The sequence below is a fragment of the Pseudomonas sp. B19125 genome, from assembly GCF_044218855.1.
Taxonomy (GTDB): Bacteria; Pseudomonadota; Gammaproteobacteria; order Pseudomonadales; family Pseudomonadaceae; genus Aquipseudomonas; species Aquipseudomonas edaphica.
On sequence record NZ_CP162589.1, the window covers coordinates 5490697 to 5547887 of the forward strand.

53 protein-coding genes (2 of these 53 only partly in view) are annotated in these 57191 nt (G+C 59.7%); 21 read left to right on the forward strand and 32 right to left on the reverse strand.

Translation table 11 applies throughout. From position 1 onward, the window contains the following. From bamA to rpsB, 9 genes are all read right to left on the reverse strand, one after another. Nucleotides 1-2146: the 5' portion of an outer membrane protein assembly factor BamA gene (gene bamA, locus AB4P96_RS25020; RefSeq protein ID WP_395600193.1), read on the reverse strand. It extends 257 nt beyond the left edge of the window; the window shows 2146 of its 2403 coding nt (coding positions 1-2146); the start codon lies at nt 2144-2146; the stop codon falls past the left edge of the window. A gap of 74 nt (nt 2147-2220) precedes the next feature. Beyond that, a complete protein-coding gene (gene rseP, locus AB4P96_RS25025; protein ID WP_395600194.1) occupies nt 2221-3573 on the reverse strand; it encodes a sigma E protease regulator RseP in 1353 nt (450 codons plus the stop codon). 53 nt (nt 3574-3626) lie between these two features. Further along, nucleotides 3627-4817, reverse strand: a complete 1191-nt coding sequence (gene ispC / locus AB4P96_RS25030; protein ID WP_395600195.1) for a 1-deoxy-D-xylulose-5-phosphate reductoisomerase — start codon at nt 4815-4817, stop codon at nt 3627-3629. Beyond that, nucleotides 4814-5623 carry a phosphatidate cytidylyltransferase gene (locus tag AB4P96_RS25035; protein ID WP_395600196.1) on the reverse strand — a complete coding sequence of 270 codons (810 nt, stop codon included), beginning with the start codon at nt 5621-5623 and terminating at the stop codon, nt 4814-4816. Before AB4P96_RS25035 ends, ispC begins: the two co-directional genes overlap by 4 nt. Continuing rightward, nucleotides 5624-6379 (reverse strand): polyprenyl diphosphate synthase, encoded by a 756-nt coding sequence (gene uppS / locus AB4P96_RS25040; RefSeq protein WP_017137143.1) that lies wholly within the window; start codon nt 6377-6379, stop codon nt 5624-5626. It lies immediately after the preceding gene. Nucleotides 6380-6396: 17 nt separating this feature from the next. Continuing rightward, on the reverse strand, nt 6397-6954 hold the full coding sequence (gene frr / locus AB4P96_RS25045; RefSeq protein ID WP_017137142.1) for a ribosome recycling factor: 558 nt from the start codon (nt 6952-6954) through the stop codon (nt 6397-6399). Then, on the reverse strand, nt 6951-7694 hold the full coding sequence (pyrH, locus tag AB4P96_RS25050; protein ID WP_003172271.1) for a UMP kinase: 744 nt from the start codon (nt 7692-7694) through the stop codon (nt 6951-6953). The genes frr and pyrH overlap by 4 nt, the downstream gene beginning before the upstream one ends. A 211-nt stretch (nt 7695-7905) precedes the next feature. Further along, nucleotides 7906-8769 (reverse strand): translation elongation factor Ts, encoded by an 864-nt coding sequence (tsf, locus tag AB4P96_RS25055; RefSeq protein ID WP_053254736.1) that lies wholly within the window; start codon nt 8767-8769, stop codon nt 7906-7908. Between the two features lie 191 nt (nt 8770-8960). Further along, nucleotides 8961-9698 carry a 30S ribosomal protein S2 gene (gene rpsB, locus AB4P96_RS25060; RefSeq protein WP_003189158.1) on the reverse strand — a complete coding sequence of 246 codons (738 nt, stop codon included), beginning with the start codon at nt 9696-9698 and terminating at the stop codon, nt 8961-8963. Between the two features lie 387 nt (nt 9699-10085). On the opposite strand from rpsB, the gene map reads away from it, so the two are divergent. The 4 genes from map (at nt 10086) to AB4P96_RS25080 (ending at nt 15856) form a co-directional block, all read left to right on the forward strand. Next, a complete protein-coding gene (gene map / locus AB4P96_RS25065; protein WP_017137140.1) occupies nt 10086-10868 on the forward strand; it encodes a type I methionyl aminopeptidase in 783 nt (260 codons plus the stop codon). 66 nt (nt 10869-10934) lie between these two features. Next, on the forward strand, nt 10935-13637 hold the full coding sequence (locus AB4P96_RS25070) for a [protein-PII] uridylyltransferase (RefSeq protein ID WP_017137139.1): 2703 nt from the start codon (nt 10935-10937) through the stop codon (nt 13635-13637). A gap of 146 nt (nt 13638-13783) precedes the next feature. Beyond that, a complete protein-coding gene (gene dapC / locus AB4P96_RS25075; RefSeq protein WP_169985376.1) occupies nt 13784-14980 on the forward strand; it encodes a succinyldiaminopimelate transaminase in 1197 nt (398 codons plus the stop codon). Nucleotides 14981-15145: 165 nt separating this feature from the next. Next, on the forward strand, nt 15146-15856 hold the full coding sequence (locus tag AB4P96_RS25080) for a M12 family metallopeptidase (RefSeq protein ID WP_099548552.1): 711 nt from the start codon (nt 15146-15148) through the stop codon (nt 15854-15856). Between the two features lie 19 nt (nt 15857-15875). Here AB4P96_RS25080 and AB4P96_RS25085 read toward each other — a convergent pair whose 3' ends face one another. Further along, nucleotides 15876-17519, reverse strand: a complete 1644-nt coding sequence (locus AB4P96_RS25085) for a Na+/H+ antiporter (protein ID WP_017137136.1) — start codon at nt 17517-17519, stop codon at nt 15876-15878. A 278-nt stretch (nt 17520-17797) separates the two neighbouring features. On the opposite strand from AB4P96_RS25085, the gene AB4P96_RS25090 reads away from it, so the two are divergent. The 4 genes from AB4P96_RS25090 (at nt 17798) to AB4P96_RS25105 (ending at nt 20851) form a co-directional block, all read left to right on the forward strand. Further along, nucleotides 17798-18106 carry an arsenate reductase gene (locus AB4P96_RS25090; RefSeq protein WP_231982825.1) on the forward strand — a complete coding sequence of 103 codons (309 nt, stop codon included), beginning with the start codon at nt 17798-17800 and terminating at the stop codon, nt 18104-18106. A 31-nt stretch (nt 18107-18137) separates the two neighbouring features. Beyond that, the gene (dapD, locus tag AB4P96_RS25095) at nt 18138-19172 is read left to right on the forward strand and encodes a 2,3,4,5-tetrahydropyridine-2,6-dicarboxylate N-succinyltransferase (RefSeq protein ID WP_017137134.1); all 1035 of its coding nucleotides are present in this window, start codon (nt 18138-18140) and stop codon (nt 19170-19172) included. A gap of 63 nt (nt 19173-19235) precedes the next feature. Then, nucleotides 19236-20441: an aminotransferase class V-fold PLP-dependent enzyme gene (locus AB4P96_RS25100; protein WP_169985372.1), complete on the forward strand. Its 1206-nt coding sequence runs from the start codon at nt 19236-19238 to the stop codon at nt 20439-20441. Beyond that, complete coding sequence (locus tag AB4P96_RS25105) at nt 20438-20851, forward strand: SufE family protein (protein ID WP_017137132.1); 414 nt, start codon at nt 20438-20440, stop codon at nt 20849-20851. Before AB4P96_RS25100 ends, AB4P96_RS25105 begins: the two co-directional genes overlap by 4 nt. A gap of 123 nt (nt 20852-20974) precedes the next feature. Here AB4P96_RS25105 and tcdA read toward each other — a convergent pair whose 3' ends face one another. Next, nucleotides 20975-21790: a tRNA cyclic N6-threonylcarbamoyladenosine(37) synthase TcdA gene (gene tcdA, locus AB4P96_RS25110; RefSeq protein WP_017137131.1), complete on the reverse strand. Its 816-nt coding sequence runs from the start codon at nt 21788-21790 to the stop codon at nt 20975-20977. Between the two features lie 217 nt (nt 21791-22007). Here tcdA and AB4P96_RS25115 point away from each other — a divergent pair, with 217 nt between their 5' ends. The 4 genes from AB4P96_RS25115 (at nt 22008) to AB4P96_RS25130 (ending at nt 27174) form a co-directional block, all read left to right on the forward strand. Beyond that, nucleotides 22008-24599: a glycosyltransferase gene (locus tag AB4P96_RS25115; protein WP_099548548.1), complete on the forward strand. Its 2592-nt coding sequence runs from the start codon at nt 22008-22010 to the stop codon at nt 24597-24599. A gap of 182 nt (nt 24600-24781) precedes the next feature. Continuing rightward, complete coding sequence (gene dapE, locus AB4P96_RS25120) at nt 24782-25933, forward strand: succinyl-diaminopimelate desuccinylase (RefSeq protein ID WP_017137129.1); 1152 nt, start codon at nt 24782-24784, stop codon at nt 25931-25933. Continuing rightward, nucleotides 25933-26742 (forward strand): putative RNA methyltransferase, encoded by an 810-nt coding sequence (locus tag AB4P96_RS25125; protein WP_170036449.1) that lies wholly within the window; start codon nt 25933-25935, stop codon nt 26740-26742. Before dapE ends, AB4P96_RS25125 begins: the two co-directional genes overlap by 1 nt. Nucleotides 26743-26796: 54 nt before the next feature. Continuing rightward, nucleotides 26797-27174, forward strand: coding sequence for a hypothetical protein (locus tag AB4P96_RS25130; protein ID WP_170036447.1), 378 nt, complete (start codon nt 26797-26799; stop codon nt 27172-27174). Between the two features lie 137 nt (nt 27175-27311). Here the strand turns inward: AB4P96_RS25130 and AB4P96_RS25135 are convergent, their stop codons facing one another. Further along, nucleotides 27312-27521, reverse strand: a complete 210-nt coding sequence (locus AB4P96_RS25135; RefSeq protein WP_003219353.1) for a cold-shock protein — start codon at nt 27519-27521, stop codon at nt 27312-27314. A gap of 182 nt (nt 27522-27703) precedes the next feature. On the opposite strand from AB4P96_RS25135, the gene plsB reads away from it, so the two are divergent. Genes plsB through AB4P96_RS25150 form a run of 3 tightly spaced genes read left to right on the forward strand, consistent with a single transcriptional unit; the run spans nt 27704 to nt 31389 of the window. Beyond that, complete coding sequence (gene plsB, locus AB4P96_RS25140; RefSeq protein WP_395600197.1) at nt 27704-30208, forward strand: glycerol-3-phosphate 1-O-acyltransferase PlsB; 2505 nt, start codon at nt 27704-27706, stop codon at nt 30206-30208. Between the two features lie 51 nt (nt 30209-30259). Then, on the forward strand, nt 30260-30661 hold the full coding sequence (locus AB4P96_RS25145; protein WP_017137125.1) for a YbaY family lipoprotein: 402 nt from the start codon (nt 30260-30262) through the stop codon (nt 30659-30661). 38 nt (nt 30662-30699) lie between these two features. Further along, a complete protein-coding gene (locus tag AB4P96_RS25150; RefSeq protein WP_017137124.1) occupies nt 30700-31389 on the forward strand; it encodes a DUF4197 domain-containing protein in 690 nt (229 codons plus the stop codon). Nucleotides 31390-31902: 513 nt separating this feature from the next. Here AB4P96_RS25150 and AB4P96_RS25155 read toward each other — a convergent pair. Further along, nucleotides 31903-32517: a LysE family translocator gene (locus AB4P96_RS25155; RefSeq protein ID WP_169985366.1), complete on the reverse strand. Its 615-nt coding sequence runs from the start codon at nt 32515-32517 to the stop codon at nt 31903-31905. Between the two features lie 194 nt (nt 32518-32711). Here AB4P96_RS25155 and AB4P96_RS25160 point away from each other — a divergent pair, with 194 nt between their 5' ends. Further along, a complete protein-coding gene (locus AB4P96_RS25160; RefSeq protein ID WP_225933036.1) occupies nt 32712-33302 on the forward strand; it encodes an Lrp/AsnC family transcriptional regulator in 591 nt (196 codons plus the stop codon). Nucleotides 33303-33407: 105 nt separating this feature from the next. Here AB4P96_RS25160 and AB4P96_RS25165 read toward each other — a convergent pair whose 3' ends face one another. Together AB4P96_RS25165 and AB4P96_RS25170 are read right to left on the reverse strand one after the other, a co-directional pair. Beyond that, nucleotides 33408-36473 (reverse strand): efflux RND transporter permease subunit, encoded by a 3066-nt coding sequence (locus AB4P96_RS25165; protein ID WP_138453031.1) that lies wholly within the window; start codon nt 36471-36473, stop codon nt 33408-33410. Between the two features lie 6 nt (nt 36474-36479). Continuing rightward, a complete protein-coding gene (locus AB4P96_RS25170; RefSeq protein WP_395600198.1) occupies nt 36480-37580 on the reverse strand; it encodes an efflux RND transporter periplasmic adaptor subunit in 1101 nt (366 codons plus the stop codon). Between the two features lie 93 nt (nt 37581-37673). On the opposite strand from AB4P96_RS25170, the gene AB4P96_RS25175 reads away from it, so the two are divergent. Beyond that, nucleotides 37674-38309 (forward strand): TetR/AcrR family transcriptional regulator, encoded by a 636-nt coding sequence (locus AB4P96_RS25175; RefSeq protein ID WP_017137119.1) that lies wholly within the window; start codon nt 37674-37676, stop codon nt 38307-38309. Nucleotides 38310-38431: 122 nt separating this feature from the next. On the opposite strand, the gene AB4P96_RS25180 is transcribed toward AB4P96_RS25175, so the two are convergent. Then, complete coding sequence (locus tag AB4P96_RS25180; RefSeq protein WP_017137118.1) at nt 38432-39214, reverse strand: class I SAM-dependent methyltransferase; 783 nt, start codon at nt 39212-39214, stop codon at nt 38432-38434. Nucleotides 39215-39310: 96 nt separating this feature from the next. Here AB4P96_RS25180 and AB4P96_RS25185 point away from each other — a divergent pair, with 96 nt between their 5' ends. After that, complete coding sequence (locus tag AB4P96_RS25185) at nt 39311-39931, forward strand: energy transducer TonB (RefSeq protein ID WP_138451325.1); 621 nt, start codon at nt 39311-39313, stop codon at nt 39929-39931. Nucleotide 39932: 1 nt separating this feature from the next. Here AB4P96_RS25185 and AB4P96_RS25190 read toward each other — a convergent pair whose 3' ends face one another. The 6 genes from AB4P96_RS25190 to ppc all read right to left on the reverse strand — a co-directional run bounded on the left by AB4P96_RS25190 (nt 39933) and on the right by ppc (nt 46534). Continuing rightward, on the reverse strand, nt 39933-40760 hold the full coding sequence (locus AB4P96_RS25190) for an oxaloacetate decarboxylase (RefSeq protein ID WP_099548544.1): 828 nt from the start codon (nt 40758-40760) through the stop codon (nt 39933-39935). Nucleotides 40761-40787: 27 nt separating this feature from the next. Further along, on the reverse strand, nt 40788-41648 hold the full coding sequence (locus AB4P96_RS25195) for a DUF72 domain-containing protein (RefSeq protein ID WP_395600199.1): 861 nt from the start codon (nt 41646-41648) through the stop codon (nt 40788-40790). Next, nucleotides 41648-41950: a hypothetical protein gene (locus tag AB4P96_RS25200; protein WP_017137114.1), complete on the reverse strand. Its 303-nt coding sequence runs from the start codon at nt 41948-41950 to the stop codon at nt 41648-41650. Before AB4P96_RS25200 ends, AB4P96_RS25195 begins: the two co-directional genes overlap by 1 nt. 254 nt (nt 41951-42204) lie before the next feature. Continuing rightward, nucleotides 42205-42888 carry a tRNA (adenosine(37)-N6)-threonylcarbamoyltransferase complex dimerization subunit type 1 TsaB gene (tsaB, locus tag AB4P96_RS25205; protein ID WP_017137113.1) on the reverse strand — a complete coding sequence of 228 codons (684 nt, stop codon included), beginning with the start codon at nt 42886-42888 and terminating at the stop codon, nt 42205-42207. A 90-nt stretch (nt 42889-42978) separates the two neighbouring features. Beyond that, on the reverse strand, nt 42979-43626 hold the full coding sequence (gene adk, locus AB4P96_RS25210) for an adenylate kinase (protein WP_017137112.1): 648 nt from the start codon (nt 43624-43626) through the stop codon (nt 42979-42981). Between the two features lie 280 nt (nt 43627-43906). Beyond that, nucleotides 43907-46534, reverse strand: coding sequence for a phosphoenolpyruvate carboxylase (gene ppc, locus AB4P96_RS25215; protein WP_176991290.1), 2628 nt, complete (start codon nt 46532-46534; stop codon nt 43907-43909). A 184-nt stretch (nt 46535-46718) separates the two neighbouring features. On the opposite strand from ppc, the gene AB4P96_RS25220 reads away from it, so the two are divergent. From AB4P96_RS25220 to AB4P96_RS25230, 3 genes are all read left to right on the forward strand, one after another. Beyond that, a complete protein-coding gene (locus tag AB4P96_RS25220) occupies nt 46719-47063 on the forward strand; it encodes a pilin assembly protein (protein ID WP_099548541.1) in 345 nt (114 codons plus the stop codon). A 281-nt stretch (nt 47064-47344) separates the two neighbouring features. Then, the gene (locus AB4P96_RS25225) at nt 47345-47770 is read left to right on the forward strand and encodes a DUF4398 domain-containing protein (protein WP_017137109.1); all 426 of its coding nucleotides are present in this window, start codon (nt 47345-47347) and stop codon (nt 47768-47770) included. A gap of 55 nt (nt 47771-47825) precedes the next feature. Continuing rightward, nucleotides 47826-48611 carry an OmpA family protein gene (locus AB4P96_RS25230; protein WP_017137108.1) on the forward strand — a complete coding sequence of 262 codons (786 nt, stop codon included), beginning with the start codon at nt 47826-47828 and terminating at the stop codon, nt 48609-48611. Between the two features lie 50 nt (nt 48612-48661). Here AB4P96_RS25230 and AB4P96_RS25235 read toward each other — a convergent pair whose 3' ends face one another. From AB4P96_RS25235 to AB4P96_RS25280, 10 genes are all read right to left on the reverse strand, one after another. Next, entirely contained in the window at nt 48662-48835 is a 174-nt protein-coding gene (locus AB4P96_RS25235; protein ID WP_157786501.1) for a hypothetical protein, read from the reverse strand. Nucleotides 48836-48953: 118 nt separating this feature from the next. Continuing rightward, on the reverse strand, nt 48954-49280 hold the full coding sequence (locus tag AB4P96_RS25240; protein ID WP_017137106.1) for a hypothetical protein: 327 nt from the start codon (nt 49278-49280) through the stop codon (nt 48954-48956). After that, the gene (locus AB4P96_RS25245; RefSeq protein ID WP_138451331.1) at nt 49277-50182 is read right to left on the reverse strand and encodes an alpha/beta hydrolase; all 906 of its coding nucleotides are present in this window, start codon (nt 50180-50182) and stop codon (nt 49277-49279) included. The genes AB4P96_RS25240 and AB4P96_RS25245 overlap by 4 nt, the downstream gene beginning before the upstream one ends. A 174-nt stretch (nt 50183-50356) precedes the next feature. After that, nucleotides 50357-51634, reverse strand: coding sequence for a flavohemoglobin expression-modulating QEGLA motif protein (locus AB4P96_RS25250; RefSeq protein ID WP_017137104.1), 1278 nt, complete (start codon nt 51632-51634; stop codon nt 50357-50359). A gap of 21 nt (nt 51635-51655) precedes the next feature. Next, nucleotides 51656-52216 (reverse strand): hypothetical protein, encoded by a 561-nt coding sequence (locus tag AB4P96_RS25255; protein WP_099548539.1) that lies wholly within the window; start codon nt 52214-52216, stop codon nt 51656-51658. Between the two features lie 57 nt (nt 52217-52273). Beyond that, nucleotides 52274-52990: a TetR/AcrR family transcriptional regulator gene (locus AB4P96_RS25260; protein ID WP_026013712.1), complete on the reverse strand. Its 717-nt coding sequence runs from the start codon at nt 52988-52990 to the stop codon at nt 52274-52276. A gap of 162 nt (nt 52991-53152) precedes the next feature. Continuing rightward, complete coding sequence (gene lysS, locus AB4P96_RS25265; protein ID WP_017137101.1) at nt 53153-54655, reverse strand: lysine--tRNA ligase; 1503 nt, start codon at nt 54653-54655, stop codon at nt 53153-53155. A 71-nt stretch (nt 54656-54726) separates the two neighbouring features. Continuing rightward, nucleotides 54727-55822 (reverse strand): peptide chain release factor 2 gene (gene prfB / locus AB4P96_RS25270; RefSeq protein WP_096236834.1). Its coding sequence is split into 2 segments (ribosomal slippage): nt 54727-55749 and nt 55751-55822, totalling 1095 coding nucleotides; the frame shifts between segments, so codons are not numbered across the junction. A 233-nt stretch (nt 55823-56055) separates the two neighbouring features. Further along, nucleotides 56056-57057, reverse strand: a complete 1002-nt coding sequence (locus tag AB4P96_RS25275) for a PleD family two-component system response regulator (protein WP_017137099.1) — start codon at nt 57055-57057, stop codon at nt 56056-56058. 52 nt (nt 57058-57109) lie between these two features. Further along, nucleotides 57110-57191 carry the 3' portion of a chemotaxis response regulator protein-glutamate methylesterase gene (locus AB4P96_RS25280; protein ID WP_017137098.1) on the reverse strand. It continues 929 nt past the right edge of the window, so only the last 82 of its 1011 coding nucleotides appear in the window; its start codon lies off the right edge, out of view; it ends in the stop codon at nt 57110-57112.

Genomic DNA, 57191 nt, shown 5'->3' on the forward strand with positions numbered 1-57191 from the left:
CCGAAGTACGCAGCGAACGCTGATCCTTGACGAATGGCAGCGGGAACAGAAGCTCGGCACCACCCTGGATCAGTACGTTACCACCGAATGCCAGAGCGTCATTGTTGGAGTCAGGGAGCGTGCCTTGGTTACCGGTTACCGCTTGACCACGACTCGGCGTACCACGCGGGCCCAAGGTACTGTCCTTGAAGCCACGAACCGAGTTGAAACCGCCTGCATAGTAGTTCTCATAGAACGGCAGACCACTGGTCGAACCATAACCGTCGCCATAACCCAATTCGGTGTGCAGGCGCACGGTGTAGTTGTCGCTCAGCGGCTGGAACAACTGGCCACGGTAGTCGAGCTTGAAGAACGACAGGTCGCTGCCCGGCGTGGTGGCTTCAGCAGTCAGGCTTTGGGAATGGCCACGTGTCGCCAGCACACCTTTGTTCAGGGTCGATTCCGACCAGCCAACCGACGCCTTGAAGTTCAGGAACTGGTCACCTTCACGGCGCACGAAGTCGAAAATCTCATCCGTGGTGTACACACCGGTCTTGATTTTGTCCTGTTGCGCAGTAAAACCGAAGGTCAGACGCGAAGTCTCGCTGATCGGGTAACCGATGTTGACACCGGCGCCGAGGCTGTCGATCGCGTAGCTGGCAACGTCAACGTTCAGGTCTTTGTAGTCGGTGGTGCGGTAGAAGGCGTTGTAGCCCAGGCTCACACCGTCAGCTGTCCAGTAGGGGTCGACATAACCGAAGTTATAGCGGCTCTGGTATTCGCTTCGGGTCAGGCCGATGGAGACCTTGTTACCGGTACCGAGGAAGTTGTTCTGGGTGATCGAACCACCGAGGATCAGACCGGCACTCTGTGCAAAACCGACGCTGGCAGTGATCGAACCCGAGGCTTGTTCTTCAACGGCGTAGTTCACGTCAACCTGGTCGTCCACACCCGGTACGGCCGGGGTTTCGACGTTGACTTCCTTAAAGAAGCCCAGGCGCTCAAGACGGGTCTTGGACTGGTCGATCAGGTAAGTCGACGCCCAGCCACCTTCCATCTGACGCATCTCACGACGCAGCACTTCGTCCGCAGACTTGGTGTTGCCACGGAAGTTGATGCGGTTCACGTAGGCACGCTTGCCTGGGTCGACAACGAAGGTGATGTCCACGGTGTGGTCTTCGTCGTGCGGGGTCGGCACGCCGTTGACGTTGGCGAAGGTATAGCCTTCGTTACCCAGGCGACGGGTGATCAGTTCGGACGTGGTGGTCATCAGCTTGCGCGAGAACACCTGGTCTTTCTGCACCAGCAACAGCGACTTCACCTGGTCTTCAGGGACTTTCAGGTCGCCGCTGAGCTTGACGTCACGCACGGTGTATTTCTCACCTTCGTTGACATTGACGGTGATGTAGACGTGTTTCTTGTCCGGGGTGATGGACACCTGGGTCGAAGCGATATCCATGTTGATATAGCCACGGTCCAGGTAGTAGGAACGCAGACGTTCCAGGTCACCGGAGAGTTTTTCACGGGCGTACTTGTCATCGTTCTTGAAGAACGACAGCCAGTTGGTGGTCTTGAGTTCGAACAGGTCGATCAGGTCGTCATCAGCAAACTTGGTGTTACCCACCACGTTGATGTGCTGGATCGCAGCCACGGTGCCTTCGTTGATCTTGACCTTGAGGCCAACACGGTTACGAGGCTGCGGAATCACTTCGGTTTCCACGGACGCGGAATAGCGACCCTGGGCGACGTACTGACGTTGCAGTTCGTTACGCACACCCTCGAGGGTGGCGCGCTGGAAGATCTCGCCTTCGGCCAGGCCGGATTGCTTGAGACCCTTCATCAAGTCTTCAGTGGAGATCGCCTTGTTACCCTCGATCTCGATACTGGCGACGGAAGGTCGCTCAACGACAGTGATGACCAGGACGTTACCTTCGCGACCCAGTTGGATATCTTGAAAGAACCCGGTTTTGAACAGCGCACGAGTGGATTCCACCAGGCGACGATCATCCGCCTGTTCCCCGACGTTCAACGGCAAGGCACCAAAGACGCTACCGGCGGAAACCCGCTGGAGGCCGTTGACGCGAATATCGGAGATAGTGAAGGACTCGGCGTGAACTTCGGCGATCATCAATACGGTGAGAACCGCAGTTAGCAGCAGACGTTTCATGAAGTCCTTTCTTATTCCAACTGGCAATAAACAAACTGCCGCAAAATGCGGCAGATTCGCAATTCAGCGAAGCGTTACAGTCGTCCCAGATCGTTGACCAGAGCTAACAACATCACTCCAACCACCAAACTGATACCGATCTGTATCCCCCAACCCTGCACCCGATCCGACAAGGGGCGACCACGCACCCACTCGACCAGATAAAACAACAGATGCCCCCCATCCAATACTGGAATGGGCAGCAAATTCAGAACTCCAAGGCTAATACTCAGATAAGCCAGGAAATTCAGGAAATCCGCGACACCCGACTGGGCAGAAGCGCCCGCCACTTTAGCAATGGTTATCGGTCCACTCAAGTTTTTTACCGAGAGCTCGCCGAACAACATTTTCTTGAGCGATTCGAGGGTCAGCACACTCATGGTCCAAGTGCGTTTTGCACCCTCGCCAATCGCCGCCAACGGCCCGAAGCTGACCTCCCGCACCATCGAGGGTGGCCAGTCGACACCTTTCACCCCGGCACCCAGGTAACCCCCAGCGGCCTTGGCTTCCCCGCGTACCGCCAGGGTCACAGGGACGTCGATTTGAGCACCATCGCGCTCAACTTTCAGCACAATTTTGGTATCAGGGCGTACACGCACCAGATCAACCACTTGCTGCCAGTCGCCCAGCGCCTGGCCATCAAGGGCCAACAAACGGTCGCCGGTTTTCAGACCTGCGGCTTGCGCCGGGCCTTTCGGATCCAACTCGGCCAGTACCGGCGGCAAGGCCGGGCGCCAAGGCCGAATCCCCAGCGACTTGATCGGATCAGGCTCATCTGCGCCCTTGAGCCAGTGATCCAGGGCCAGGGCGCGAGGCGTCTCGGCGGTGGAATCCTGTTCGCGCACCACCACATTAATGGTGCCGCTTTCACCCATGCGGCGCACCAGCTGTAAATTGACCGCGCCCCACCCTGTGGTCGGTTCGCCATCAATGGAAACAATTTCCTGCCCTGCGACCAGGCCGGCCTTGGCCGCCATGCTGTCCGCTTCGACCGCGCCGATGACCGGGCGCACCTGCTGGCTGCCCATCATGGCCAAGACCCAGAAGAACACTATCGCCAAGAGGAAGTTGGCGATCGGACCGGCAGCCACAATCGCGATACGCTGACGAACGGTCTTGCGATTGAAGGACTGGTCCAATTGATCAGCCGGCACTTCGCCTTCACGCTCATCGAGCATTTTGACGTAGCCACCCAGCGGAATGGCCGCAATTACGAATTCGGTGCCACGACGATCGTGCCAACGCAGCAACGGCATGCCGAAACCGACGGAAAAGCGCAGTACCTTGACGCCGCAACGACGCGCCACCCAAAAGTGGCCGAATTCGTGGAAGGTGACCAGCACACCCAGAGCAACCAGGGTGCCGACAATCATGTAGAGCGCACTCATCTAATTTCTCCGCATTCCAATCCAGTGCCTGAAGGCTCAAACCTGCCCACAGGCTAACGCGCGTTGCGGTTCAACCATTGCTCGGCCAGGGCACGGGCCTTTGCATCGGCCTCGAACACTGCACCCAAATCTTCCACTGCCACAACGGGCTCAAGGCTCAAAACTTCCTCGATGATACTCGGGATCTGCGGGAAGCGAATACGCCCGTCCAGAAACGCCGCCACAGCCACCTCGTTAGCCGCATTAAGCATCGCCGGCGCACTGTTGCCCGCCTCTGCTGCTTGCCGCGCCAAACGCAGGCACGGGAAGCGTTGTTCGTCCGGCGCCTCGAAGTCCAGGCGCGCAATGGCGAACAGGTCCAACGGCGCGACCCCCGAGTCAATCCGCTCCGGCCAGGCCAGGGCATTGGCGATCGGCGTGCGCATGTCCGGGTTACCCAACTGCGCCAGCACCGAGCCGTCCACATAGTCGACCAGGGAATGAATCACACTTTGCGGATGGATCACCACTTCAACCTGATCCGGCCGAGCGTCGAACAACCAGCACGCCTCGATCAACTCCAGGCCTTTGTTCATCATGCTCGCCGAGTCCACGGAAATCTTGCGCCCCATGGACCAGTTCGGGTGTGCACAGGCCTGATCAGGCGACACGTGCTCCAGATCAGCCAGTGGAGTTTGCCGGAACGGGCCACCGGATGCCGTAAGAAGAATCCGTCGTACACCCACCTGGCTCAAGCCGCGGGCAAAATCACCGGGCATGCACTGGAAGATTGCGTTGTGTTCGCTGTCGAGGGGCAGCAACACTGCGCCGCTCTTGCGTACTGCCTGCATAAAGAGCGTGCCGGACATGACCAGCGCTTCTTTATTGGCCAGCAGGATCTTCTTGCCGGCACCCACCGCTGCCAGCGTCGGGCGCAAACCCGCTGCGCCGACGATGGCCGCCACCACGGTGTCTACCTCGGCATCGGCCGACACCTGGCACAGCCCTTCCTCACCCACCAGCACCTGCGTAGCCAGCCCGACAGCCTGCAACTGTTGCTGCAAGCCACGTGCTGCCGCCACTTCAGGCACTACGGCAAAGCGCGGCGTATGACGCACGCACAGGGCCAGCAGCTCGGCCAAACGGGTGAACCCGGTCAAGGCAAACACCTGATAACGGTCAGGATGGCGAGCGATCACATCCAGGGTGCTCAACCCCACCGAGCCGGTTGCACCCAGCACGGTCACCTGTTGCAGGCGGCTCACGAAGCCGTCATCCACAACAGCACTGCAAAGATCGGGATAGCAGCGGTAAGGCTATCGATACGATCCAGCACGCCGCCATGGCCCGGCAGCAGGTTGCTGCTGTCCTTGATCCCGGCCTGGCGCTTGAACATGCTTTCAGTCAGGTCGCCCACCACCGAGATGAACACCACGACCGCCGTACCCAGCAGGGCCAGGAGTATTTCCTTCACCGACCAGTCGCGCACAACACCCACTACGAGCGTGATCAGCAAGGTCAACGCCAAGCCGCCGTAGACGCCTTCCCAGCTCTTGCCAGGACTGACAGCCGAGGCCAGCTTGCGCTTGCCGAAGGCGCGACCAGAGAAGTAGGCGCCAATATCGGCGCCCCACACCAATACCATCACCGCCATGATCAGCCAGTTGCCCATCGGTGCATTCTTGATTTCCACCAGGCCTTGCCAGGCCGGCAGCAAAATCAACAAGCCAATCACCAATTTGCTGGCAACACTGGACCACTGGCCACTGGTGCGCGGAAAGGTCAGCACCAGGAAGGTCGCGAGCGCCCACCACAGCACCGCAGCGCCCAATACCCAAGGCACCACGATGCTCGACAGGGTATGCATCAGAAACAGCAACAGCGCTACAACAGCGGCGTAGACCACGCGTGGCAATTGCGCATTAAAGCCCGCCAGACGCGCCCACTCCCAGGCACCCAGGGTCACGACCACGCCGATAAACAGCGCAAAGCCGGAACCATCGAGCAGGAAAAACCCACACAAGGCGATCGGCAGCAGGATCAGTGCGGTGATGATTCGTTGTTTAAGCATTTAAACCCGGGCTCCAGCTTCGATCTGCTCGCTCGTTTTACCGAAGCGGCGCTGACGGGAAGCGAAATCGGCCAGTGCATTACGCATGGCATCGTGTTTGAAGTCCGGCCAGAACAGGTCGGAGAAGTACAGCTCGGTGTAGGCCAACTGCCACAACAGGAAGTTGCTGATGCGGTGCTCGCCACCGGTGCGGATACACAGGTCCGGCAACGGCAGGTCACCGGTCACCAGGCAGGTTTGCAACAATTCGGGCGTGATGTCGTCGGGCCGCAGGTGCCCGGCCTGTACCTCGCGAGCCAGGCGCTGCGCGGCCTGGGCGATATCCCACTGGCCGCCATAGTTGGCCGCGATCTGCAGTACAAAACGGTTGCTGCCAGCGGTGATGGCTTCAGCTTCGCGCATGGCCGCCTGCAGCTCCGGATGAAACCGCGAACGGTCACCGATGATACGCAGGCTGATGTTGTTGTCGTTGAGGCGCTTGGCCTCACGACGCAAAGCCTTGAAGAACAGGTCCATCAAGGCGCTGACTTCTTCGGCCGGCCGTTGCCAGTTCTCACTGGAGAAGGCAAACAGGGTCAACACTTCGACCTTGGCCTCGGCACATACCTCAATCACCGCGCGCACTGCATCGACACCCGCTTTATGCCCGGCGACACCCGGCATAAAGCGTTTTTTCGCCCAGCGATTATTCCCATCCATGATAATCGCGACATGGCGCGGCACCACAGAGGGCACAGTCTGCTTGGTCTTTTCCATGAAGGTGTCCTGACCCCTTATACGGCCATCAGGTCCTTTTCTTTCTCCTCGAAGGCCTTGGTGATCTTGCCTTCGAAATCCTTGATCAGCTTGTCGATATCAGCAGCAGCACGACGCTCTTCGTCTTCACTGATTTCTTTATCCTTGACCAGCTTCTTCAGCTCACCCATGGCATCACGGCGAATGTTTCGCATGGCAACCCGTGCATCCTCAGCCGCAGCGCTCGCCTGCTTGGTGAAGCCCTTACGGGTTTCTTCGGTCAGGGCCGGCATGGAGATCAACAGCAACTCGCCCAGGTTGGTCGGGTTGAGGTTCAAGCCAGCGCTCTGGATGGCCTTGTCGACAGCGCCGAGCATGTTGCGCTCAAAAGCCACGACTTGCAGGGTGCGCGAGTCTTTTACGGTGATGTTGGCCACCTGGGTGATGGAGGTATCTGCGCCGTAGTACGGCACCATCACACTACCCAGGATGCTTGGGTGAGCCTTGCCGGTACGAATCTGGCCAAATGCATGGGCCAGAGACTCCAGGGATTTCTGCATACGCTCTTGAGCGTCTTTCTTGATTTCGTTGATCATTGTTGGCCTTCCTCGATCAGAGTCCCTTCCGCGCCGCCGTGTACGATATTCAGCAGGGCGCCGGGCTTGTTCATGTTAAATACGCGCAGCGGCATCTTGTGGTCGCGGCACAGGCAAATAGCCGTCAGGTCCATCACACCCAGCTTGCGATCCAGCACTTCATCGTAGGTCAGATGATCGAACTTCTCGGCATGCGGGTCTTTGAATGGGTCGGCAGTATAGACGCCGTCTACCTTGGTGGCCTTGAGCACCACGTCGGCATCGATTTCGATGGCACGCAGGCAGGCAGCCGAATCGGTCGTGAAGAACGGGTTACCCGTGCCTGCGGCAAAGATCACGACTTCCTTGGCGTTCAGGTGGCGCATGGCTTTGCGACGATCATAATGATCAGTCACGCCAACCATGGAAATAGCCGACATCACGATGGCCGAGATATTGGCGCGCTCCAGGGCGTCGCGCATGGCCAGGGCGTTCATCACAGTGGCCAGCATGCCCATGTGGTCGCCAGTGACCCGGTCCATACCGGCAGCACTCAGTGCCGCGCCACGGAACAGGTTACCGCCGCCAATCACCAGGCCGACTTGAACGCCGATGCCGACCAGTTGGCCGACTTCGAGCGCCATGCGGTCGAGCACCTTGGGATCGATCCCGAACTCTTCCGAGCCCATCAGGGCCTCGCCGCTGAGCTTGAGTAGAATGCGTTTATAGCGAGCCTGATAACCACTGCCCTGCTGAGCCATTGCGAATCTCTCCTGCGGCGTATTTTTTAAAAATTCTTGGCGAGCCGTTTACGGCTTGCATTCACTCTAGCTGGACGCTATTACAGCGCCATCGGAACACGGCTTTGTAAGCCAGTTCCGAAAGGAAGCCAAATAAAAATTGGCCTTCCCATTTGAAAAGAGGCTGCGCGCGTGAGCGGGCAGCCTCTTTCGGCGACAGTTGAAAACTGTCTTACTGCTTGGCGGCAGCCAGCTGGGCAGCAACTTCTTCAGCGAAGTTGTCGACCGGCTTCTCGATGCCCTCGCCTACTTTGTAGTAGGTGAAGGAAACGATTTCAGCACCGGCTTTCTTGGCCAGTTCGCCAACCTTGATTTCAGGGTTCTTGACGAACGCCTGCTCAACCAGGCTCGCTTCAGCCAGGAACTTGCTGATACGGCCTTTGATCATGTTTTCAACGATGTTTTCCGGCTTGCCGGCGATCTTGTCAGCGTTGAGGCTCAGGAACACGGCTTTTTCGCGTTCGATTGCGTCAGCGGACACTTCCGATGGCAGCAGGAATTCCGGGTTGCTGGCCGCTACGTGCATAGCGATGTCTTTTGCCAGCTCAACGTCGCCGCCTTTCAGGGCAACCACGACGCCGATTTTGTTACCGTGCAGGTAACCACCAACCACATCGCCTTCAATGCGGGCCAGGCGACGGATGTTGACGTTTTCGCCAACCTTGCCGACCAGTACCAGGCGATCAGCTTCTTGAGCTTCGATCAACGGCTCAACGGTAGTGAGCTTGTCGTCGAATGCTTTCTTGACGCTGGCAGCAACGAATGCCTTGAAGTCGTCCTGCAGAGCCAGGAAGTCGGTCTGGGAGTTCACTTCCAGCAGAACGGCAGCCTTGCCGTCTTCAACCAGAGCGATAGCGCCTTCAGCAGCAACGTTGCCTGCTTTCTTGGCAGCCTTGATGGCGCCGGAAGCACGCATGTCATCAATGGCTTTTTCGATGTCGCCGCCAGCCTTGGTCAAGGCCTTTTTGCAATCCATCATGCCTTCGCCGGTACGCTCACGCAGTTCTTTAACCAACGCTGCAGTAATCTCTGCCATTTCAAAATCCTCTTGGATAGGTTTTCAACCATTCCACCCGATCAAACGGGCGATCAATTCTTCCCGAATCACCCTTGTAGGCCGCTGCACGTTACAGAAGTTGTAGCTGCGCTGCCGACAAATGGTTTTCGAGGTGGCAAAAAGGGGGCCAAGCCCCCTTTTTGCTTACTGAGTCAACGCCAGGGCGCTAATTACTCAGCGGCAGCTACCGGAGCTTCTTCAACGAACTGCTCGGTACCACCAGCAACGTGGTTGCGACCACGGATTACAGCGTCAGCCATCGAACCCATGTACAGCTGGATAGCGCGGATTGCGTCATCGTTGCCTGGGATGATGTAGTCAACGCCTTCCGGGCTGCTGTTGGTATCGACTACGCCGATAACAGGGATGCCCAGCTTGTTGGCTTCGGTGATCGCGATGCGCTCGTGATCAACGTCGATAACGAACAGTGCGTCAGGCAGACCGCCCATGTCCTTGATACCACCCAGGGAACGATCGAGCTTTTCCAGGTCACGGGAGCGCATCAGCGCTTCTTTCTTGGTCAGCTTGGCGAAAGTACCGTCTTCGGCTTGCACTTCAAGGTCACGCAGACGCTTGATGGAAGCACGGATGGTTTTGAAGTTGGTCAGCATGCCGCCCAACCAGCGGTGATCGACGTACGGCGAACCGCAACGTGCTGCTTCTTCAGCAACGATCTTGCCAGCGGAACGCTTGGTGCCGACGAACAGGATCTTGTTTTTGCCCTGGGCCAGACGCTCTACGAAAGTCAGAGCTTCGTTGAACATTGGCAGGGTTTTTTCAAGGTTGATAATGTGGATCTTGTTACGCGCGCCGAAAATGTATTTACCCATTTTCGGGTTCCAGTAACGGGTCTGGTGACCGAAGTGCACACCGGCCTTCAGCATATCGCGCATGTTGACTTGGGACATGATAGTTCCTTAATAAGTCGGGTTTGGCCTCCACGTATCCCAATGACCAACCAGCGGCATCAAGGCCTCCGGCACCCAGGTCATCGTGTCGACACGTGTGTGGATTTAAGCTTTGCGGGGTATCCCCGGAAAGCGGCGCATTTTATACCACACGAAGGACGAAAACGAAACCCGCAATCACATTTGCCAGCAACCGTGTTCGTGTAACCCCTTGAATAGAGCCGACATACCCCTACTCTATAGAGAGATGCGATTATCAGAGGATCATGATTTGACGCCATCGTCTGTTAGAATCGCGTTTTTTGAGGCTTGTGCGAATTTCGTAACCATTTGTCGCACGCCCGTAAACCGTATTGATTTCAGCGCGTCGCGCTAGAGAGAGCCTGTATGACCGTTAGTTTGAAAACCGCCGAAGACATCGCCGGCATGCGCATTGCCGGCAAACTGGCTGCCGACGTGCTGGAAATGATTGCCGAGCATGTCAAGCCAGGCGTCACCACCGACACTCTGAACCAGATCTGCCACGACTATATAGTCAACGTGCAAAAGGCCATCCCTGCCCCACTGAACTATAAGGGCTTCCCCAAATCGATCTGCACCTCGGTCAACCACGTGGTCTGCCACGGGATTCCAGGCGACAAGCCGTTGAAGGACGGCGACACCCTGAACATCGACGTCACCGTGATCAAGGACCGCTATTTCGGCGATACCAGCCGTATGTTCCACGTCGGCAACGTGCCGGTCTGGGCTGAGCGCCTGTCCCAGGTCACCCAGGAATGCATGTACAAGGCCATCGAGATCGTAAAACCTGGTTGCCGCCTGGGCGATATCGGTGAAGTGATCCAGAAGCACGCAGAAAAGAACGGCTTTTCGGTGGTGCGCGAATTCTGCGGCCACGGTATCGGCACCGTATTCCACGAAGAACCACAGATCCTGCACTACGGCCGCGCCGGCACCGGCATGGAGCTCAAGGCAGGCATGACCTTCACCATCGAGCCAATGATCAACCAGGGCAAAGCCGACACCAAGGTGCTGGGCGACGGTTGGACCGCCATCACCAAGGACCGCAAGCTCTCGGCCCAGTGGGAACATACCCTGCTGGTCACCGAAACCGGCTACGAGATCTTCACCCTGCGCGCAGACGACACGATCCCTCGCGTTTCGGCGTGATGGTTGCCTCGGTTTTCCAGCTACACCGTTGTGACTGACTCAATAGACAGATAGGAAAGCCGATCGATGCCCCAGGTGGACCCCGAACTCTTCGACCGTGGCCAGTTCCAGGCCGAACTGGCCCTGAAGGCAAGCCCCATCGCCGCCTTCAAGAAGGCTATCCGCCAGGCCCGCGAGGTGCTCGATGAGCGCTTTCGCAGCGGCCGGGACATTCGTCGGCTAATCGAGGACCGCGCCTGGTTCGTCGACAATATCCTGCAAAAGGCCTGGGAGCAGTTCAGTTGGAGCGAAGACGCCGACATCGCCCTGGTAGCGGTCGGCGGCTACGGTCGGGGTGAGTTGCACCCCTACTCCGACATCGACCTGCTGATCCTGCTGGACAGTGCCGATCATGAGATCTTTCGCGATTCCATCGAGCGTTTTCTGACGCTGTTGTGGGACATCGGCCTGGAGGTCGGCCAGAGCGTGCGCTCGGTGGACGAATGCGCCGAAGAGGCACGCGCCGACCTCACCGTCATCACTAACCTGATGGAAAGCCGCACCATCGCCGGGCCGGAACGCCTGCGCCAGCGCATGCTGGAGGTCACCAGCACCGCGCATATGTGGCCAAGCAAGGAGTTCTTCCTGGCCAAGCGTGCCGAGCAAAAAGCCCGGCACCACAAGTACAACGACACCGAATACAACCTGGAACCCAACGTCAAAGGCTCGCCGGGCGGGCTGCGCGACATCCAGACCATCTTATGGGTGGCCCGCCGCCAGTACGGCACCCTCAACCTGCGCGCCTTGGCCGGTGAAGGCTTTCTGGTCGAGAGCGAAAATGCGCTGCTGGCCTCGTCCCAGGAGTTCCTGTGGAAGGTGCGTTACGCCCTGCACATGCTCGCCGGGCGCTCCGAAGACCGCCTGCTGTTCGACCACCAGCGCTCCATCGCCACCCTGCTGGGGTTTGAAGGCGAGGACGCGAAAACCAGCATCGAAAGCTTCATGCAGCAGTATTACCGCGTGGTCATGAGCATTGCCCAGCTCAGCGACCTGATCATCCAGCACTTCGAAGAGGTGATCCTGGCGCCGGAAGACGAAGCCCCGCCGCAGCCGATCAACTCGCGCTTCCAACTGCACGACGGCTATATCGAGGCGCGCAACGACAATGTGTTCCGTCGCACGCCGTTCGCCATGCTGGAAATCTTTGTGCTGATGGCCCAGCAGCCGGAAATCAAAGGCGTGCGCGCCGATACCATCCGCCTGCTGCGGGAAAACCGTCACCTGATCGACGATGATTTTCGCAACGACATCCGTAACACCAGCCTGTTTATCGAACTGTTCAAGTGCAAGATCGGCATTCACCGCAACCTGCGGCGCATGAACCGTTACGGCATCCTCGGCCGCTACCTGCCGGAGTTCGGCTTTATCGTCGGGCAGATGCAGCACGATCTGTTCCACATCTATACCGTCGACGCCCACACCCTCAATTTGATCAAACACCTGCGCAAGTTGCAGTACACCCAGGTGTCAGAAAAATTCCCGCTGGCCAGTAAACTCATGGCCAAGCTACCCAAACCCGAACTGATCTATCTGGCCGGCCTGTACCACGACATCGGCAAAGGCCGGCATGGCGACCACTCTGAAGTCGGCGCGGTCGATGCCGAAGCCTTCTGCCAGCGCCACCAATTGCCGCAGTGGGACAGCCGCCTGATCGTGTGGCTGGTGCAGAACCACCTGGTGATGTCGACGACCGCGCAGCGCAAGGACCTCTCCGACCCGCAGGTGATCCACGACTTTGCCGGGATCGTCGGTGATGAAACCCGCCTCGACTATCTTTACGTGCTGACCGTCTCCGACATCAACGCCACCAACCCGACACTGTGGAATTCCTGGCGCGCCAGCCTGTTGCGCCAGCTCTACACCGAGACCAAGCGCGCGCTGCGCCGTGGCCTGGAAAACCCGGTGGACCGCGAGGAGCAGATCCGCCGCACCCAAAGCGCGGCCCTGGATATCCTCGTGCGCGGCGGCAACGACCCGGATGACGTCGAGCAGCTATGGTCGCAACTGGGCGATGATTACTTCCTGCGCCACACCGCCGGCGACGTGGCCTGGCACAGTGACGCGATCCTGCAACAGCCGGCCGACGGCGGCCCACTGGTGCTGATCAAGGAAACCACCCAGCGCGAATTCGAGGGCGGCACGCAGATCTTCATCTACGCGCCGGACCAGCACGACTTCTTCGCCGTGACCGTGGCCGCCATGGACCAGCTCAACCTGAACATCCATGATGCGCGGGTTATCACCTCCAGCAGCCAGTTCACCCTCGACACCTACATTGTGCTCGACACCGACGGTGACTCGATCGGCGACAACCCGGTGCGCGTGAAAAAGATCCGCGAAGGCCTTACCGAGGCCCTGCGCAACCCTGATGACTACCCGACCATCATCCAGCGCCGGGTGCCGCGCCAGCTCAAGCACTTTGCGTTTGCGCCCCAGGTGACCATTTCCAACGACGCCCAGCGCCCAGTGACCGTGCTGGAACTCAGCGCACCGGACCGCCCAGGCTTGCTGGCGCGCATCGGCGGGATCTTCCTGGAGTTCGACCTGTCGCTGCAAAACGCCAAGATTGCGACCCTGGGGGAACGCGTGGAAGACGTGTTCTTCATTACCGACGCCGACAACCAGCCGCTGTCCGACCCGCAGCTGTGCCTGCGCTTGCAGGAAGCTATCGTGCAGCAATTGAGCGTGAGCCAGGAACCGGGTGTCGAGCTGACCAGACTGACCATTTGATTTTTAACTTCCCAGTGGGCACGGTCCCTGTGGGAGCTGGCTTGCCTGCGATGCGGGCGCCGCGGTGCATCTGGTACACCGCAGCGATGTGATCGCAGGCAAGCCAGCTCCCACAAAAGGCCGCACTCATCTTGATCGAGGCTTACATGAACAACGCCCTGAACCAGCTCCAGCCCTACCCGTTCGAAAAACTGCGCGCCCTGCTCGGCAGCGTTACACCGAACCCGGATAAGCGCCCGATCGCGCTGTCCATCGGCGAGCCGAAGCACAAATCCCCGGCCTTCGTAGCCAAGGCCCTGGCGGATAACCTCGACCAGATGGCGGTGTACCCGACCACGCTGGGCATCCCGGCCCTGCGCGAGGCCATCGGCGCCTGGTGCGAACGGCGCTTCAACGTACCCAAAGGTTGGCTCGACCCGGCGCGCAACATTTTGCCGGTCAACGGCACCCGCGAGGCGCTGTTTGCCTTCACCCAAACCGTGGTCAACCGCGCTGACGATGCACTGGTGGTCAGCCCCAACCCGTTCTATCAGATCTATGAAGGCGCTGCGTTCCTGGCCGGGGCCAAGCCGCATTACCTGCCATGCCTGGACAGCAATGGTTTCAACCCGGACTTCGACGCCGTTTCGCCAGACATCTGGAAACGCTGCCAGATCCTGTTCCTGTGCTCACCCGGCAACCCGACCGGCGCGCTGATCCCGGTCGAGACCCTGAAAAAGCTCATCGCCCTGGCCGACGAATATGACTTCGTGATCGCCGCCGACGAGTGCTACAGCGAGCTGTACTTCGACGAACAGACCCCGCCGCCAGGCCTGCTCAGCGCCTGTGTCGAACTGGGCCGCCAGGACTTCAAGCGTTGCGTGGTGTTCCACAGCCTGTCCAAGCGCTCCAACCTGCCAGGCCTGCGCTCGGGCTTCGTGGCCGGCGATGCCGATATCCTCAAGGCCTTCCTGCTGTACCGCACCTATCACGGCTGCGCGATGCCGGTGCAAACCCAGCTGGCCAGCATTGCTGCCTGGCAGGATGAGCCCCACGTATTGGCCAACCGTGACATGTATCGGGAGAAATTCGACGCCGTGCTGGCGATTCTCAAGCCGGTGCTGGATGTACAAGCCCCAGACGGCGGCTTCTATCTGTGGCCGAATGTGAAGGGCGACGATGCCGCGTTCTGCCGTGACTTGTTCGTGGAAGAACACGTGACCGTAGTGCCGGGTTCGTACCTGTCGCGCGAAGTCGACGGCTTCAACCCTGGCGCCGGTCGCGTACGCCTGGCGCTGGTTGCGCCGTTGTCGGAGTGTGTGGAAGCGGCGGAACGGATTCGGGACTTCATAAACCGTCGCTGAACACCCCACAATGCCCGCACTGTAATAAAGTGCGGGCAGCGCCACACGATCGACACTGCGCTGCATAAGTAGCCATTTGCTTAAAAACGATAATCGGTGGAATCCTATCAACGACAAGTGCCACTCAATGTTCATTAACGTCTTGAACAATGTAGACATGGCACGATGACAAACCTGAGCACAGCAACTCTCGGTTTCACCTCCACACGCACTCACGACATTGATATATATCAAGCGCCCCCGGATAAATCCCACTCAAGAAAAACCCGTGCTGTTTCAGCACCCGACAAATACTGGCCGCAAAATTCCACGCTGAAGATTGCTGTCTATGATGCCGACGAAGAAGCACTGGAGCACATAAAAAAGGCTGCGAATCTTTGGCTGTCGCATATCAACCTGACCTTTGAATTTGTTTCAGGGGAAGAGGGAGATATACGCATCGCGCTGGACTATGGGGAGACTCAATCAGGCAGCTCTGCACTTGGAACCGACGCGCAAAAAGTGCCCCTCTACCTACCGACCATGGTGTTGCCAAACCCTTACGACAACCCAAGATTCGAAGCCATTGCAGCCCATGAGTTCGGGCATGCCCTAGGGTTGCATCACGAACATAAACACCCCAATAGAACGATTGATTTTAATACGCCAACCATCTACAGGCACTTTAAAGGCCATGGATCGAATGAAGCCATCCATAAAGACATTCTCCAGCGCCTCACTGGAAAAAACGTCGCTGCCTCCAAATACGATAGAAACTCAATCATGCATTACGGCTTCACCAGAGACGAACTATGGAAGCAGCCGGCAATCCCTTGGCCCACCCGATTGACAGAACTGGATAAGTCTTTCATAGCCGAGCAGTACCCCAAACCTTAAGGCACCGCGGTGTGGACAACTACTTCATCACACCCAGATTCGCCTCACTCATATCCAGATCCGCCAGGACCTCGCGCAACACGTCATCACCAATCTGGTGATGACGGCTCAGGCTGTACAACTCCAAGCGCTGCGCGCGCAAGGCCTTGAGGCGCAATTTGCGTTCAAGCAGGTCCATCTGATGCGCCAGTGCCTGGGCTTCGGCTGAATCGTTGAATACTTCCAACTGATGACGGTATTCCGACATCAGCCGCGCCTTTAGCTCGGTCGCGAGTGCTGCCTGGGCGGCGTCTGGGGTTTCGGTTTCGGCAGGCTCGTCCGCTTCCAGCGCGTGGATGGCGGCTACCGCGGTTTTTTTCCACGCCTCACGCACTTCGTTATGGCGCTTTTCATCGGGGCTCTGCTCGATGCCACGCAATAGCAGCGGCAAGGCGATGCAGGCGGCCACCAGCGACAGTAGGATCACGCCGGCGGCGATAAAGATCAGCAGGTCGCGCTCGGGAAAATCCTGGCCAGGCGCCAGCAATAAAGGCACCGACATCACACCCGCCAAAGTGACCGCACCGCGCACGCCACCCACGGTCAATAGCCAGCAGGACCGGGCCGTAGGCACGAGTGTCAGCTCGCTTTTCCCACGCAGCCGCCGTAACAGGCCCGACAAACGCCAGATGCTTTGCACCCAGATAAAGCGCAGCACCACCAGCACCAGGAAGATCGCAACCACATCCAGGCAGCGATACAACAGCGTTGGCCACAGTGTCGGTTCGTGACTGACCACGGCCTTGATTATGTCCGGCAGTTGCAGGCCCAGTAGCAGGAAGATCAGGCCATTAAACGCAAACTCCAGCAGCGACCACACACTGCGGTTGAGCAAGCGCGTGCTGGTCTGGCGTGGCAGCAAGTCGAGCCAGCTTTGCATCATGCCCGCCGCCACCGCCGACAGGATGCCGGATGCGCCCAGGCGCTCGGCCAGCACGTAGGCTGCGAACGGCAGCAGCAACATAAACACCACGTGGGTGGCCGGGTCGTCCCAACCACGGGCAATCATCCAGGCGCGTAAACGGCCGACCAACCAGCTCAGCGCCACGCCTACCGCGAGGCCGCCCACCGCTACCAGCACAAAAGTCAGGCTGGCATCGGCCAGGGAAAACACGCCGGTCAACGCCGCCGCCAGGGCGAACTTGAAGGTCACCAGGCCCGAGGCATCATTCATCAATGCCTCGCCTTGAAGCATATGCATCAAAGGTTTTGGCAGGCGATTTTGGGAAATGGCCGACACCGCCACGGCGTCAGTCGGGGACAATACGGCCGCCAAAGCGAAGGCCACCGGCAACGGGATCGTGGGCAGTATCCAATGGATGAAGTAACCGGCGCCCACCACGGTAAATAGCACCAGCCCCACCGCCAGCGTAAGGATCGGGCCTCTGAGCCGCCACAATTCGCGCTTGGGCATGCGCCAGCCATCGGAGAACAGCAACGGCGGCAGGAACAAAAACAGGAACAGCTCCGGGTCCAGCGCCACGTGCAACCCCAGCGTAGGCCAGGCCAGCAAGGCGCCGGCGGCGATCTGCACCAAGGGCAACGGCAGGGGAATAATGCGCCCGACAAGGCGCGAAACGCTGACCAGCATCAGCAGGATAAGAACGGTATAGGCGGTTTGCATAACGCGGGTTTCCCGGACAATCGACTTGCTATGACACCGTTCTGGCAACAACTGGCCGTTGAAGTGCCATATTAACCGGCTATGTTACCCGCTTGGCTGCGCAACGGCTTTTGCACATAAGTCGCACTGAATCATCGGCAAGTATGACGAGCGGCACCCAAACCCGCTGGTCGTGGCATAATCCGTGACCTTTAACTTTCATACGTCCAAAGGGGGGCAATTCCTTGACCGCTTCAAGCAAAACCTTGCACCTTTTCGGCATCAAAGCCTGCGACACCATGAAAAAGGCGCGCACCTGGCTCGATGAGCACGCTGTGAGCTATGAGTTCCACGACTACAAAACAGCCGGTATCGACCGCGAACACTTGACCCAATGGTGCAACGAGCACGGTTGGCAGGTGGTTTTGAACCGTGCGGGCACCACCTTTCGCAAACTCGAAGACGAACGCAAAGCCGATCTCGATCAGTCGAAAGCCATTGAATTGATGCTCGCACAACCCTCGATGATCAAGCGCCCGGTGCTCGATCTCGGTGACAGAACCCTGATTGGCTTCAAGCCAGATAGTTATTCGGCGGCCCTCAAGTAGGCCAGCCTTCCATTTTTGTAGAGGTAACAGCATGTCCAATTCCCTGTTCAGCCTGGGCTTCGGCGTCGGCACTCAGAACCGCCAAGGTGCTTGGCTGGAAGTGTTTTACGCACAACCGCTGCTCAACCCGTCGGCCGAGATCGTTGCCGCCATCGCGCCGATCCTCGGTTATACCGAAGGCAACCAGGCCATTACTTTCACCGTGAGCCAGGCGCTGCAACTGGCTGACGCGCTCAAAGGTGTCGACACGGCCCAGGCCGCGCTGCTCAGCCGCCTGGCTGAAAGCCACACCCCGTTGGTCGCCACCCTGTTGGCCGAAGACGCCGCACTGACCTCCACGCCTGAGGCCTACCTCAAGCTGCACCTGCTGTCCCACCGCCTGGTCAAGCCCCACGGCCTGAGCCTGGCCGGTGTGTTCCCGCAGTTGCCGAACGTGGCGTGGACCAGCCAGGGCGCAATCGACATCAACGAGCTGGCCGAGCGCCAACTGGAAGCACGCCTGCGTGGCGAGCTGCTGGAAGTGTTCTCGGTGGACAAGTTCCCGAAAATGACTGACTACGTAGTGCCGGCTGGCGTGCGTATCGCTGATGCCGCGCGCATCCGCCTGGGCGCCTACGTGGGCGAAGGCACCACCGTGATGCACGAAGGTTTCGTCAACTTCAACGGTGGCACCGAAGGCCCGGGCATGATCGAAGGCCGTGTATCGGCAGGTGTATTCGTCGGCAAGGGTTCTGACCTGGGCGGCGGTTGCTCCACCATGGGCACCCTGTCGGGCGGCGGCAACATCGTGATCAAGGTGGGCGAAGGCTGCCTGATCGGCGCCAACGCCGGTATCGGTATCCCGTTGGGCGACCGCAATACCGTGGAGTCGGGCCTGTACGTGACTGCCGGTACCAAGGTTGCTCTGCTAGACGAGCACAACCAACTGGTCAAAGTGGTCAAGGCGCGCGAACTGGCTGGCCAGCCGGACCTGCTGTTCCGCCGCAATTCCCAGACCGGTGCCGTGGAGTGCAAAACCCACAAATCGGCGATCGAACTGAACGAAGCGCTGCACGCTCACAACTAAGCAGCCACTCGATGCCACTAGCGAGCCCCAAACCTGGGGCTCGCTTATACGAGTCTTAAGACCATGCTTGTGCCCTCCCCCTGGCGCGCCGATTTTCCGGCCATCGCCACCCTGCAACGGCAAGACCAGACCTACCTGGACAACGCCGCCACCACGCAAAAACCCCAAGCCCTGTTGGATGCCATCAGCCATTACTACGCCAATGGCGCAGCCAATGTGCACCGCGCCCAGCATTTGCCGGGGGCCCACGCGACCCAGGCGTTTGAAGACAGTCGCAGCAAGGTCGCGCAGTGGTTGAATGCAGGTGACAGCGGGCAGATCGTGTTTACCCACGGCGCGACGTCTGCGCTGAACCTCCTGGCCTATGGCCTTGAGCACTTATTCAATGCGGGTGATGAAATTGTCATCAGCGCCCTGGAACACCACGCCAACCTGCTGCCCTGGCAGCAACTGGCCAAACGTCGCGCGCTGACGCTGGTGGTCTTGCCCCTTGGCGATGATGGCGTGATTGACCTGCAAGCCGCCGCCGAATTGATCAGCCCGCGTACGCGCTTGCTGGCAGTGAGCCAGCTGTCCAACGTACTCGGCGCCTGGCAACCTTTGGAGGTCTTGCTGCCAATGGCCAAGGCCCACGGTGCCTTGACCGTGGTCGATGGCGCCCAAGGCATTGTCCATGGTCGCCACGACGTACAGGCGCTGGGTTGCGACTTCTACGTGTTTTCCAGTCATAAGCTCTACGGCCCGGACGGCGTCGGCGTGCTGTATGGCCGCAACGAAGCGCTGCATCACCTGCGCCACTGGCAGTTTGGCGGCGAGATGGTGCAGCAGGCCGAGTATCAAAGTGCGAGCTTTCGCCCTGCCCCGCTGGGTTTCGAAGCGGGCACGCCGCCGATTGCAAGTGTGATCGGCCTGGGTGCCACGCTGGACTACCTGAACTCTCTGGACCAGCCGGCCGTGGTCGCCCATGAAGCAGCCCTGCATGACTACCTGCTGCGCGGCCTGAAAGCACGCAATGGCGTGCGCGTACTGGGCTCGCCCCAGGTGGCACTCGCCAGTTTCGTGGTGGAGGGCGTGCATAACGCCGACCTGGCTCATCTGTTGACCGAACAAGGCATTGCCGTGCGAGCTGGCCATCATTGCGCCATGCCATTGCTCAAGGCCATGCACTTGTCCGGAGCGATCCGTGTGTCCCTGGCGCTGTATAACGACTCCGATGACCTGGAGCGCTTCTTTGAAGCGCTGGATCAGGCGCTGGATATGTTGCGATGAGCTTGCCTGCGGATGCCATCAGCGCGCTTGAGTCGTTTCAGGCAGTAGGCAGTTGGGAACAACGCGCCCGCATGCTGATGCAGTGGGGCGAGCGGCTGCCGGCGTTGGCGGCTGACGAAAAGGTCGAGGCCAACCTCGTGCAGGGCTGTGAAAGCCTGGTGTGGTTGGTCGGCCGTTTACAGGACGGCCATTGGCAGTTTGCCGCGAGCAGCGATGCGCGAATGATCCGGGGGTTGGTGGCGTTGCTGCTGGCACGGGTCAATGGGTTGTCGGCAAGTGAGTTGCAGGCGGTTGACTTGCCGGACTGGTTCAATCAACTGGGGCTTTCGCGCCAGCTGTCGCCGTCGCGCAGCAATGGGCTTAATGCTGTACTGCAGCGCATGCAAGAGCTGACCTGTACGCAAAACTAATGTGGGAGCTGGCTTGTGTGGGAGCTGGCTTGCCTGCGATGCAGGCACCTCGGTCTATCAGTCAGACTACGGTGAAGCCATCGCAGGCAAGCCAGCTCCCACATTTTGTTTTGTGCAGGACAGCTAGATCTGGGTAGGTTTAACCCGCTCCGACGGCCTGCGCACCCCGGCCACAATCTTGTCCACCGCCTTGGTCGCCGCCACCATGCCAAACGTGGCCGTGACCATCATCACCGCGCCAAACCCGCCCGCACAGTCCAGCTTCACGCCGTCACCGACAAAACTTTTCTGCAAACAAATACTGCCGTCCGGCTTGGGATAGCGCAGCTGCTCGGTAGAGAACACACACGGCACGCTGTAATGGCGGGTCACGGTGCGCGAAAACCCGTAGTCGCGGCGTAGCGTGGAGCGCACTTTCGAGGCCAGCGGGTCGTTGAAGGTGCGGTTCAAGTCGCAGACCTGGATCAGCGTCGGGTCGATTTGCCCGCCGGCGCCGCCGGTGGTGATGATCTGGATCTTGCGGCGCTTGCACCAGGCGATCAGCGCGGCCTTGGCGTTCACGGCGTCGATGCAGTCGATCACGCAATCGATATTCGGCGTGATGTACTCAGCCATGGTGTCACGGGTCACGAAGTCCGCCACCGCGTGCACCGTGCAATCCGGGTTGATGCCGCGCAGGCGTTCGGCCATTACCTCGACCTTGGGCTTGCCCACGGTGCTGTCCAGGGCGTGCAACTGGCGGTTGCTGTTGCTGACGCAGACATCGTCCAGGTCAAACAGCGAAATCTCGCCCACGCCGCAACGGGCCATGGCTTCCGCCGCCCAAGAGCCCACGCCGCCGACGCCGACGATCGCCACATGGGCCGCTTTCAAGCGTTCCAGGCCTTCAATGCCATACAAGCGGGCGACGCCTGCAAACCGCGGATCTTCTGTGCTCATGACCATTACCCCAAAAACCGGCGCGCATTATGGACTACACAGCGACAAGTTCGAAGCTTCCAGCTACAAGTAAAGAACTTAGAGGGTCTTTCGCTGACTAACGTCCGGCTTTTCTCTGTCTGCTGTACGCTCAGTTAAAGGCCGGTGTAGGATGCGCGCCGTTCGGCGTAGGCCGACACCTCTTTTCGTTCCACACCCTTTGGAACCCGAAATAGCCATGTCATCGCGTAAATTTGGACTCAACCTGGTGGTAGTGCTGGCAATTGCCGCGCTGTTTACCGGCTTCTGGGCGCTGATAAACCGCCCGGTCACCACCCCTAACTGGCCTGAACAGATCTCCGGGTTCTCCTACTCGCCGTTCCAACAAGGCCAGTTCCCGCAGAAAGACCAGTACCCCACCGACGACCAGATGCGCCAGGACCTGGCGATCATGAGCAAGCTGACGGACAACATCCGTACTTACTCAGTCGACGGCACCTTGGGCGATATCCCCAAACTGGCCGAAGAGTTCGGCCTGCGCGTGACCCTGGGGATCTGGATCAGCCCGGACCTGGAACGCAACGAGCGTGAAATCCAGCGCGCCATCGAGATCGCCAACAACTCGCGCAGTGTCGTGCGCGTGGTGGTCGGTAACGAGGCATTGTTCCGCGAAGAAATCACCCCGGAGGCGCTGATCGTGCTGCTGGACCGGGTGCGCGCCGCCGTGAAAGTGCCGGTGACCACCTCCGAGCAATGGCACATCTGGGAAAAGAACCCGCAACTGGCCAAGCACGTCGACCTGATCGCCGCGCACATCCTGCCGTTCTGGGAATTCATCCCGATGGACAAGGCCGGCCAGTACGTACTGGACCGTGCACGGGATCTGAAAAAGCTGTTCCCGAAAAAACCGCTGCTGCTCTCGGAAGTGGGCTGGCCGAGCAACGGCCGTATGCGCGGTGGCAATGAAAGCTCGCCGGCAGACCAGGCGATTTACCTGCGTACGCTGGTGAACAAACTGAACCGCCAGGGTTACAACTACTTCGTAATCGAGGCCTTCGACCAGCCGTGGAAAGTCAGCGACGAAGGCTCGGCGGGCGCTTATTGGGGCGTGTACAACGCCGCACGCCAGCAGAAATTCAACTTTGAAGGACCGGTCGTCGCGATCCCGCAATGGCGCGTGCTGGCCATCGGCTCGGTGGTGCTGGCGCTGCTGTCGCTGACCCTGCTGATGATCGACGGCTCGGCCCTGCGCCAGCGTGGCCGCACCTTCCTGACCTTTATCGCGTTCCTCTGTGGTTCGGTATTGGTCTGGATCGGTTACGACTACAGCCAGCAATACAGCACCTGGTTCAGCGTCACCGTCGGCATTTTGCTGGCCCTCGGCGCGTTGGGCGTGTTTATCGTATTGCTCACCGAAGCCCACGAACTGGCTGAAGCGGTGTGGACCCACAAGCGCCGGCGTGAATTCCTGCCGGTGGAAGGCGATTCGGACTACCGCCCGAAAGTCTCGATCCATGTGCCGTGCTACAACGAGCCGCCGGAGATGGTCAAACAGACCCTCGACGCCCTGGCCGCCCTCGATTACCCGGACTTCGAAGTCCTGATCATCGACAACAACACCAAGGACCCAGCCGTCTGGGAGCCCGTACGCGACTACTGCGAAACCCTCGGCCCGCGCTTCAAGTTCTTCCACGTCTCGCCCCTCGCCGGTTTCAAGGGCGGCGCGCTGAACTACCTGATCCCGCATACCGCCAAGGATGCCGAAGTGATCGCAGTGATCGACTCGGACTACTGCGTGTCGCCCAACTGGCTCAAGCACATGGTGCCGCACTTCGCCGACCCGAAAATCGCCGTGGTGCAGTCGCCGCAGGACTACCGCGACCAGAACGAGAGCACTTTCAAGAAGCTCTGCTACGCCGAATACAAAGGCTTCTTCCATATCGGCATGGTCACCCGCAACGACCGTGACGCGATCATCCAGCACGGCACCATGACCATGACCCGTCGCTCGGTACTCGAGGAGCTGGGCTGGGCCGACTGGTGCATCTGTGAAGACGCCGAACTCGGCCTGCGCGTGTTCGAGAAAGGCCTGTCGGCCGCGTATTACCACGACAGCTACGGCAAGGGCTTGATGCCGGATACCTTTATCGACTTCAAGAAGCAGCGTTTCCGCTGGGCCTACGGCGCGATCCAGATCATCAAGCGCCACACCGCCAGCCTGTTGCGCGGCAAGGGCACCGAGCTGACCCGTGGCCAGCGCTACCACTTCCTCGCGGGCTGGTTGCCGTGGGTGGCGGATGGCATGAACATCTTCTTCACCGTCGGCGCCCTGTTGTGGTCGGCGGCGATGATCATCGTGCCGACCCGTGTTGACCCGCCGCTGCTGATTTTCGCGATCCCGCCGTTGGCGTTGTTTGTGTTCAAGGTCGGCAAGATCATCTTCCTCTACCGCCGTGCGGTGGGTGTGAACTTGAAGGACGCATTCTGCGCGGCGCTGGCCGGGCTGGCGTTGTCACACACCATCGCCAAGGCGGTGCTGTATGGCTTCTTCACCACCAGTATTCCGTTCTTTCGCACACCGAAAAACGCCGATAACCACGGCTTCTGGGTAGCCATTTCCGAAGCCCGCGAAGAGATGTTCATCATGTTGCTGTTGTGGGGCGCCGCACTCGGGATTTACCTGGTGCAGGGCCTGCCGAGCAATGACATACGCTTCTGGGTGGTGATGCTGCTGGTGCAATCGCTGCCGTATGTGGCGGCGCTGATCATGGCGTTCCTGTCGTCGCTGCCAAAACCTGCACCTAAGGTTGAGCCGGCAACCGCTGAGTAAAAACTTGCGCAATGCACTAAACGGCGGCCTCTGGCCGCCGTTTTGCTATAAGATAACGGCCGTTTTACGAGACTTGGCCAGGCCCTGCTTTCTGTGGGAGCTGGCTTGCCTGCTCCCACATCGAACCCTGTTTTATCCACATTCGTCCTGCGCGCCCATTACACGCTTCCCGGAGTTTTCCCATGACGGCCCATGCCGACCTTTCGCCGACCCTTCAACTTGCCATCGACTTGATCCGTCGCCCCTCAGTGACGCCGATTGATGCCGACTGCCAGAAGCTGATGATGCAGCGCCTGGGCGACGCAGGTTTTGCACTTGAGCCGATGCGTATCGAAGATGTGGACAACTTCTGGGCCACCCATGGCAAGCACGAAGGCCCGGTGCTGTGCTTTGCCGGCCACACCGACGTGGTGCCAACCGGCCCGGTGCAGGCCTGGCAGAACGACCCGTTCGATGCGTTGATCGACGAGCACGGCATGCTCTGCGGGCGTGGCGCAGCGGACATGAAAGGCAGCCTGGCGGCAATGCTGGTGGCTTCGGAGCGTTTTGTCACCGACTACCCGGACCACAAGGGCTCGGTGGCTTTTCTGATCACCAGTGATGAAGAAGGCCCGGCGCACCACGGCACCAAAGCGGTGATTGAGCGTCTGGCGGCACGCAAGGAGCGTCTGGACTGGTGCATCGTCGGCGAACCGTCGAGCACCACGCTGGTGGGCGATGTGGTGAAGAACGGCCGTCGCGGCTCCCTCGGCGCCACCTTGACCGTGCGCGGCGTGCAGGGCCACGTGGCATACCCGCACCTGGCGAAAAACCCGATCCACCTGGCGGCACCGGCGCTGGCGGAACTGGCTGCCGAGCATTGGGACGATGGCAACACCTTCTTCCCACCGACCAGCTTTCAAATCTCCAACCTCAATTCCGGCACCGGCGCCACCAACGTGATTCCGGGTGACCTGACAGCAGTGTTCAACTTCCGTTTCTCCACCGAATCCACCGTCGAAGGCCTGCAACAGCGGGTTGCGGCGATTCTGGATAAACACGGCCTGGACTGGCACGTTGATTGGGCCTTGTCTGGCCTGCCATTCCTCACCGAGCCGGGCGCGTTGCTGGATGCTGTCTCGGCCAGCATCAAGGCGATTACCGGCCGCGAGACCAAAGCGTCCACCAGCGGCGGCACGTCCGACGGGCGCTTCATTGCCACCCTCGGCACTCAAGTGGTGGAGCTGGGCCCGGTCAACGCGACGATTCATCAGGTCAACGAACGCATTCTGGCCAGCGACCTCGATGTGCTGACCGAAATCTACTACCAAACCCTGATCAAGTTGCTCGCCTGATGCTCGCGTGCCCCCTTTGCAGCGCACCGCTCAACGCGGTGGATAATGGCGTGGCGTGCCCCGCTGGGCACCGTTTCGACCGTGCGCGCCAGGGTTACCTGAACCTGTTGCCGGTGCAGCACAAGAACAGCCGCGACCCAGGCGACAACCTCGCCATGGTCGAGGCACGCCGCGACTTTCTCAATGCCGGGCACTATGCGCCAGTGGCCAGGCGCCTGGCCGAACTGGCCGCCGAGCGCGCGCCGCAGCGCTGGGTGGACATCGGGTGTGGCGAGGGTTACTACACCGCGCAAATCGCCGACGCCCTGCCCCACGCTGACGGTTATGCGCTGGATATCTCCAAGGAAGCGGTGAAACGCGCGTGCAAACGCAACCCGGCGCTGACCTGGTTGATCGCCAGCATGGCCCGCGTGCCGTTGGCGTCGGGCAGTTGCCAGTTTCTCGCCAGCGTGTTCAGCCCTTTGGACTGGGAAGAGGCCAAGCGCCTGCTCAGCCCCGGCGGCGGTTTGATGAAGGTTGGCCCGACTGCCGGCCACCTGATGGAATTGCGCGAACGCCTGTACGACGAAGTGCGTGAATACACCGACGACAAGCATTTGGCTTTGGTGCCACAAGGCATGCGCCTGGCGCACAGTGAAACGCTGGAATTCACCCTGAGCCTGATCGAACCCCAGGACCGCGCCAACCTGCTGGCGATGACGCCCCATGGCTGGCGCGCGAGTGCCGAGCGCCGTGCTGAAGTGATCGAGGCCGCCGAGCCGCTGCTGGTCACCGTATCGATGCGCTACGATTATTTCGTGCTTCAATAACCGACTTTTAAGTATCCGCGAATGGATTTTCGAATCCCGCAACGAGGAACATCCATGCGCCAACCTGATATCGAGATTTACCTGAAAGACGCCGAGGTCGACTACAAGGCCATCGCCGCCTGGCTGGGTGCCGCCCTGGGCCCGTGCACCGACTGGGTCCAGAAAGGCCAGACCTACAAGTGCAAGGCCGGCAATGTGCCGGTTACCTGGCTGCCAAAAGCCGTGGGCAAGTGGAACAGCCTGTACCTGGAAAGCGACCAGACGCCGTGGGATGACGACATCGCCTGCGCCCGCGCCGCCTTTGCCGCGCTGAACGTCGAAGTGCGCTGCGCGCCGGGTACCTGGGTTGAGGAGGAAGGTGAGGAAAGCGCTGATACCTGGATTCGCATCAGTGCCGACGGTGAAGAGCAGATCACCTGGAAAACTGCCTGATCCAAACCTGAAAACCCAATCAATGTGGGAGCTGGCTTGCCTGCGATAGCATCACCGCGGTCCGACTGATAGACCGAGGTGTCTGCATCGCAGGCAAGCCAGCTCCCACAGTTGATTGAGTTGGCAGGACAAGGGTGTTACAGACCCACCACATCCTCAGCCTGCAAGCCCTTCTCGCCGGTCACCACGGCGTATTCCACCTGCTGGCCCTCGGCCAATGAGCGGTGGCCCTCACCGCGAATGGCGCGGTAGTGCACAAACACATCCTTGCCGTCTTCACGCTGGATAAAGCCATAGCCCTTTGCATCGTTGAACCACTTCACATTGCCGGTTTCACGCGTTGCCATCTGTCTTACTCCCACATGCATTTTTATTGTTGAGTCGCTCGCATTGAACTGCCGAGTATAAGACAGGCTCAAAAACGATCAACTCAAGTTTACATCGCTGCTTTTTTGCCGATTTTCGGCGAATACGGCACACTACCCGCCCGAGCACCTGCTCGGTTTTTTCCACTTGAAGCAGCACGCCTATGACCCGCTCCCCGTTCCGCCGTCTGGTGTTTGGCACCTTGCGCCGACTGTTGTACCTCTGGGTTCGCTCGGAGACGATCAATCAGTCGTCCCTAACCCTTAACCTGGACCGCAGCCGGCCGGTGTTTTACGTCCTGCAATCGCCCTCTCTCACCGAATTGGCGGTGGTCGACAAGGAATGCACCAAGGCCGGCCTGCCGCGCCCGGTGCTGCCGGTGTCGGTGGGTTCGTTGATCGAACCCGCCGCGTTCTTCTACCTCACGCCCGAACCCGACTGGCTCGGCCGCCAGGACAAGCGCGGCGCGCCGCCAACCCTGACCCGCCTGGTCAACACCCTGACCGAGCACGCCGAAGAGAATGCACAAATCATTCCGGTCAGCGTGTTCTGGGGGCAGTCGCCCGAAAGCGAGTCCAGCCCGTGGAAACTGCTGTTCGCCGACAGCTGGGCCGTCACCGGCCGCCTGCGCCGCTTGTTGAGCATCCTGATCCTGGGCCGCAAGACCCGTGTGCAATTCTCCGCGCCTATCAACCTGCGTGAATTGATCGAGCACAATAAAGGCCACGAACGTACCGTGCGCATGGCCCAGCGCATCCTGCGTGTGCACTTTCGTAACCTGAAGACTGCGGTCATCGGCCCCGACCTGTCTCACCGCCGTAACCTGGTCAAAGGCCTGGTCAACATGCCGCTGGTGCGCCAGGCCATCGCCGATGAAGCCGAGCGCGAGAAAATCACCCCGGAAAAAGCCAAGGCCCAGGCCCTGCGCTACGGCAACGAGATCGCTTCGGACTACACCTACACCGCGATTCGCTTTCTGGAAGTGGTATTGAGCTGGTTCTGGAACAAGATCTACGACGGCATCAAGGTCAACAATATCGAAGGTGTGCAAAAGGTTGCCCAGGGTTACGAGGTGATCTACGTGCCTTGCCACCGCAGCCACATCGACTACCTGCTGCTTTCGTACCTGCTGTTCAAAAACGGCCTGACTCCGCCGCACATTGCCGCCGGCATCAACCTGAACATGCCGGTGATCGGCAGCCTGTTGCGCCGTGGCGGTGCATTTTTCATGCGCCGCACCTTCAAGGGCAACCCGCTGTACACCTCGGTGTTCAACGAGTACCTGCACACCCTGTTCACCAAGGGCTTCCCGGTGGAGTACTTCGTCGAAGGCGGACGCTCGCGCACCGGGCGCATGCTGCAACCGAAAACCGGGATGCTGGCGATCACCTTGCGCAGCTTCTTGCGCTCCTCACGCATGCCGATCGTGTTCGTGCCGGTGTATATCGGCTATGAACGCGTGCTCGAAGGCCGTACCTACCTGGGCGAGTTGCGCGGGGCGAGCAAGAAGAAAGAATCGATCTTCGATATTTTCAAAGTGGTCGGCGCGCTCAAGCAGCGCTTTGGTCAGGTCGCGGTCAACTTCGGCGAGCCGATCAAGCTGGCCGAGTTCCTCGACGCCGAGCAGCCGGACTGGCGCGCCCAGGAATTAGCCCCGAACTTTAAACCGGCGTGGCTCAATGAAACCACCAACCGCCTCGGCGAACAGGTGGCACGCCACCTCAACGAAGCCGCAGCGGTCAACCCGGTAAACCTGGTGGCCCTGGCACTGCTTTCGACCACACGCCTGGCCCTGGATGAACAGGCCATGGCCCGCCAGTTGGACCTGTACCTGGCACTGCTACGCCGTGTGCCCTACTCGCCGCACACCACCTTGCCGGAAGGCGATGGGCTGGCGCTGATCAAGCACGTCAAGGACATGAACCTGCTCTCGGAGCAGAGTGACGCCCTGGGCAAAATTGTGTATCTGGATGAGCAGAACGCCGTCCTGATGACCTATTACCGCAACAACGTGCTGCATATTTTTGCCCTGCCGGCGCTGCTGGCGAGCTTCTTCCAGAGCAGCTCGCGCATGAGCCGCGAGCAGATCCTGCGCTTCACTCGCGCGCTCTACCCTTACCTGCAATCGGAGTTGTTTATCCGCTGGTCGCTGGAAGAGTTGGACGCCGTCGTCGACCAATGGCTGGAAGCCTTTGTCGAGCAAGGCCTGCTGCGTTTTGAAAACAACGTGTACCTGCGCCCGGCCCCGAGTTCGCGGCACTTTGTACTGCTGACGCTGTTGTCCAAGAGCATCGCCCAGACCCTGCAACGCTTCTACATGGCGATCTCGCTGCTGCTTAACAGCGGCCAGAACAGCATCAGCGCCGAAGAGCTGGAAGACCTGTGCACGATCATGGCCCAGCGCCTGTCGATCCTGCATGGCCTGAACGCGCCGGAGTTCTTCGACAAGAGTCTTTTCCGACATTTTATCCAGACATTGCTGGAGCAAGATGTGCTGCGCCGCGACGAGGCCGGGAAATTGAGTTACCACGACCTGCTGGGTGAACTGGCGGAAGGCGCGGCCAAACGCGTGCTGCCTGCCGAGATTCGTCTGTCGATTCGCCAGGTGGCCTTGCATCGCGTCGACGGCGCAGCTGAAGCGCCTGTGGAACCGGCAGAAAGCCGCTAGATTGACTGAGGCGCCGGGCTGTTTCCGGCGCCGTTGAAAAGGAGCTGTACCATGAAAAAGATCATCCTCCTGGGCCTTACCGCCCTGCTCGGAGCCTGCCAATCCATGACCCCAGCCCCCAAGGCCAGCCTCGACGGCGAAGTGTTCTACCTGCAACGCATCGCCTTGCCGCCCGCGGCCACCCTGAGCGTCAGTCTGCAGGACGTGTCGCTGATGGACGCGCCGGCGGTGACCCTGGCCGAACAGAAAGGCCCGGTCAAAGGCCAGGTGCCGCTGCCGTTTCACCTGAGCTACGACCCGGCCCAAATCAAGCCAGGCCACACTTATTCGGTGAGTGCTCGCATCGAGCTGGACGGCAAGCTACTGTTTATTACCACCGAACGCCACGCGGTGCAGCTCGACGGCAAGGACGAACAGCCACTGCGTCTGCGCGTTGATGCTGTCGCACACTGACCTTTCCAGACCATAAGCCCGAACATAAGGAAGCGCTCATGCTCCGTCACTCTCTTCGCCTCACTGCCCTGTGTGCCGGCTTGCTGCTCGGTGCCAACGCCATGGCCCTGGACCTTGGCAGCCTGTCCCAGGGCGACGCCAGCGGCGGTCTCAAAGACGCCCTGACCCAAGGCGCCCAGATCGCCGTGAAACAACTGGGCGTGCCCGGTGGCTTCAGCAACAACCCCGAAGTGAAGATCGGCTTGCCAGGCAAACTCGGCAAAGTCGCCGACAAGCTGAAGATGTTCGGCATGGGTGACCAGGTCACGCAGCTGGAAACCAGCATGAACAAGGCCGCCGAAACGGCCGTGACCCAGGCGCAACCGATTCTGGTCAATGCCGTCAAAAACATGAGCGTGACTGACGCCAAGGGCATTCTCAGCGGCGGCCAGGACTCGGCGACGCAGTACTTGAACAAAAGCAGCCGCGAGCAGATCCGCGCCAAGTTCCTGCCGATCGTCAAGGCCGCTACCGACAAGGTTGGGGTTGCGCAGCAGTACAACGCCCTGGCCGGCAAGGCGGCAGCATTTGGCGCAGTGGATGCCAAAAGTGCCAACGTTGAAAACTACGTGACCGAACAGGCGCTGGACGGCTTGTTCAAGATGATCGCGCAGCAGGAAGAAACCATTCGCAAAAACCCGGCGGCCGCGGCCACCAGCCTGGCCAAGAAGGTGTTTGGGGCACTATAAGCTTCTCAAACACACTGGTCCCACTGCGCCAAGACCGCTTACCACGGGCCTTGGCGCAGTTGTTTCAGGCCAAGCCCATTAACGATTCAGCGTAAAAAGCGGATAGCTAGGCCTGTAGGGTGAAGGTTGCTCGTAGACCGTGTGCTGCTGTGGATACGGCCTGCCATGGTTGGTCTGGGTTGGATAGGTGTGGCCCACGTTCGGCCGGACTGTATGAGGACGATGTTGGGGATAGTGGTGATTGTTTGTTGCGTGCCCCGACCTATACCCATTTCCAAAATTGTTGCGCGGTGCATTATTGCCCAACAGGGCTCCGAGCAGCGCACTTTTGAAAGCAATTACAGCATCAAAAAAAGCCATGTAACTCTCCATAAACTCATTGAATAGGTCGGACTGCCAACTCAGGGAAGTCCAAACCTGCGCCTGTCCATCAGGCAATTCTGAGTGGAGTAAAAAAGGCAAACGTTCCAAAGGCGCAGACGCCTGTTTGCATCAGGATGTGAGTCAGTGCTACTACGTCAGCGTGAATGACCAGGCGACCGTCACTACCATCAAAATCGCGAAGCTTACGTTAAGTCGTCGACTCCAAACGGGGTGGATGAACAACTTGCGCATCCGGCTGCCTGCAAAAAGCCACAAAAAATCGAATACCACGCAAACCAATAAACAAATAAGCGCTTTTGTGCCCTGCTCCCAGCCCGGCGTCGTGCCCAAGGTGAAACTGCCCAGTAACGCTGCAAACGCGGCATACGCCTTGATATTTGCAACCCCCAGCACAAAACCGGCACCCCAGCCCGGCGTGACCACGGCTTGCTGATCCTGAATGGGCGGTGCCGTACCAATGCGGTAAGCCAACCAAAAAATATAAACAATGGAGATGATCGTCAGTGCCACCGCCAACCCGGGAAAGCTGTGCAAGACCACATACAGCCCAGAAACAACCAACGCCATGGCAATCACTAAACCCAGGGTGATCCCGACAAAAAACTGAAACGAGCGTTGCATGCCATACGCCGCGCCGCTGGCAGCCAGCGCCAGAGTCGCGGGGCCGGGGCTGGCCAGTAAGGCGATAGCTGCGAGAGTAAAGGTGAATATCGCCTGGTAAACACTTAGCGTGACATCAAACATGTGAAGCGCCTCGGTAGCCTTATTCAAAACTTAATGAAACCGCACCGCCTTGTAGTTGTAACTCGACGTTAGCACCCCTCACAACCACCACGCACTGGACCGCTTTGCACATTCATACACCCATTCAATAAAATTTATAGCAAGTTAAAAACACTCACTCAAACACAGCCGCATCGTTTAGCCGGCGGCAACTTTTGAACGCAGCTGTAATTCGCACATTCAAGAATAAAAAAATAGATGGAAACCTTTTAAAAATCCATTCTTTTGTCAGGGATCTGTGGTATGTAAGATTTTCACGCTATTTCATCAATGTTCGTAAGGTCCATCTAATGAAAAGGCTTACAAAAAACGATCAGACACTCGATGCAATTGATCGCGCGCTGCTGGTCGCCCTGCATCAGAATGCCCGTGCCTCTATCCGCGCGCTCAGCCGGCAGGTGGGATTGTCCGCTCCTGGTTGCAGTGAGCGTCTCAAACGCCTGGAAGTGGCAGGGGTTATAAGTGGGTTCAGCGTAGCGTTGGACGCGCAGGCACTGGGGTTTGCGCTGCAGGCACTGGTGCGGGTAAAACCGCTGACGGGAAATTTTCAAACAGTGGAGCAGCTACTGTCAGACATGCCTGAATGTATTGTCTGTTACAAGATCACCGGGGAAGACAGTTTCGTCTGCCATCTGTACACACATTCCGTTAACCACCTTGATCAAACCTTGCAAAAAATAACGCCGTTGGCCGACACCAACACCTCTATTATAAAAACCGTCGAGAAGAAACTGCCCCTGTTCTAAATAAACAAGTGGGAGACATTCAGGCTTAAACAGCAGTTATCGAATTTCAGGCTTTTCCCACACCCGTCAATACTATCGATACGCCTTCACGCCTCCCGTTATGAACTAGTGCGCCTCCTTCTTAATGCGAAACCATGCCGCATACAGGGCTGGCAAGAACAATAACGTCAACGCGGTCGCCACAATCAACCCGCCCATGATTGCCACCGCCATCGGCCCGAAGAACACGCTGCGCGACAGCGGAATCATTGCCAATACCGCCGCAAGCGCCGTCAGCACAATCGGGCGAAAGCGTCGGACGGTGGCTTCGATGATCGCCTGCCAGGGCGCCAGTCCCGCCTTGATGTCTTGTTCAATCTGGTCCACCAGGATCACCGAGTTACGCATGATCATGCCCGACAGCGCGATGGTGCCGAGCATGGCGACAAAGCCGAAGGGCTGGCGGAACACCAGCAGGAACAAGGTCACGCCGATCAAGCCCAGCGGCGCCGTCAGAAACACCATTGCAGTGCGTGAGAAACTGCGCAGTTGCAGCATCAGCAAGGTCAGCACTACCACGATAAACAGCGGCACGCCGGCCTTGACCGAGTTCTGGCCACGGGCCGAATCCTCGACGGTGCCGCCCACTTCGAGCAGGTAGCCGTCCGGCAGTTCGGCACGCACGCCTTCCAGGGTCGGCAGGATCTGCTGGACCAAGGTTGCCGGTTGTTCCTTGCCGTAGATATCGGCACGCACGGTCACCGTCGGCAGGCGATTGCGGTGCCAGATGATGCCTTCTTCAAAGCCATATTCGAGGGTCGCAATCTGCGACAGCGCTACGCTTTTGCCGTTGTCGGTCGGCACCGCCAGGCTCGGCAGCAGCGACAACTCGGTACGTTCATGCACGGTGCCGCGTAGCAGGATCTCGATCAACTCGTTGTCCTCGCGGTACTGGCTGACGCTGGAGCCGGTCAAGGAACTTTGCAGGAACTTCGACAGGTTGGCAGTGCTGACGCCCAGCGCACGGGCACGGTCCTGGTCGATATTCAGGTAGACGATCTTGCTCGGTTCCTCCCAGTCCAGGTGCACGTTGACCACGTGGGTATTTTCGCGAACCTTGGCCGCGACCTTGCGCGCCAGGGCACGGACTTCTTCGATGTGCTCGCCGGTCACGCGAAACTGCACCGGGTAGCCCACGGGCGGGCCGTTTTCCAGGCGCGTGACGCGTGAACGCAGGTCGGGGAATTGTTCGTTAAGGGTCTCGATCAGCCAGGTGCGCAGGCTTTCGCGTTCCTCGATGGTTTTGGCCAGTACCACAAACTGCGCAAAGCTGGCGGCCGGCAGTTGTTGGTCCAGCGGCAGGTAGAAGCGCGGCGAACCGGTGCCCACATAGGCCACATAGTTGTCGATGCCAGCATGTTCCTTGAGCAAGGCTTCCAGGCGCTTGACCTGGTCGGCGGTGTTGCTCAGCGAGGCACCTTCAGCCAGTTTCAGGTCGACCATCAACTCCAGTCGGCCGGAGGCCGGGAAGAACTGCTGTGGCACAAAACGGAACAGCGCCACCGAGCCGATAAACAACAACAAGGTCAACACGATCACGGTTTTGCGCCGACGCACACACCATTCGACCAAGCGTCTTACACGTTGATAGAACGGCGTGCCGTAGGGATCAGGCCCATCGGTGCCGTGTTTGGCCGCATGAATCTTCGCCAGGTCCGGCAGGAGCTTTTCCCCCAGGTACGGCACAAACACCACCGCCGCAACCCACGAGGCCAGCAGGGCAATGGTCACCACTTGGAAAATCGAACGGGTGTATTCACCGGTACTCGATTGCGCGGTGGCAATCGGCAGGAAACCTGCGGCGGTGATCAATGTGCCGGTGAGCATCGGGAACGCGGTGCTGGTCCAGGCAAAACTCGCGGCCTTGAGCCGGTCGTAGCCCTGCTCCATTTTGATCGCCATCATTTCCACGGCGATGATCGCATCGTCCACCAACAAGCCCAGGGCCAACACCAAGGCACCGAGGGAGATTTTGTGCAGGCCGATGCCCAGGTAATACATGGTCGCAAAGGTCATCGCCAGTACTAGCGGAATCGCCAGGGCGACCACCATGCCGGTGCGTACACCAAGGGAGAAGAAGCTCACCAGCAGCACGATGGCCAAGGCTTCAGCGAGTACCTGGACGAATTCACCGACGCTGGTTTTCACCGCCGCCGGTTGGTCCGAGACCTTGCGCAGTTCCATGCCTGCCGGAAGGTTCTTCTGCAGGCGTGCGAATTCGCCTTCAAGGGCCTTGCCCAGTACCAGAATGTCGCCGCCGTCACGCATCGCCACGGCCAGGCCGATGGCGTCCGCGCCCATATAGCGCATGCGCGGCGCCGGTGGGTCGTTGAAGCCGCGATGGATCTGCGCCACATCACCGATGCGGAAGGTGCGGTCACCTACGCGAATCGGGAAGTTACGGATCTCATCGACCGTTTTGAAGTTACCCGAGACGCGCAGTTGCACGCGTTCCGTCGGGGTTTCAAAGAAACCGGCGGTGGAGACGGCGTTCTGCTCCTGCAGTGCCTGCTGCACTGCAGCCAATGGCAGGCCGAGGGTGGCGAGCTTGAGGTTGGACAGTTCGATCCAGATCTTCTCGTCCTGCAGGCCCAGTAACTCGACCTTGCCCACATCCGGCACGCGTTGCAGTTGAATCTGGATGCGGTCGGCGTAGTCCTTGAGCACCGCGTAGTCAAAACCGTCACCGGTCAGGGCGTAGATATTGCCGAAGGTGGTGCCGAATTCATCGTTGAAAAACGGCCCCTGGATATCCGGCGGCAAGGTCTGGCGAATATCGCTGATCTTCTTGCGCACCTGGTACCACAGCTCCGGGATTTGTGCCGAGTGCATCGAATCGCGGGCCATGAAGGTGACCTGGGACTCACCGGGCCGGGAGAACGAGACAATGCGCTCGTACTCGCCCGTCTCCATCAGCTTCTTCTCGATACGTTCGGTGACTTGGCGCGAAACTTCCTGGGCCGTGGCGCCCGGCCAGTTGGTCTTGATGACCATGGCCTTGAAGGTAAACGGCGGGTCTTCACTTTGCCCCAGCTTGGTGTAGGACAACGTGCCGACCACTGCCAGCAGGATCATCAGGAACAGTACGATCTGGCGATTACGCAACGCCCATTCGGAAAGATTGAAACCCATCGGGGACTACTCCTTGGCCGCCAGATTCACTACTCGGTTGGCGCGATCCACCGGGCGCACTTGCTGGCCCTCATGGAGCACATGCACACCCGCCGCGATCACCCAATCGGTGGGGGCCAAGCCTTCAAGCACCGGCACGGTTTTTTCACCGAAAGCACCGATGCGCACCGGCGTTCGTTTGAGCGTGTTGTCCGGCTGTACCCGCCAGACGTAGGACGCACCGTTCTCCGCGCTCAGGGCCGACAGCGGCACTGACAGTGGGACGATGCCATCAGCCTGGATGAAGACGCGGGCGCTCTGGCCCAACTCGGCGGGGACTTTGCCGCCGGTGAAGGCAACGCGCGCAGCGAAGGTGCGGGATTTTGGGTCGGCTGCCGGTGAGAGCTCACGAATGCGCCCGGCAAAACGTTGGTCGGGCTGGCTCCACAACTCCACCGATACCGGTTGGCCGATCTTGAAGCGGCCAAACCCTTGCTCGGGCAGGCTGATCAACACTTCGCGCTCGCCATCGGTGGCCAGGGTAAACACCGTTTGGCCGGCGGACACCACTTGGCCGACTTCCACCGCACGCTTGGCCACTACACCGTCCTGGGGCGCACGCAGCACGGCATAGCCGGCCTGGTTGCTCGATACGTCGAACTCGGCCTTGATCTGCTTAAGACGCGCTTCACCGGATCGGTAGAGGTTTTCGGAATTGTCGTACTGCGAGCGGCTGACCATCTGACGGTCCATCAGGGTCTTGTAGCGGTCGCGTTCGGCGCGCACCAGGCTCAGGTTGGCTTCGGCGGCGGCAACCTGAGCGCGGGTGGCTTCCAGTTGCAGGCGCACGTCCTGTGGGTCGAGCTCTGCCAATGGTTGGTTGGCCTTGACCCGCTCGCCCTCCTCCACCAGGCGCTTACTGACTTTGCCGCCGATGCGAAAGGCCAGGTCCGGCTCATAACGGGCGCGTACTTCCCCCGGAAAACTGTCCATCGCCAGCGCCGACGGCTGCGGTTGCACCACCATGGCCGGGCGGATGGTGGTTTGGGCCGCTTCTTCATGACCGCAGGCGGTCAACAGGAAGATCAGGCTGACAGGCAACGCAAGGGGCAGGAAAGTACTGCGCATGCTGAAGGACCTTTCGCAAATGGAGCTAGGAATAATTATACTGGCCGGTATGTTATTAATACCAAACTCACCAGTCCAGTATTAAAGGTGAAAATGTCCGACAATCCTGTAAACACCAATAGCCCCGGGCGTCCCAAGGACATGGCAAAACGCCAGGCAATCCTCGAAGCAGCCAAAATCCTGTTTTTGAGCAATGGCTACGCCAGCACCAGCATGGATGCCGTGGCCCTTGAGGCCGGCGTGTCAAAACTGACGGTCTACAGCCACTTCACGGATAAAGAGACCTTGTTCACCGCCGCCGTCGTGGCCAAGTGCGAGGAGCAGTTGCCGGTGATGTATTTCGAGTTGCCCGAAGGCATGCCGGTGCACACCGTGCTGCTGAACATCGCGCGCGGCTTTCATCGGCTGATCAACAGCGAAGAATCGGTGAACCTGCACCGCCTGATGATGACCACCGGCAACCAGGACGTGAAACTCTCGCAGATCTTCTTTGAAGCCGGGCCTATGCGCATGCTGCAAGGCATGGAGCGCCTGCTCAGCCGCATTGACCAGAGCGGCGCCTTGAGCATCGACAAACCATTTACGGCGGCTGAGCACTTCTTTTGCCTGCTCAAGGGCACGGCAAATTTTTGCTTGTTGTATGGGTGTGGCGGGCAGTTGAGTGAAGAAGCTGCCGAAGCGCATGTGCAGGAGGTGGTGGGGTTGTTTATGCGGGCGTATCGGCCTTGAGGGTTTGAGCTGCCTGATCGGGCACTATCGCAGGCAAGCCAGCTCCCACCTTTGACTGTGTTTGCAAATCAAAACGTGGGAGCTGGCTTGCCTGCGATGAGGCCCGAAAGAACAACAATGATTCAGGACTTGAGCGCTTTCTTTGGATAGATGTCATACCGGCTGGACTTGCCATCCAACGCATGGCTCGGTTTCGGCCCGTCAATGCACGGCGCCTTGCGCGGGCGCTTGACCACCACGCGGTGGCTGGCCAACGCCAAGGCGGCAGCGAGTAAGGCCGGTGCGTCCGGATCATCGCCCACTAAGGGGCGAAACAGGCGCATTTCCTTCTTCACCAGCGCCGTTTTCTCACGGTGCGGGAACATCGGGTCCAAGTAGATCACCTGCGGCGGCTCGCCCTCCCAGTTGCGCATCACCTCGATCGAGTTGCCCTTGAGCAACTGCATGCGCGCCACAATCGGCGCCACTTCAAAGTCGTCCGCACCACGGGCCAGGCCGTCTTCGAGCAAGGCGCCGATCAACGGCTGACGCTCGATCAGGCTCATCTCGCAGCCCAGGCTGGCGAGTACGAACGCGTCCTTGCCCAAGCCCGCCGTAGCGTCCAGCACCCGTGGGCGCACCCCTTGGGCAACACCGACCGCCTTGGCGATCATCTGCCCGCTGCCACCGCCGTAGAGACGCCGATGCGCCGCGCCGCCTTCGACGAAGTCCACGCGCACCGGCCCCGGCGCGTCAGGCCCGAGCTGTTGCAGTTGCAGGCCGTGTTCCCCGACTTGCAGGGAAAAGTCCGCCTCCTCCAGCTGTAAAGGCAGGCCAAGCTGCGCGGCCCAGTGCTCGGCGCGGGCCTTGAAACCGTCGGCCAAAGCCTCGACCCGAATGCGGCTGGCCGCTGGTTGTTCGCTCATCAATCGCTACGCTCAAAAATATTAAGGATCGGCAAACAACGGCCGATAAAAACAACAGTCAGGTATTTTGCCAGAGCTGAGCGTCGACCGAGAAAAATGTCAGACATTCTTCCCCTAACCATCGGTGTACTGCCGACCCACAACCACTACGGCCTGCGCAATACTCAAGCGCTGGCTGGGGTGAGCCATGTGTGGCAGGACTTCTTCGCCCGTGCGTTGGCCGAGCAGCTTGGCGATACGCCGGGTGCGCTGGCGGCCAAAGCCCCGGCGCCGAGGGACCCGGCGGTAGAACCCAGCGAAGGCGCCGACCTGTTGTCACAGATCCTCACCCAGCGTGAATGCGACGTACACGACACCGAGGTCGCCCCGCCGGAGCCGCTGTTCCTGCCCATCGCCGAATTTGAAACCGAGCTGCTGCCGCCGCCTGCCACGCCGTTCCCGGCAGAAGAAATCATCGCCCAGCAGCGCCAGCAAAACTTCGAAAGCGGCTGGGTCCGCCCGATTGTGCTCAATGCCGGCAACCCGCCGCCTGAGCCTGGCCCGGCGCCGCAGCCCCAGCCGCTGCACCTGCCGATTGCCGAATTCGAACTGGACCTGCTGCCACCGCCTGCCACGCCTTACCCGGCCGAGGAGCTGGTGGCGCAACAGAAGGCGCTGGACTTCGATTATCACTGGGCGCGCCCGCTGGTCCTCAACAACCTGCGCCTGGCGGCCTGATTCAGTCTTTGAAAAAACCGTTGGCCTGGCTGAACGGCATCTTGCGTTCAGTGAAGGTAAAAGTGCCCAGCTCATACACCTCCTGCGCCGCCCGATAGAACTCGCCATACGCCGCCAGCGCCATGGCTGAGCCGACACTGATGCGGCGCACACCCATTTCGCTCAACTGCGCCACGCTCAGGTTCAAACCACCGGACATCAGTACATTTACCGGTTTGGGCGCCACCGCCTTGACCACCGCGAGCACTTCTTCGGCACTGCGCAAGGCGGGAGCGTAGAGCACGTCCGCCCCGGCTTCGGCGTAGGCTTGCAGGCGGCGAATAGTGTCAGGCAAATCCAGGCGACCATGCAGGAGGTTTTCTGCACGGGCGGTGAGCGTAAAGGCAAATGGCAAGCTGCGGGCAGCGGCGACGGCGGCTTCCACGCGCTCCACCGACAGGTCAAACGGATAGATCGGGTCGACCGCAATGCCTGTGGCGTCTTCGATAGAGCCACCCACAATACCGCTGGCCGCGGCGCGCAGGATGGTCTGGGCGCAGCCTTCGGGGGTGTCGCTGAAGCCGTTCTCCAGGTCAGCCGCCACCGGCAGCGCAGTGGCCCGCACGATCGATGACGCATTGGCCAAGGTGTCTTCAAGGGATAATGCGCCTTCCGCATCCGGTCGCCCGAGGCTGAACGCATAGCCCGCACTGGTCGTGGCCAACGCCTCAAAACCCAGGCTGGCGAGCATGATGGCGGAGCCGGCGTCCCACGGGTTGGGCATCACGAATGCGCGGTCACGCTCATGCAAGGCCTTGAAGGTTTCGGCGCGAAGGGTTTGGGCATCCATGGCTGACTCCTGTCGGAAAAAGGAGCCCTAGAGTAACCCCAGTTGCTCCGCTGCGGGTTCCCGATGCAAGGTTGGCAGCGCTGGCAACCCCGGCAAACGCAGCATCAACTGTTGGTGAAAGCGCAGCGCCAGTTGCGCGGCGAGGCGGTTATCCGAGGTGTGCAGGAACACATAAGGCGTGCGCCCCTCTTCGATCCAGCCAGCAATTTTTTCTACCCACGGGACCAGGAACGGGTCATTGGCCTCCAGTTCCGGATGGCCGATGAAGCGCACCTGGGGAAATAGAGTCAGCGCCGCCGGCCGTGTTGGTACCTTGGGCTTTTTCGATTGGGCGTGCAGCACGGCCGCCGACGTTGAAGTGCAACTGAACAGCGCACGTGGATCGAGGCAAATACGCTCCACGCCACGGTCGCGCAACAGGCGGTTGAGCCTGCGCTCGGCATCGCCCTTGGCGAAGAACTCAGGGTGACGCACTTCCACGGCCAGCGGGTGCTCCAGGCCGTCAATGAAACCCGCCAGTTCGCCCAGGCGTTGCGGCGAAAAGCTCGCCGACAATTGCAACCACAGCGGCGAAACCCGCTCGCCCAAAGGGCTCATCAAGCCGACAAAACTTTCCGCTGCCGGCAATTGCTCGCGCAAGTCGCCGCCGTGGCTGATATCTCCGGGGAATTTGGCGGTGAAGCGAAAACCCTCAGGCATGATTTCAGCCCAGCGCTGCACCGTGGCGGCCGAGGGGCGGGCATAAAAGGTGGTGTTGCCTTCAACGGCGTTAAAGACCTGGGAATACAGGGCAAGGTAGTCGCTGGAACGGGCATCGGCCGGGTACAGGTACTCGCGCCAGGCGTTTTCACTCCAGGACGGGCAGCCGATGTAGTAAGGCAGGCGCATCAGATGTGGATGTCGAGACCCAGCACTTCCATATCCCATTCGACAAAGCCGGCGGTGGTCAGGTAGCTGGCCAGGGCGGTGGCAACGCTTTTGCTCATGGAACGGGGGAAGACCATGTCTTGCTGACGGGCAGGAAGGCCACTGATGCGTGCAGCGCCAGAACCTTGGGCACTGGGTTGCGACTCTGACTGAACCTCGATGAAGTCCGGCGAATCTTCGACGGACTCGTCTACCGTGACGTTCGCCTTGCGCGGCTTACGCTTGAGTGGGTAGGACTGTGAGGAAAAGCCGTCTATACGCATACATGCAGACTCGGTATCAATGATGGCAATTTAGCGGCACTTTCCGTAGCGCGCAAATGCTCTGGTGATAACTAGAACACATAATTTGTAAAAGGTTTACAAACCGAGGCAAATTCTGACGATTGGGGATTTTTGCCGGTGCGCTGCACTTACTGTGGCGAGGGAGCTTGCTCCCGTTGGACTGCGCAGCAGTCCCGATCTATTAACAGCGGGGCCGCTTCGCGGCCCGACGGGAGCAAGCTCCCTCGCCACACTTAAAGGCCGCGCTCAGCCTTGGTTTGCGCAACTTTATCGCGCAGGTAAACCGGTGCAGCCTGGTCAGCAGGAATCGCTTCGCCGCGCTCGAAAGCAAAGCGCGCCAAGGTCAGCAAGTCTTCGGCATGCGGCAACATTGTTGCATCCTGGCCAGCCAGCTTTACGTCGATGCGCTCACCGTAACCCCAACCCGTGCCGGCGCCGAACCACTCGCCGCTGGCATCAGCAGGCAACACCGACGATTCCGGAGGCTGTACGGCTTCCACGCCCACTAGACGCATTTCGCCAGCAGTTTCGCGGTAGCAGCCCCAATACACTTCATCCATGCGCGCATCAATCGCCGCCGCCACCTGCGAGGCGCCGTGTTCACGCAATGCACGCTGGGCCAATACCGCAAGGTTGGACACCGGCAACACCGGGCGCTCCAGCGCAAAGGCCAGGCCCTGCACCACACCAATGGCAATACGCACGCCGGTAAAGGCGCCCGGGCCACGCCCGAAAGCAATCGCGTCCACGGCAGACAGCGTGGTGCCCGCCTCTTCCAGCAGTTGCTTGATCATCGGCAACAGCTTCTGCGCATGCAGACGCGGGATCACCTCGTAGTGGCTCGTTACCTTGCCATCGTGCAGCAAGGCGACGGAGCAAGCTTCAGTCGCGGTGTCCAGGGCCAGCAGGGTGCTCATCGGTGTAGGTGTCCAAGTCGAAAAAAAGTGCGCCAGTATAAACAACAACGGCCCGCAAGCGGGCCGTTGTACGCAAAGCCGATCGAAGGATCAGCTCAGTGCTTCAAGCACCTTGGCAGTGATGGATTCTACCGAACCCACGCCAGGGATGTGGCTGTACTTCGGCTTGCCTTGGGCAGCCGAAAGCTTCTGGTAGAAATCCACCAGCGGCTTGGTCTGCGAATGGTAGACCGACAGGCGATGGCGCACGGTTTCTTCGGTGTCGTCCTTACGCTGTACCAGGTCTTCACCGGTCACATCGTCTTTACCTTCAACCTTTGGCGGGTTGTAGACGATGTGGTACACGCGGCCCGAGCCTTCGTGAACGCGACGGCCCGCAATACGCTGAACGATTTCTTCGTCTTCAACTGCGATTTCAACCACAGCGTCCAGCTCAACGCCGGCTTTCACCAAGGCTTCAGCCTGGGGAATGGTGCGTGGGAAACCGTCGAACAGGAAACCGTTCGTGCAGTCTTCCTGGCTGATGCGTTCCTTGACCAGGTTGATGATCAGGTCATCGGAGACCAGGCCGCCGCTGTCCATTACGCTCTTGGCGATCAGGCCCAGCTCGGTGCCGGCCTTGACGGCGGCACGCAGCATGTCACCGGTGGAGATTTGTGGAATGCCGAATTTTTCAGTGATGAACTTTGCCTGAGTACCTTTACCGGCCCCGGGAGCTCCCAGCAGAATGACGCGCATCGATGTGCTCCTCAATTTTTTATAGAGATGACGCTCGGATTCGCCGCGTGGGGCCAATCTCGTAAAAATGTGGGTCCTGGCCGATCAAACGGCCAAAGGCTGATCAAGATACACAGCGGGCTCTATCCATACAAGCCGCCAAAAGTCGCAAGAACCGCGCCCGCCATGCAGTCATAGGTAGGGTGTGCCTGAGTGCAACCCCGCCTCCTAAACGCCGACCGCCCGTTTCCGGGCGGCCGTCGTTGTTTATCTGCAAGCCATTGAGAACACGCAGAAAACCTCAGCCAGTGTTGCGCAAACCGGCGGCAATACCGGCTACAGACACCAGCAGCGCCTGTTCCAGAGGGCTGTCCTGCGCCGCCTCCTGCTGGCGCGAGCGTGCCAGTAATTCGGCCTGCAACAGGTGCAGCGGGTCGAGGTAGGTGTTGCGCAGGCGAATGAACTCAAGCGTGTCCGGGCTATGGGCCAGCAGTTGCGACTGGCCGGTCAGGCCAAGTACCACGTCGCACGCCTGCGACAATAGGTCGCGTAAGTGCGCACCCAATGGCAGCAGGTCCGGCTGCACCAAACGCTCGTCATACAGCCGCGCAATATCGGCATCTGCCTTGGCCAGTACCATCTCGAGCATATCGATGCGGGTGCGAAAGAACGGCCATTGCTCGCGCATCTGGCCGAGCAACTCACCTTCGCCACGCTCCAGCGCCTTGCTTAATGCCGCTTCCCAACCAAGCCAGGCGGGCAGCATCAGGCGGGTTTGGGTCCAGCCGAAGATCCACGGAATCGCGCGCAGGCTCTCGATACCGCCCGCACGGCGCTTGGCCGGGCGACTGCCCAATGGCAAGCGGCCCAGCTCCTGCTCGGGTGTGGACTGGCGGAAGTACTCGACGAACTGCGGATTTTCCCGCACCACGGCGCGGTAAGCACTGACACCGTCTGCTGCCAATTCATCCATCAGATGCCGCCAGGCCGGCTCAGGTGGCGGCGGTGGCAGCAGCGTGGCTTCGAGCACGGCAGCCAGATAAAGGTTGAGGTTCTGCTCGGCAATGTCCGGCAGGCCGAACTTGAAGCGAATCATCTCGCCTTGTTCGGTCGTACGGAAACGCCCCGCCACCGAGCCTGGCGGCTGCGACAGGATCGCCGCATGCGCCGGGCCGCCGCCACGGCCAACGGTGCCGCCGCGACCATGGAACAACAGCAACTCCACCTGTTGCTCGCGGCAGATATCCACCAGCCGTTCCTGCGCCCGGTACTGTGCCCAGGCAGCGGCGGTGGTGCCGGCGTCCTTGGCCGAGTCCGAATAGCCGATCATCACTTCCTGTGGGCCTTGCAAGCGCGCGCGATAACCCGGCAATTGCAGCAGACGCTCCATCACCGGCCCGGCGTTATCCAGGTCGGCCAGGGTTTCAAACAGCGGCACCACGCGCATCGGCCGTTGCACGCCCGACTCTTTAAGCAACAGTTGCACGGCCAGCACATCCGACGCGGCACCCGCCATGGAAATGACATAAGAACCGAGTGATGCAGCCGGTGCGGCGGCGACTTCCTTGCAGGTGTTCAACACTTCGGCGGTGTCTGCCGACGGTTTGAAATAACCCGGCAGCAGCGGTCGGCGATTGGTCAGCTCTTTGCTCAGGAAGCTGATGCGCGCTTCTTCGTCCCAGTCTTCATAACGGCCCAAGCCCAGGTAATCAGTGATTTCGGTCATGGCCGCCGAGTGACGACTGGAATCCTGACGCACGTCCAGGCGCACCAGGAACAAGCCGAAGGTCACGGCACGGCGCAGGCAGTCGAGCAACGGGCCATCAGCGATCACGCCCATGCCGCACTCATGCAGCGACTGGTAGCACAGCTCCAACGGGTCGAGCAGGTCGCGGTTGTTTTGCAACACATCGGCAGGCGCAGGCGTGCTGGCGGTCAGTGAGGTATGCGCCCATTGACGCGTGGCGCGCAGGCGTTCGCGCAGTTGCTTGAGCAAGGCACGGTAAGGTTCGACGCTATCACCGACCTTGGCCTGCAATGCAGGGCTGGCCTGCTGCATCGACAGCTCGGACGCCAGATGATCGACATCTCGCAGGTACAGATCCGCCGCCATCCAGCGCGCCAGCAGCAACACTTCGCGGGTGACCGGCGCGGTGACATTCGGGTTGCCGTCACGGTCGCCGCCCATCCACGAAGCAAAGCGGATCGGCGCCGCCTCAAGTGGCAGGCGCAGGCCGGTGGCGGCGTGCAAGGCCTGGTCGGCCTTGCGCAAATAATTGGGAATGGCATGCCACAGCGAATGCTCGATCACCGCAAAGCCCCACTTGGCTTCGTCTACCGGCGTGGGCCGGATGCGGCGGATCTCTTCGGTGTGCCAGGCTTCGGCGATCAGCCGCTGCAAGCGCTGGCGGATCTGCTCGCGCTCGGCGCTGGTGAGGTCGCGGTGATCCTGCAACGCCAGTTGTGCGGCAATCGCATCGTATTTCTGGATCAAGGTGCGGCGCGCCACTTCGGTCGGGTGGGCGGTGAGCACCAGCTCAATCTCCAGGCGCGCCAACTGACGGGCCAGGGACTCATTGCTGTGACCTTCGCTTTGCAGGCGCGCCAGCAACTCCGGTAACACGCGAGACTCGAAGGGCGCTGGTTGCGATTCATCGCGCCGATGGATCAGTTGGTACTGCTCGGCGATATTGGCCAGGTTGAGAAACTGGTTGAAGGCCCGGGCCACGGGCAGCAATTCATCTTCCTGTAACTGATTGAGGCGGGTGCTCAGCTCATCGCCAGCACCTCGTCTGTCAGCCTTGGCGCCTTTACGGATCTGCTCGATCTTGTCGAGAAAAGCATCGCCGTACTGTTCTCGAATGGTGTTGCCCAGCAGCTCACCCAGCAGGTGAACATCCTCACGCAAGCGTGCATCGATATCACTCATCAGCCAATCTCCAGCCAGAAATCCGGGACGCGCAGGCCTTCCAGAGTGCCGCCCGCGTCAGTTTCTGACAAGACACTTTAAACCTTGCGACTTGCAGCTAGTCTCAACAGTGAGTCGTCGTGTTACCCACGCAGGCGACTGGACACCCATCACCGCCTGCCATCGCGGGCTTATTGAGGTTGCCATGAAAATTCGAGAACTGGCCCAACATTGGGAAGAGAACGCGAAGGGTCGCCTGACCAAAACCGAGTACGCGATCCACTTGGACGTCGAGTCCGCTGCGCGCCTGGCCGCTATCGCCGAGATGTACCCCAAGCGCAGCACCGAAGAATTGCTCGGCGAACTGATCGGCGCGGCCCTTGAAGAGCTGGAAGCGAGCTTCCCCTACATCAAGGGCCAGCATGTGATCGCCACCGATGAAGAGGGTGACCCACTGTACGAGGACGTCGGCCCGACGCCGCGCTTTCTGACTCTGTCACGCCGCTATCTGCATGATTTATCAGCCACCGCCGATAAACAGCAACACTGACAAACCTTCGAACCCCCCGTTTAACCCCTGTATTCCGGGCCTCACAGAGGCTCGGAGTACCTCTGCGCAACGCGAAAGTTCAAACTTTTAAACGCTGACCAAACAGTCAGATATTTTTTTAGGCAAATCGCCATCTCCGCTGAACTTTTGAAAAAACGCTCCGGTCACAGCCAGTAAGCCATCACTTGGAACGGCCGTTTGAAAGGGCATTTGGTGCTTTACCGCCGGGCCTGCAACCGCCAACCAATGAAGTGGATTTTGATTTTTTCAGGAGTTATCCAATGGAGTTGAAGACGATGAAGACCAGCACTGCCAAATCCTCGTTTAACCATCTGCGCGGGCTGAAATTGGCCGCGCTGGCAATCGGCACCAGCTTCGTTCTGGCGGGCTGCGCCGGCAACCCTCCGACCGAGCAATACGCCGTGACCCAGTCCGCCGTAAACAGCGCAGTCAGCGCCGGCGGCACCGAGTACGCAGCGGTAGAAATGAAGTCGGCCCAGGACAAGCTCAAAGCTGCCGAACTGGCCATGCATGACAAAAACTACGACAAAGCGCGTCAACTGGCTGAGCAAGCCGAGTGGGATGCCCGAGTCGCAGAGCGCAAGGCCCAGGCTGCCAAGGCTGACCAGGCTGTGAAGGATTCCCAGAAAGCTGTGCAGGAACTGCGTCAGGAAGGCATGCGCCCGGCTGTTATCAAACAGCAATAAGCCGCCGCCACTGATTGCACTGCACCCGATATCGAATTGAAAGGACGACACGACTATGCGTAAACAATTGATGATCCCTGCCCTGCTGGCGATGAGCGTTGCTCTGGCGGCGTGCTCCACCCCGCCGAACCAGAACCTGGAAAACGCACGGACCAACTTCTCGGCCCTGCAATCCAACCCGCAAGCCACCAAGGTAGCGGCGCTGGAAACCAAGGACGCGCAGGATTGGCTGGACAAGGCTGACAAGGCCTACCGCGACAAGGAAGACGAGAAGAAGGTCGACCAACTGGCCTACCTGACCAACCAGCGTGTGGAAGTGGCCAAAGACACCATCTCGCTGCGTGAATCCGAAGCCAAGCTGAAAAACGCCGGCGACGAACGTGCTCGCGCCCTGCTGCAAGCCCGTGATGCACAGATCAAGCAACTGCAAGACAGCTTGAACGCCAAGCAGACTGATCGCGGCACTCTGGTGACCTTCGGTGACGTGCTGTTCGCCACCAATAAGTCCGACCTGAAATCCAGTGGCCTGGTGAACATCACCAAACTGGCTCAGTTCCTGCGCGACAACCCGGACCGTAAAGTGATCGTCGAAGGCTACACCGACAGCACCGGTTCGGACTCGTACAACCAGAGCCTGTCCGAGCGTCGTGCCGCTTCGGTACAACGTGCACTGGCTCAACAAGGCGTGGATATCTCGCGCATCGTGACCCAGGGTTACGGCAAGGAATACCCGGTTGCCGACAACGGCAGCGTTTCGGGCCGTGCCATGAACCGCCGCGTTGAAGTGACCATCTCCAACGACAACCAGCCAGTCAAGCCACGCTCTTCCGTTGCTAACTGATTGATTGACGCAGGATGAAAAAACCACCGGAAACGGTGGTTTTTTTTGCTTCAGAATTGGATCTGACGGTTGCTGTCGTCGCCGCCCGCCAGCTCGAACTCCGTGCGCCGCCTGGTTTCGTCCTGCTCCTTTTGGGAAAGCTCTGCGTCCCACTCGCTGAACTCATCCAAACTTTGCTGCGCCCGGGCCATATCCAACATCCTGTCTATCGCAGCAATATTCACCGTAACTCTCCCTTGGCTGGCCATTCATAAGTTATCCATCAGCAGCGCTGACAAGCCCTTAAGTGGCATCCTACGGAATACGGTTCCAGATATTTCAGTATCGCTGCATTGAAGCGCTTTACTCTTGAAGTTGCGGGGTTTCCTGGCCCATGCAACGCACGGCTTGTTTCTTGTTATTGACCAGTACGCCGCTCAAGCCTTTCTGTTCGGTATCAAACATCACCAATACGCCATCAATGCATTGCGCCACCTGCGCAGCCGGAGTCAGCGAGACCTTGTAGTCCTCGCCCGGCACGGTCTTGAGCATGGTGAAGTCGCTGAGCAACAAGGCATCTTCCGGCTTGGCGAAGTGCAAGTAGCCGTAAAACCACAGGCAGCCGACGGTGCCGATGATGGTGCCGATGCCGGTGAGGATCAGCGGGATCATGTTGCGTTCTTCGCTCATTGCGGGCTCTCTGATGAATCAACTTTAGGAATAGGGTAATTCGGTATCTCGCCCAGGCGGCGCAGGCCATTGAAGTGCTGCGGGTCGTCCAGATAGCGCAGCATCACGGTTTGCCAGGTCTTGTCGGCGAAGGTCTGCACATGGCCGCCACGGGTCAACTGCAACACCCTCGGCGGCGGCGCGGCCTGATACAGGCGAATGCCGTTGGCCACCGGCACAATCGGGTCATCCAGGCTATGGAACAGCAGCTTGGGCACGCCGGTAAGCTGGGGCATGGCATTGATCGCACTGTCGGCGTCGGGCACCAGCCACGACAGCGGCACCTGAAACGGCCATGTTAACCAGGAGGTGCTGAGGGCGAATTGTCCTACATCACGATAACTGGCGGGCACGCCGTCCAGGACCAGGGCCTTGAGCTGGGCTTGGCGCTGCGGGTGTGCCGCCAGGTAATGCACCGCCAGCGCACCGCCCAGGCTCTGGCCCAACACGATCAGCGGCTGGCCTTGGGTTTCAGGGGCCTTGTCGATCCAGCCGAATGCGGCATCGATGTCCTGATACACCGCCGGCAAGGACGGCTTGCCTTCAGACAGGCCATAACCGCGATAGTCCAGCAACAGCACTTGATAGCCCTGCTCCGGCAACCACCAGCTGCCACCCAGATGCCAGGCCAGGTTGCCGCCATTGCCGTGCAGGTGCAGCACCGTGCCTTTGAGCGGCACACCGGGTTTGGCCGGCAGCCACCAGGCATGCAGCTTTACGCCGTCGGCGGTGGTGAGGGTGACGTCGCGATAGGCCAGGTGGGCTTTTTCCGGCGTGAACGGCAGGCCGGGTTCGGGGTAGAACAGCAGTGAGCTGCAGCCGTTTAAAGTGAGTAGCAGGCAAAGAATGCCGAGGATTCTCATCCGTTGAAGCCTCGCTGATAGGTTGTACTCATTTCTCAAGAACCAATGAGATCAAATGTGGGAGCTGGCTTGCCTGCGATAGCGGTCTTTCAGTTAAAACAGCGGTGACTGATACACCGCTATCGCAGGCAAGCCAGCTCCCACCTTTTTGATTCGGTTGTGTCAGGGAAATCTCTACAGGATATTCGAGTAATCCGCCTCGATCCGGTCCAGGCTCAGGTGGTTGAGGAAGTTGGAGAAGCACATCCACGCCGCCAGGGCGTTCATGTCGCGAAACTGCTCGGGCAGGTACTTGGGTGGCACCACCAGGCCTTCGTCGACCAGTTGGCGCAAGGTGCGCATGTCTTCCAGGGTGGTCTTGCCGCAGAACAGCAGCGGCACTTGTTCCAACTTGCCTTTGCGCACGGCCAACTGGATGTAGTTGTAAACCATGATAAAGCCCTTGAGGTAGGACAAATCCTTGGTAAACGGCAGACCGGTCGGCGTCGAACCACGGAACACGCGGCTGGCATTGCCATAGCTTTCGGCCATCTCAAAGCCTTGCTCGCGGAAGAACTCGAATACCTGCAGGAAGTCGGCGCCCTCTTCGACCATATGGATGGCGCGGGTGCGGTTGGTCAGTTTGCGCAGGCGGCTGGGGTAGGAGGCAAAGGTGATGATCTCCATCAGAATCGCCAGGCCTTCCTGGGTCACCGTTGACGAGGGCGGCCCTTTGGACAGAAAGGTGCAGATCGGCTGGTTCTGGCCATTGAGCGTGGTGCCGACGTGCACCAGGCCTTCGTGCACTTCCAGCGCGCGCACATCACGCTCGTTGAACATCGCGTCGGCGCGGATCTTGATGTAGTCGGCGCCCGCCGCCGCATCGGCGACGATACCGTCGGACTCGAAGACGCGGATGGTCTCTTCGGCCTCACCGAACACCTTATTCAAACGGGTTTGCAGCAAGGCCACGGCATGCTTGGCCGTGAGCGTCTTGGCTTCGTCCTTGAGGTCGCCACGGCCGTCGATCTGGTTGAGGTAGTCAGACATCATCAGGCCCAGGTCGGCCAGCGTCGGGTCACCGGCGTGGAACGCGTCCGAGGCGGCGCCGTAGAGTTCCTGGGAAATCAGGCCGAAGTCCTCGGTGCCCCGCGCTTCGAGCATGCGCACCACCATGCGGTACTCGCGGCACATGCGGCGCATGATCTGCCCCACCGGGCTGAACTGGCCGAGGCGGCGGGTGATGTCGCGCTCGATGTTCTGGAACTCCAGCTTCACCGCGCTGGAGTCGAACGACAGCGGTCGGCCCAGGTAGTAATCGCGGTCCACCGCCGGCATGGCCTTGCCCTTGGCCTTGAGAAACCCCTGGCGAATGTTCTCGTCCCACTTCACGGCGTCGAGGACGCGAATCGGTGTTTGTGCCAGCACAATGCGATCGGACAAGGTGCGTATCGTCTGCTGGTAATCGTCCACCCGGTGCTTCCTCTTTAAACGTTATTTGCCCGCGCGCCGGTAGCGCACGGCTTCAACGAACACATCGGCATTGGCCGGGTCATCCAGATAGGCAAATACCTGGTCCATGGGGCTGTCGACCCGCACGCCGTCACCTTCGACGGTTTCCACGGTGCTGCCGCGCAAAGCATTTTGGCCTATGGCTTGATGGATCTGCTCAAGGTCGAGGTTGTAGACCACCAATTCACGCGTTTTGTCGCCCTTACCTTCAAAGTCAAAACCGGCCAGGAAGTAATTGCCACCCAAGGCCGCCGGCAACGGCGCAGAAAGGTACCAGCGGTTGCCATGGCGCGACACCGTAAACAGGTACTCATCACGCTGGCCCGGCTTGGCTTTAGGGTAGCTCACGGCCTTGTAATGCTGCTGATCGACACGGGTGATCTGCAGATTCAACGGTTCGCCCCAGGCGTTTTTACTCGACCAGCGGCCGAGCAAGGCGTCGGGCGCGGCTTCACTGGCCGCCAGTGGGTCCTTGAAGGTGACCAGGCAACCGCTGAGCAGCAGGAAGGACAAGGCGATTGCAATGACACGCCAGGCTTTCATTGGGCACCCCATCAAGTGTGGGAGCTGGCTCCCACATAAAGCAGATTGCGCACGGGGCTAGACCGAGGCCAACACCAAATGCATGTAACGCTTGAGAATCTCAAGCATCTCTTCACCCGTCAGAGGCTCAGGGCCGCCGAGCAGGCCCTGATATTCCATCCGACCGATTATCGCCGTCAACACTCTGGCATCCTGTTGCGGCTCGCGGGAACCCAATACCTGGAAAAACTGCCCGGTGCCCTGCAACAGAATCTGCTGGTGCGAGCGCACCAGCTCAGCCAGGCGCGGGTTAAGCAAGGCTTCCTGGCGAAAGGCCTGTTCGGCCATCAAGTGTTCGCGGCGATTGGTCAGTTGGCGCATCACGTAGTCGGCGGTCAGCCGTGCAATGTCATCGGCCAGTTGTGAGCGTGACTGCGGGCTGCCATCGCCATAGGCGACCATCTCGCGCAGCAGGCCTTCATTGCGCACCCACAGCTTGCCCATGAAGGCAGCACTGCGCTCCACGTATTGGGCGAAGGTATCGGTGAGCAGGTCATCAATGTCCTTGAAGTAATAGGTGGTGGCCGACAACGGCACGCCGGCCTCTGCTGCCACCGCGCGATGGCGCACACCGCGTACCCCATCACGCACGACGATGCGCATGGCCGCATCGAGAATGTCTTGCCGGCGTTGCTCGCTGCCTCGACGGCTGGCCTTGCGGCCCTGGTACTGGACACTATCAGCCACGGCAGCAGCAATGCCGGCGGCGCCTTCTTGAGCCATTACGCGGTTCACGACAGATCTTCCTTTAATGAGTTATGCGGAGCGTCACGGGCTGCATTCCTGTGCAGAGCGTGGGAACGCTCAGCGCGTGCCTCTTGGCGCCGTTCTGCTGACGGCTGAATTCGTCACACAAAAAAGCCGCCTTATAAAAGGCGGCTTCGGATTTCGCTACGGTTACGCTTGTGGCCGCATGTGCGGGAACAAGATCACATCGCGGATCGACGGCGAGTTGGTCAACAACATCACCAACCGGTCGATACCGATACCTTCACCGGCGGTCGGCGGCATGCCGTATTCCAGGGCGCGAACGAAGTCGGCGTCGTAGTGCATCGCCTCGTCGTCACCGGCGTCCTTGTCGGCCACCTGGGCCATGAAGCGTTCGGCCTGGTCTTCTGCATCATTAAGCTCGGAGTAGGCGTTGGCGATTTCGCGGCCGCCAATGAACAGCTCGAAACGGTCGGTGACGTTCGGGTTGTCATCGTTGCGACGTGCCAGCGGCGACACTTCGAACGGGTACTGGGTAATGAAGTGCGGCTGTTCCAGCTTGTGCTCCACCAGCTCTTCGAAAATCATCACCTGCAGTTTGCCCAGGCCTTCGAAGCCCAGCACCTTGGCGCCAGCTTTCTTGGCGATGGCGCGGGCCTTGTCGATGTCGGTCAGGTCGTCAGCGGTCAGCTCAGGGTTGTACTTGAGGATCGAGTCGAACACCGACAGACGCACGAACGGCTCGCCGAAGTGGAACACCTTGTCGCCGTACGGCACGTCAGTGCTGCCCAGTACCAGCTGCGCCAGCTCGCGGAAGAGTTCTTCGGTGAGGTCCATGTTGTCTTCGTAGTCGGCGTAGGCCTGGTAGAACTCCAACATGGTGAATTCAGGGTTGTGACGGGTCGAGACGCCTTCGTTACGGAAGTTGCGGTTGATCTCGAACACTTTCTCGAAGCCGCCAACCACCAGGCGCTTGAGGTACAGCTCCGGCGCGATACGCAGGAACATTTCCAGGTCCAGCGCGTTGTGGTGAGTCTCGAACGGTTTGGCTGCGGCACCACCGGGGATGGTTTGCAGCATCGGCGTTTCCACTTCGAGGAAGTCACGCGCCATCAGGAAGCTGCGAATGTGCGCAATCACTTGCGAACGCACGCGGAAGGTCTGGCGCACGTCTTCGTTGACGATCAGGTCGACGTAGCGCTGGCGATAGCGCTGCTCGGTGTCGGTCAGGCCGTGGTGCTTGTCCGGCAGCGGGCGCAGCGACTTGGTCAGCAGGCGCACGCTGGTCATTTCAACGTAAAGGTCGCCCTTGCCGGAACGCGCCAGGGTGCCTTCGGCGGCAATGATGTCGCCCATGTCCCAGGTTTTCACCGAGGCCAGGGTTTCTTCAGGCAGGGTTTTACGGTTGACGTACACCTGAATGCGACCGGTCATGTCCTGGATCACCATGAACGAGCCACGGTTAAGCATGATGCGACCCGCCACCTTGACCGGGATTGCAGCCTCTGCCAGCTCTTCCTTGGTCTTGTCCGCGTACTGTTTCTGCAAGGCATCGCAGTAGTTGTCACGGCGGAAGTCGTTCGGGAAGGCATTACCCTTGGCGCGCTCGGCAGCAAGCTTTTCCTTGCGCAGGGCGATCAGGGAGTTTTCTTCCTGTTGCAGGGCTTGCGGGTCGAGTTGTTGGTCGCTCATGTCTTTTGAAATTCCATCACAGGTTCGTTGCCCCCACCGGTGGCAGGGGACTTAAGGTCTTGGCTGACGGTTTACAGCCCCGATTTCAAGCTGGCTTCCAGGTATTCGTCGATATCACCGTCGAGCACCTTGTCGCAATCGCTGCGTTCGATGTTAGTGCGCAGATCCTTGATCCGCGATGCATCAAGCACATACGAACGGATCTGGTGGCCCCAGCCGATATCCGACTTGGTGTCTTCCAGCGCCTGGGAAGCGGCGTTGCGCTTCTGCATTTCCTGCTCGTACAACTTGGCCCGCAGCATTTTCATGGCGGTGTCCTTGTTGGCGTGCTGGGAACGTTCGTTCTGGCAGCTGACCACGGTGTTGGTCGGTACGTGGGTAATACGCACCGCCGAGTCGGTGGTGTTTACGTGCTGGCCACCGGCACCGGAGGAACGGTAGGTGTCGATCCGCAGGTCGGCCGGGTTGATCTCGATTTCCACCTTGTCGTCGATCTCTGGCGAGACGAAAACGGCGGAGAACGAGGTATGGCGACGGTTGCCGGAGTCGAACGGGCTCTTGCGCACCAGGCGGTGTACGCCGATCTCGGTCCGCAACCAGCCAAAGGCGTATTCGCCCTTGATGTGCACGGTCGCGCCTTTGATACCGGCGACTTCACCGGCCGACAGTTCCATGATGGTGGCGTCGAAACCGCGTTTATCCGCCCAGCGCAGGTACATGCGCAGCAGGATGTTGGCCCAGTCCTGGGCCTCGGTGCCGCCGGAACCGGCCTGGATGTCCAGGTAGGCGTTGTTCGGGTCCATTTCGTGGCTGAACATGCGGCGGAATTCAAGCTTGGCGAGGTTTTCCTCGAGACGGGCCAGCTCGGCGACGACATCGCCCACTGCGCCTTCGTCGTTTTCTTCGACGGCCATGTCCAGCAGGTCGCGGCAATCGCCCAGACCGGTGTTCAACTCGTCGAGGGTGTCGACGATCTGCGCCAGCGCAGCACGCTCGCGGCCCAGTTCCTGGGCGTATTCAGGTTTGTTCCAGACAGCCGGATCTTCAAGCTCGCGATTGACTTCGGTCAGACGCTCATGCTTTTGATCGTAGTCAAAGATACCCCCGAATAGTTTCGGAGCGCTCGGACAGGTCCTTGATGGTGTTAAGGATCGGGTTGATTTCCATGGCGGGCAGCACTCGTTGGCGAACTTTTGAAAGCCGACGAGTATAACGACAAACCGGCGCTAACGGCAGCCCGCTTGGCGAAAAGGCGGGGTTGTTGACGATCTCCAGAACGATTGAGATCAAATGTGGGAGCTGGCTTGCCTGCGATAGCGGTGTATCAGGTACAGATGTGGTAACTGACAGGCCGCTATCGCAGGCAAGCCAGCTCCCACAAGGGTTCGGCGGTGTTCTGCTTACTCGATACCGACCTGATTGCGCCCGTTATGCTTGGCCGTGTACAACCCCTTGTCCGCCGCCATGATCAACTGCCGACAATCCGTACCCTGCAACGGCGTCATGGTCGACAGGCCGATGCTGATAGTCAGGCTCGCCCCTTCTGCCGGGGCAATGTGCGGGATCTTCAGCCCCGCAACCGCCATGCGCAGCTTCTCGGCCACCAGGCGCGCACCGCCCGGCGAAGTATTGGGCAGCACCAACGCAAACTCTTCACCGCCGTAGCGCGCCGGCAAGTCCGAAGGTCGGCTGCTGGCCTCACGGATGCTCGCGGCGACTTTGCGCAGGGCTTCATCACCTTCGACGTGGCCAAAGCTGTCGTTGTAGGTCTTGAAGAAGTCCACATCGATCATCAACAACGACAGCTGGGTCTGGTCACGCATGGCACGGCGCCATTCCAGCTCCAGGTATTCGTCAAAGTGGCGGCGGTTGGACAGCCCGGTGAGGCCATCGGAGTTCATCAGCCGCTGCAGCACCAGGTTGGTGTCCAGCAATTGCTGCTGGCTCACACGCAGCGCGCGATAAGCCGCATCGCGCTGCAACAGCGTCATATACGAGCGCGAGTGATAGCGAATGCGCGCCACCAGCTCGATGTTATCCGGCAGCTTGACCAGGTAATCATTGGCCCCGGCCGAAAACGCCGCGCTCTTGATCAGCGGGTCTTCCTTGGTCGAAAGCACAATTATCGGGATATTCGCCGTGGCCGGGTGGTTGCGGTATTCGCGCACCAGTGTCAGGCCATCAAGACCGGGCATCACCAGGTCTTGCAGGATCACCGTCGGTTTGATGCGGATCGCCTGGGCAATCGCCTGATGCGGGTCGGCGCAAAAGTGAAAGTCGATGTTTTCTTCGTGAGCCAGGCCGCGCCGCACAGCTTCGCCGATCATGGCCTGGTCGTCGACCAGCAACACCATGGCAGCGTTTTCGTCGGTCTTGATGTCGTCGATCTGTAAATCATTCATGTGCAGTCACCTGAATTACTTTCCTGCAAGCCGGCACTGCGAGAGGTCTTGATCATTTTGCAAATACCTCCAGCAATCGGGGCGCAATTCTGTCCAGTGGGCGGATTTCAACAGCAGCATCAATCGCCGCCGCC

Coding starts and splice junctions, on each gene's coding strand:
- AB4P96_RS25085 (WP_017137136.1), bottom strand. CDS start 17,519: ATGCAAACCGCCTATACCGTTCTTATCCTGCTGATGCTGGTCAGCGTT.
- pyrH (WP_003172271.1), bottom strand. CDS start 7,694: ATGGCTCAGCAGGGCAGTGGTTATCAGGCTCGCTATAAACGCATTCTA.
- AB4P96_RS25145 (WP_017137125.1), top strand. CDS start 30,260: ATGAAAAAGATCATCCTCCTGGGCCTTACCGCCCTGCTCGGAGCCTGC.
- AB4P96_RS25255 (WP_099548539.1), bottom strand. CDS start 52,216: ATGAAAGCCTGGCGTGTCATTGCAATCGCCTTGTCCTTCCTGCTGCTC.
- AB4P96_RS25080 (WP_099548552.1), top strand. CDS start 15,146: ATGACAAACCTGAGCACAGCAACTCTCGGTTTCACCTCCACACGCACT.
- frr (WP_017137142.1), bottom strand. CDS start 6,954: ATGATCAACGAAATCAAGAAAGACGCTCAAGAGCGTATGCAGAAATCC.
- AB4P96_RS25125 (WP_170036449.1), top strand. CDS start 25,933: ATGCTCGCGTGCCCCCTTTGCAGCGCACCGCTCAACGCGGTGGATAAT.
- AB4P96_RS25150 (WP_017137124.1), top strand. CDS start 30,700: ATGCTCCGTCACTCTCTTCGCCTCACTGCCCTGTGTGCCGGCTTGCTG.
- AB4P96_RS25170 (WP_395600198.1), bottom strand. CDS start 37,580: ATGCGCAGTACTTTCCTGCCCCTTGCGTTGCCTGTCAGCCTGATCTTC.
- AB4P96_RS25100 (WP_169985372.1), top strand. CDS start 19,236: ATGCTTGTGCCCTCCCCCTGGCGCGCCGATTTTCCGGCCATCGCCACC.
- dapE (WP_017137129.1), top strand. CDS start 24,782: ATGACGGCCCATGCCGACCTTTCGCCGACCCTTCAACTTGCCATCGAC.
- AB4P96_RS25070 (WP_017137139.1), top strand. CDS start 10,935: ATGCCCCAGGTGGACCCCGAACTCTTCGACCGTGGCCAGTTCCAGGCC.
- lysS (WP_017137101.1), bottom strand. CDS start 54,655: ATGAGCGACCAACAACTCGACCCGCAAGCCCTGCAACAGGAAGAAAAC.
- AB4P96_RS25135 (WP_003219353.1), bottom strand. CDS start 27,521: ATGGCAACGCGTGAAACCGGCAATGTGAAGTGGTTCAACGATGCAAAG.
- adk (WP_017137112.1), bottom strand. CDS start 43,626: ATGCGCGTCATTCTGCTGGGAGCTCCCGGGGCCGGTAAAGGTACTCAG.
- AB4P96_RS25185 (WP_138451325.1), top strand. CDS start 39,311: ATGTCAGACATTCTTCCCCTAACCATCGGTGTACTGCCGACCCACAAC.
- dapC (WP_169985376.1), top strand. CDS start 13,784: ATGAACAACGCCCTGAACCAGCTCCAGCCCTACCCGTTCGAAAAACTG.
- AB4P96_RS25245 (WP_138451331.1), bottom strand. CDS start 50,182: ATGAGAATCCTCGGCATTCTTTGCCTGCTACTCACTTTAAACGGCTGC.
- plsB (WP_395600197.1), top strand. CDS start 27,704: ATGACCCGCTCCCCGTTCCGCCGTCTGGTGTTTGGCACCTTGCGCCGA.
- AB4P96_RS25200 (WP_017137114.1), bottom strand. CDS start 41,950: ATGCGTATAGACGGCTTTTCCTCACAGTCCTACCCACTCAAGCGTAAG.
- AB4P96_RS25130 (WP_170036447.1), top strand. CDS start 26,797: ATGCGCCAACCTGATATCGAGATTTACCTGAAAGACGCCGAGGTCGAC.
- dapD (WP_017137134.1), top strand. CDS start 18,138: ATGTCCAATTCCCTGTTCAGCCTGGGCTTCGGCGTCGGCACTCAGAAC.
- AB4P96_RS25180 (WP_017137118.1), bottom strand. CDS start 39,214: ATGAGCGAACAACCAGCGGCCAGCCGCATTCGGGTCGAGGCTTTGGCC.
- AB4P96_RS25230 (WP_017137108.1), top strand. CDS start 47,826: ATGCGTAAACAATTGATGATCCCTGCCCTGCTGGCGATGAGCGTTGCT.
- uppS (WP_017137143.1), bottom strand. CDS start 6,379: ATGGAAAAGACCAAGCAGACTGTGCCCTCTGTGGTGCCGCGCCATGTC.
- AB4P96_RS25240 (WP_017137106.1), bottom strand. CDS start 49,280: ATGAGCGAAGAACGCAACATGATCCCGCTGATCCTCACCGGCATCGGC.
- AB4P96_RS25165 (WP_138453031.1), bottom strand. CDS start 36,473: ATGGGTTTCAATCTTTCCGAATGGGCGTTGCGTAATCGCCAGATCGTA.
- AB4P96_RS25115 (WP_099548548.1), top strand. CDS start 22,008: ATGTCATCGCGTAAATTTGGACTCAACCTGGTGGTAGTGCTGGCAATT.
- AB4P96_RS25090 (WP_231982825.1), top strand. CDS start 17,798: ATGAAAAAGGCGCGCACCTGGCTCGATGAGCACGCTGTGAGCTATGAG.
- AB4P96_RS25195 (WP_395600199.1), bottom strand. CDS start 41,648: ATGCGCCTGCCTTACTACATCGGCTGCCCGTCCTGGAGTGAAAACGCC.
- AB4P96_RS25035 (WP_395600196.1), bottom strand. CDS start 5,623: ATGCTTAAACAACGAATCATCACCGCACTGATCCTGCTGCCGATCGCC.
- AB4P96_RS25175 (WP_017137119.1), top strand. CDS start 37,674: ATGTCCGACAATCCTGTAAACACCAATAGCCCCGGGCGTCCCAAGGAC.
- rseP (WP_395600194.1), bottom strand. CDS start 3,573: ATGAGTGCGCTCTACATGATTGTCGGCACCCTGGTTGCTCTGGGTGTG.
- map (WP_017137140.1), top strand. CDS start 10,086: ATGACCGTTAGTTTGAAAACCGCCGAAGACATCGCCGGCATGCGCATT.
- AB4P96_RS25190 (WP_099548544.1), bottom strand. CDS start 40,760: ATGGATGCCCAAACCCTTCGCGCCGAAACCTTCAAGGCCTTGCATGAG.
- tsf (WP_053254736.1), bottom strand. CDS start 8,769: ATGGCAGAGATTACTGCAGCGTTGGTTAAAGAACTGCGTGAGCGTACC.
- AB4P96_RS25105 (WP_017137132.1), top strand. CDS start 20,438: ATGAGCTTGCCTGCGGATGCCATCAGCGCGCTTGAGTCGTTTCAGGCA.
- ppc (WP_176991290.1), bottom strand. CDS start 46,534: ATGAGTGATATCGATGCACGCTTGCGTGAGGATGTTCACCTGCTGGGT.
- tcdA (WP_017137131.1), bottom strand. CDS start 21,790: ATGAGCACAGAAGATCCGCGGTTTGCAGGCGTCGCCCGCTTGTATGGC.
- rpsB (WP_003189158.1), bottom strand. CDS start 9,698: ATGTCCCAAGTCAACATGCGCGATATGCTGAAGGCCGGTGTGCACTTC.
- AB4P96_RS25275 (WP_017137099.1), bottom strand. CDS start 57,057: ATGAATGATTTACAGATCGACGACATCAAGACCGACGAAAACGCTGCC.
- AB4P96_RS25155 (WP_169985366.1), bottom strand. CDS start 32,517: ATGTTTGATGTCACGCTAAGTGTTTACCAGGCGATATTCACCTTTACT.
- AB4P96_RS25220 (WP_099548541.1), top strand. CDS start 46,719: ATGAAAATTCGAGAACTGGCCCAACATTGGGAAGAGAACGCGAAGGGT.
- tsaB (WP_017137113.1), bottom strand. CDS start 42,888: ATGAGCACCCTGCTGGCCCTGGACACCGCGACTGAAGCTTGCTCCGTC.
- AB4P96_RS25225 (WP_017137109.1), top strand. CDS start 47,345: ATGGAGTTGAAGACGATGAAGACCAGCACTGCCAAATCCTCGTTTAAC.